39 protein-coding genes (2 of these 39 cut by a window edge) are annotated in these 57,671 nt (G+C 71.3%); 26 read left to right on the plus strand and 13 right to left on the minus strand.

Annotated features, from left to right (window positions below; translation table 11 throughout):
* Positions 1-508, plus strand: partial view of a universal stress protein gene (locus ACIA8X_RS25875; RefSeq protein WP_393443555.1) — the 3' portion only. Its footprint begins 374 nt before the window's first position; the window shows 508 of its 882 coding nt (coding positions 375-882); the start codon falls outside the window, past its left edge; its stop codon occupies positions 506-508.
* A gap of 27 nt (positions 509-535) precedes the next feature.
* On the opposite strand, the gene ppk2 is transcribed toward ACIA8X_RS25875, so the two are convergent.
* Entirely contained in the window at positions 536-1,339 is an 804-nt protein-coding gene (gene ppk2 / locus ACIA8X_RS25880) for a polyphosphate kinase 2 (protein WP_393443553.1), read from the minus strand.
* Between the two features lie 111 nt (positions 1,340-1,450).
* Here ppk2 and ACIA8X_RS25885 point away from each other — a divergent pair, with 111 nt between their 5' ends.
* Complete coding sequence (locus tag ACIA8X_RS25885) at positions 1,451-1,822, plus strand: hypothetical protein (protein WP_393443551.1); 372 nt, start codon at positions 1,451-1,453, stop codon at positions 1,820-1,822.
* A gap of 27 nt (positions 1,823-1,849) precedes the next feature.
* Here ACIA8X_RS25885 and ACIA8X_RS25890 read toward each other — a convergent pair whose 3' ends face one another.
* Positions 1,850-2,179: a DUF6479 family protein gene (locus tag ACIA8X_RS25890; RefSeq protein WP_393443549.1), complete on the minus strand. Its 330-nt coding sequence runs from the start codon at positions 2,177-2,179 to the stop codon at positions 1,850-1,852.
* Positions 2,180-2,288: 109 nt separating this feature from the next.
* Between ACIA8X_RS25890 and ACIA8X_RS25895 the strand changes: the two genes are divergently transcribed.
* The 10 genes from ACIA8X_RS25895 to ACIA8X_RS25940 all read left to right on the plus strand — a co-directional run bounded on the left by ACIA8X_RS25895 (position 2,289) and on the right by ACIA8X_RS25940 (position 22,306).
* Positions 2,289-2,663 carry a ferredoxin gene (locus ACIA8X_RS25895; RefSeq protein WP_393443547.1) on the plus strand — a complete coding sequence of 125 codons (375 nt, stop codon included), beginning with the start codon at positions 2,289-2,291 and terminating at the stop codon, positions 2,661-2,663.
* Between the two features lie 138 nt (positions 2,664-2,801).
* Positions 2,802-3,980 (plus strand): acyl-CoA dehydrogenase family protein, encoded by a 1,179-nt coding sequence (locus tag ACIA8X_RS25900; RefSeq protein WP_399459197.1) that lies wholly within the window; start codon positions 2,802-2,804, stop codon positions 3,978-3,980.
* A gap of 9 nt (positions 3,981-3,989) precedes the next feature.
* Positions 3,990-4,832, plus strand: coding sequence for an oxygenase MpaB family protein (locus tag ACIA8X_RS25905; RefSeq protein WP_393443543.1), 843 nt, complete (start codon positions 3,990-3,992; stop codon positions 4,830-4,832).
* Positions 4,833-4,893: 61 nt separating this feature from the next.
* Positions 4,894-7,158, plus strand: coding sequence for a tetratricopeptide repeat protein (locus ACIA8X_RS25910; protein WP_393443541.1), 2,265 nt, complete (start codon positions 4,894-4,896; stop codon positions 7,156-7,158).
* Between the two features lie 73 nt (positions 7,159-7,231).
* Positions 7,232-8,806: a phytoene desaturase family protein gene (locus ACIA8X_RS25915; protein ID WP_399459198.1), complete on the plus strand. Its 1,575-nt coding sequence runs from the start codon at positions 7,232-7,234 to the stop codon at positions 8,804-8,806.
* 123 nt (positions 8,807-8,929) lie between these two features.
* A complete protein-coding gene (locus ACIA8X_RS25920) occupies positions 8,930-9,820 on the plus strand; it encodes an alpha/beta fold hydrolase (protein ID WP_393443537.1) in 891 nt (296 codons plus the stop codon).
* A gap of 63 nt (positions 9,821-9,883) precedes the next feature.
* A complete protein-coding gene (locus ACIA8X_RS25925) occupies positions 9,884-17,359 on the plus strand; it encodes an SDR family NAD(P)-dependent oxidoreductase (protein ID WP_399459199.1) in 7,476 nt (2,491 codons plus the stop codon).
* Positions 17,360-17,373: 14 nt separating this feature from the next.
* Entirely contained in the window at positions 17,374-20,295 is a 2,922-nt protein-coding gene (locus ACIA8X_RS25930; protein ID WP_399459200.1) for an aldehyde dehydrogenase family protein, read from the plus strand.
* Positions 20,292-20,555, plus strand: coding sequence for an acyl carrier protein (locus ACIA8X_RS25935; RefSeq protein WP_393443532.1), 264 nt, complete (start codon positions 20,292-20,294; stop codon positions 20,553-20,555). The genes ACIA8X_RS25930 and ACIA8X_RS25935 overlap by 4 nt, the downstream gene beginning before the upstream one ends.
* Positions 20,552-22,306, plus strand: coding sequence for a fatty acyl-AMP ligase (locus ACIA8X_RS25940; RefSeq protein ID WP_399459201.1), 1,755 nt, complete (start codon positions 20,552-20,554; stop codon positions 22,304-22,306). The genes ACIA8X_RS25935 and ACIA8X_RS25940 overlap by 4 nt, the downstream gene beginning before the upstream one ends.
* 17 nt (positions 22,307-22,323) lie before the next feature.
* Here the strand turns inward: ACIA8X_RS25940 and ACIA8X_RS25945 are convergent, their stop codons facing one another.
* Complete coding sequence (locus tag ACIA8X_RS25945) at positions 22,324-24,090, minus strand: serine hydrolase (protein ID WP_399459202.1); 1,767 nt, start codon at positions 24,088-24,090, stop codon at positions 22,324-22,326.
* 170 nt (positions 24,091-24,260) lie between these two features.
* Between ACIA8X_RS25945 and ACIA8X_RS25950 the strand changes: the two genes are divergently transcribed.
* On the plus strand, positions 24,261-25,385 hold the full coding sequence (locus ACIA8X_RS25950) for a nitronate monooxygenase (protein WP_393443526.1): 1,125 nt from the start codon (positions 24,261-24,263) through the stop codon (positions 25,383-25,385).
* Complete coding sequence (locus ACIA8X_RS25955) at positions 25,382-26,941, plus strand: acyl-CoA synthetase (RefSeq protein WP_399459203.1); 1,560 nt, start codon at positions 25,382-25,384, stop codon at positions 26,939-26,941. The genes ACIA8X_RS25950 and ACIA8X_RS25955 overlap by 4 nt, the downstream gene beginning before the upstream one ends.
* Before the next feature lie 3 nt (positions 26,942-26,944).
* Here the strand turns inward: ACIA8X_RS25955 and ACIA8X_RS25960 are convergent, their stop codons facing one another.
* From ACIA8X_RS25960 to ACIA8X_RS25975, 4 genes are all read right to left on the minus strand, one after another.
* Positions 26,945-29,857 carry an AAA family ATPase gene (locus ACIA8X_RS25960; RefSeq protein WP_399459204.1) on the minus strand — a complete coding sequence of 971 codons (2,913 nt, stop codon included), beginning with the start codon at positions 29,855-29,857 and terminating at the stop codon, positions 26,945-26,947.
* A 218-nt stretch (positions 29,858-30,075) separates the two neighbouring features.
* Entirely contained in the window at positions 30,076-31,083 is a 1,008-nt protein-coding gene (locus ACIA8X_RS25965) for a (-)-alpha-amorphene synthase (protein WP_399459205.1), read from the minus strand.
* On the minus strand, positions 31,067-32,827 hold the full coding sequence (locus ACIA8X_RS25970) for a cytochrome P450 (RefSeq protein ID WP_399459206.1): 1,761 nt from the start codon (positions 32,825-32,827) through the stop codon (positions 31,067-31,069). The genes ACIA8X_RS25965 and ACIA8X_RS25970 overlap by 17 nt, the downstream gene beginning before the upstream one ends.
* Positions 32,802-35,228, minus strand: coding sequence for a penicillin acylase family protein (locus ACIA8X_RS25975; protein ID WP_399459207.1), 2,427 nt, complete (start codon positions 35,226-35,228; stop codon positions 32,802-32,804). The genes ACIA8X_RS25970 and ACIA8X_RS25975 overlap by 26 nt, the downstream gene beginning before the upstream one ends.
* 131 nt (positions 35,229-35,359) lie before the next feature.
* Between ACIA8X_RS25975 and ACIA8X_RS25980 the strand changes: the two genes are divergently transcribed.
* Positions 35,360-36,856 carry an acyl-CoA synthetase gene (locus tag ACIA8X_RS25980; protein ID WP_399459208.1) on the plus strand — a complete coding sequence of 499 codons (1,497 nt, stop codon included), beginning with the start codon at positions 35,360-35,362 and terminating at the stop codon, positions 36,854-36,856.
* On the opposite strand, the gene paaK is transcribed toward ACIA8X_RS25980, so the two are convergent.
* Positions 36,857-38,152 (minus strand): phenylacetate--CoA ligase PaaK, encoded by a 1,296-nt coding sequence (gene paaK, locus ACIA8X_RS25985; protein WP_393443514.1) that lies wholly within the window; start codon positions 38,150-38,152, stop codon positions 36,857-36,859. It abuts the gene before it with no gap.
* A gap of 202 nt (positions 38,153-38,354) precedes the next feature.
* Here paaK and ACIA8X_RS25990 point away from each other — a divergent pair, with 202 nt between their 5' ends.
* The 3 genes from ACIA8X_RS25990 (at position 38,355) to ACIA8X_RS26000 (ending at position 41,064) form a co-directional block, all read left to right on the plus strand.
* A complete protein-coding gene (locus tag ACIA8X_RS25990; RefSeq protein WP_399459209.1) occupies positions 38,355-39,209 on the plus strand; it encodes an alpha/beta fold hydrolase in 855 nt (284 codons plus the stop codon).
* Positions 39,210-39,288: 79 nt separating this feature from the next.
* The gene (locus ACIA8X_RS25995) at positions 39,289-39,774 is read left to right on the plus strand and encodes a cation:proton antiporter regulatory subunit (RefSeq protein ID WP_393443510.1); all 486 of its coding nucleotides are present in this window, start codon (positions 39,289-39,291) and stop codon (positions 39,772-39,774) included.
* A gap of 6 nt (positions 39,775-39,780) precedes the next feature.
* Positions 39,781-41,064 carry a cation:proton antiporter gene (locus ACIA8X_RS26000; protein ID WP_393443508.1) on the plus strand — a complete coding sequence of 428 codons (1,284 nt, stop codon included), beginning with the start codon at positions 39,781-39,783 and terminating at the stop codon, positions 41,062-41,064.
* 115 nt (positions 41,065-41,179) lie between these two features.
* Here the strand turns inward: ACIA8X_RS26000 and ACIA8X_RS26005 are convergent, their stop codons facing one another.
* The 3 genes from ACIA8X_RS26005 to ACIA8X_RS26015 all read right to left on the minus strand — a co-directional run bounded on the left by ACIA8X_RS26005 (position 41,180) and on the right by ACIA8X_RS26015 (position 45,428).
* Positions 41,180-41,605, minus strand: coding sequence for a hypothetical protein (locus ACIA8X_RS26005; RefSeq protein WP_393443506.1), 426 nt, complete (start codon positions 41,603-41,605; stop codon positions 41,180-41,182).
* A 149-nt stretch (positions 41,606-41,754) separates the two neighbouring features.
* Complete coding sequence (locus ACIA8X_RS26010) at positions 41,755-43,683, minus strand: sulfatase (protein ID WP_393443504.1); 1,929 nt, start codon at positions 43,681-43,683, stop codon at positions 41,755-41,757.
* 116 nt (positions 43,684-43,799) lie between these two features.
* Entirely contained in the window at positions 43,800-45,428 is a 1,629-nt protein-coding gene (locus tag ACIA8X_RS26015) for an acyl-CoA synthetase (protein WP_399459210.1), read from the minus strand.
* A 166-nt stretch (positions 45,429-45,594) separates the two neighbouring features.
* On the opposite strand from ACIA8X_RS26015, the gene ACIA8X_RS26020 reads away from it, so the two are divergent.
* The 7 genes from ACIA8X_RS26020 (at position 45,595) to ACIA8X_RS26050 (ending at position 53,168) form a co-directional block, all read left to right on the plus strand.
* Positions 45,595-46,395, plus strand: a complete 801-nt coding sequence (locus ACIA8X_RS26020; RefSeq protein ID WP_393443500.1) for a crotonase/enoyl-CoA hydratase family protein — start codon at positions 45,595-45,597, stop codon at positions 46,393-46,395.
* Between the two features lie 13 nt (positions 46,396-46,408).
* A complete protein-coding gene (locus ACIA8X_RS26025; protein WP_399459211.1) occupies positions 46,409-47,350 on the plus strand; it encodes a Zn-ribbon domain-containing OB-fold protein in 942 nt (313 codons plus the stop codon).
* Positions 47,347-48,396 (plus strand): thiolase domain-containing protein, encoded by a 1,050-nt coding sequence (locus tag ACIA8X_RS26030; protein ID WP_393443496.1) that lies wholly within the window; start codon positions 47,347-47,349, stop codon positions 48,394-48,396. Before ACIA8X_RS26025 ends, ACIA8X_RS26030 begins: the two co-directional genes overlap by 4 nt.
* Positions 48,393-49,559: a thiolase domain-containing protein gene (locus tag ACIA8X_RS26035; protein ID WP_393443494.1), complete on the plus strand. Its 1,167-nt coding sequence runs from the start codon at positions 48,393-48,395 to the stop codon at positions 49,557-49,559. Before ACIA8X_RS26030 ends, ACIA8X_RS26035 begins: the two co-directional genes overlap by 4 nt.
* A 118-nt stretch (positions 49,560-49,677) precedes the next feature.
* Complete coding sequence (locus ACIA8X_RS26040) at positions 49,678-49,920, plus strand: DUF397 domain-containing protein (RefSeq protein ID WP_393443492.1); 243 nt, start codon at positions 49,678-49,680, stop codon at positions 49,918-49,920.
* Between the two features lie 286 nt (positions 49,921-50,206).
* Complete coding sequence (locus ACIA8X_RS26045; RefSeq protein ID WP_393443490.1) at positions 50,207-50,704, plus strand: hypothetical protein; 498 nt, start codon at positions 50,207-50,209, stop codon at positions 50,702-50,704.
* Between the two features lie 229 nt (positions 50,705-50,933).
* Positions 50,934-53,168, plus strand: a complete 2,235-nt coding sequence (locus ACIA8X_RS26050; protein ID WP_399459212.1) for a glycosyl hydrolase family 95 catalytic domain-containing protein — start codon at positions 50,934-50,936, stop codon at positions 53,166-53,168.
* A gap of 27 nt (positions 53,169-53,195) precedes the next feature.
* On the opposite strand, the gene ACIA8X_RS26055 is transcribed toward ACIA8X_RS26050, so the two are convergent.
* A complete protein-coding gene (locus tag ACIA8X_RS26055) occupies positions 53,196-55,163 on the minus strand; it encodes an N-acetylmuramoyl-L-alanine amidase (RefSeq protein ID WP_399459213.1) in 1,968 nt (655 codons plus the stop codon).
* A gap of 285 nt (positions 55,164-55,448) precedes the next feature.
* Positions 55,449-56,591 (minus strand): aminoglycoside phosphotransferase family protein, encoded by a 1,143-nt coding sequence (locus ACIA8X_RS26060; RefSeq protein ID WP_399459214.1) that lies wholly within the window; start codon positions 56,589-56,591, stop codon positions 55,449-55,451.
* Positions 56,592-56,825: 234 nt separating this feature from the next.
* Between ACIA8X_RS26060 and ACIA8X_RS26065 the strand changes: the two genes are divergently transcribed.
* Positions 56,826-57,671, plus strand: the 5' portion of a protein-coding gene (locus ACIA8X_RS26065; RefSeq protein WP_393443482.1) for a hypothetical protein. The gene runs 651 nt beyond the window's last position; the window shows 846 of its 1,497 coding nt (coding positions 1-846); its start codon is at positions 56,826-56,828; its stop codon lies beyond the right edge, outside the window.

Raw genomic sequence — 57,671 nt, forward strand, 5'->3', positions numbered from 1 at the left:
CGCAGGTCATCTGGCCGCGCACGCCGCCTGCCCGGTGCTGGTGGTGCGCGGCAGGCCGGACCCGGCCGGGCCGGTGCTGCTCGCCGTCGACGGCTCGCCCGCGGCCCGGGGCGCCGTCGAATTCGCCTTCGCCCACGCGGCCGCGTACGGAACGGACCTGGTGGCGCTGCACGCCTGGAGTACCCGGACCGACCGCGCCTACGACCAGCCGTCCGACCCGCCCTTCGTGACGTACGACGAGGACCGGCTGCACGACGAGGAGGAACGGGTGCTGGCCGAGGCGCTGGGCGGGCTGCGGGAGCGCTACCCCGACGTCGCCGTGGACCGCAGGCTGGTGCGCGGCCGGATCCGCCACACCCTCATCGAGGCCAGCGCCGACGCCCGGCTCGTCGTGGCCGGGGCTCGTGGCCGGGGCGGGTTCGCCGGGCTGCTGCTGGGCTCGGTGAGCCAGGCCCTGCTGCACCACGCGCACTGCCCGGTCGCAGTCGTCCGGTCCGGGGAGGACTGAGGGCGACGAGCCGCCCGAGCGCCCGGTTCAGAGGGTCGCCGCATGGTCGGGGACGTAGTTCTGCAGATCGCGCGGCGGTCGCCGATAGCCGGTCGACTCCGGCCGCTCGGGCAGGTCCAGGACCGGTGGGGGCACGTCCTGGTACGGCACGGTGCTCAGCAGATGGGCGATCATGTTCAGCCGGGCCCGGCGTTTGTCGTCGCTCTCGACGACGTACCACGGCGCCTCGCTGATGTCGGTGTGCACCATCATCTCGTCCTTGGCCCGGGAGTACTCCTCCCAGCGGGAGATCGACTCCAGGTCCATCGGGGACAGCTTCCAGCGCCGCACCGGGTCCTCCAACCGGCGCCGGAAGCGTTCCTGCTGCTCCTCGTCGCTCACCGAGAACCAGTACTTGCGCAGCAGGATCCCGGCCTCCACCAGCATCCGCTCGAAGAGGGGGCACTGGCGCAGGAAGAGCTGGTACTCCTCCTTGGTGCAGAAGTCCATGACTCGCTCGACGCCGGCCCGGTTGTACCAGCTGCGGTCGAACAGCACGATCTCGCCGGCGGCCGGCAGATGATTGATGTACCGCTGGAAGTACCACTGGCCGCGCTCGCGCTCGGTCGGCTTGGGCAGGGCCGCGATCCGTGCCACCCGCGGGTTGAGATGTTCCGTGACCCGCTTGATGGTGCCGCCCTTGCCCGCCGCGTCCCGCCCCTCGAACACGATGACCAGGCGGGCGCCCTCCGCACGCACCCACTCCTGCAGTTTCACCAACTCCGTCTGCAGGCGCAGCAGTTCCTTCTCGTACGTCTTTCGCGGCAGCTTCTCCGCCTTGTCGCCGGCCATGCAAGCACCGTACTGACCGACGACGGGCCCCGCACTCCGGCCGCCGGCCCGCGCGAACGTACCCTGCGAGTGGACCGACCCGGACCCACCGAAGCTGTCAGGCAGGAACCGATGGACTCGCCCACAGGGCCGCAGGACGACGCCACCAGCCCGCACATCCACGTCGAGAAGAAGCTGCCCCGCTCCGACGCACGCGCGCGTGACCTCCTGGCCGCCACGTTCGGCCTGGTCGGAGACCTGCCGGAGACGGTCGCCACCGGCTGTGGGCTGCGGGTGCCGTACGCCATGACCTCACCGCGGCCCGAGAGCGTCACCTGCCTGGCCTGCCGTGAGCACGCCCATGCGCAGCACCTGCGCCTCGCCGAGGAGATCGAACGGCTGGGCGCCATGCCGGGCTCCGTCGTCACCGGTGCCCAGGCGGGCCGGGTGGCGGAGCACTACCGGGACCTCGCGCGGAGGTTCGCCGACGACGGCCGACGCTGACAGCTGGACGAACGACCCACTGCCGCCCTAGCCCCAGCGACGCCGTTCCCGCGACTGACTCGGACGAGTCGGGCTGTTGCCGTGGGCGGGCATCTCGTGCGGGGTCAGCCGATGGTCACTCTTGGGCACCTCGGAGGGCTCCCGGTGCTCCCGGACCTCGTGGACCGGGCCGTCCTCGGGCAGCCGGGGCTGCTCCTCGGGTCGGGGCGGAGGCGGTTCCCGGCGCCGGATCCGGGCGCCCAGCACGAAGGCGCCGATGAGGAGCGCGACGACGGCCAGACCGGCGACGAGCAGGCCGATGCCGAGCGCGCCTTTCGCGGCTATGTGCGCAGACGCGATGGATACGACGGGTGCCATTGACTCGACAGGAGTGATGGATGCGATGGTCATGGGCCGCGAGTACCCCTGGCCTCCGACGTGAACCCGCACCGGGTTTGGCGCGACCCGGACCGGCTACCCGACCTGCGTGACACAGACAACGTCCCAGCAGCAGCTCGTCCAGTTCCTGGAGGACCGTTTCGCGTGCGCGCAGGCCTGCACCGAGTGCGCCCGGGCCTGTGCCCTGCGCGCGAGCCTGGTGGATCCGGACGGGACCGAGGAACAGGAACTCCTGCGCCGCAAGGGCATCATGTGCGCCGAGGTGTGTGACGCGACCTGCCGGATGCTGGCCGAGCAGAACCAACTGGACGAGTCCGCCCTGCGCGCCCAGCTGGAGTGGACCCGGACGGTGAACCTGGAGTGCGCCCACGCCTTCGACCGGCACCCGGACGCGGAGGACGCCGCGCAGGCGTGCCGGGACTGCGCACGGGCCTGCACGGAGTTCATGGCCACGCTCGACTGAGTCCACTCGACTGAGTCCACTCGACTGAGCCCACTCGACCGAGTCCACCGGATCCCCCGGCTCCTCGCCATTCCCAATTTCTGAAACACGTTCTACGGTGTGCGCCGTCAGGACCGCTCCTGGGAGCCTGGAGGCGCCGTGCACCTCGAATACACGCCCGAGCAGCAGCGGCTGCGCAGCGAACTGCGTGACTACTTCGCCAAGTTGGCCCCGGACCTCGCGCACCCCCGCTTCACCGACCCGGCCGCCCAGAAGCGCCACTACCGCAAGACGATCCGTCGGCTCGGCGCGGACGGCTGGCTCGGCGTGGGCTGGCCCAAGGAGTACGGCGGACGCGGACTGACCACGATGGAACAGTTCATCTTCTTCGACGAGGCGGCCCAGGCGGGCGTACCGCTGCCCCTGATGGCGCTCAACACCGTCGGCCCGACGATCATGCAGTTCGGCACGGACGAGCAGAAGGCGTACTTCCTGCCGAAGATCCTCACCGGCGAGATCGACTTCGCGATCGGCTACAGCGAGCCCGACGCGGGCACGGACCTGGCCTCGCTGAAGACGCGGGCCGTGCGCGACGGCGACGAGTACGTCGTCAACGGCCAGAAGATCTGGACGACCAACGGCGACACGGCCGACTGGGTCTGGCTGGCCGTCCGCACCGACCCGGACGCCCCGCCGCACAAGGGCATCACGATGCTTCTCGTCCCGACCACCGACCCCGGCTACTCCTGCACCCTCATCAACACCCTCGCCTCCCACGACACCACGGCCAGCTACTACGAGAACGTCCGCGTCCCCGTCGCCCGCCGCGTCGGCGCCGAGAACCAGGGCTGGCGCCTGATCACCAACCAGCTCAACCACGAGCGCGTCACCCTCGCCGCCCACGGCACGATGGCGATCCGCGCCCTGCACGACGTCCAGCGCTGGGCCATGGAGACCAAGCTCGCCGACGGCCGCCGGGTGATCGACCTTCCCTGGGTGCGCCGCCGCCTGGCCCAGACCCACACCAAGCTCGACGCCCTCAAGCTCCTCAACTGGCAGATGGTCAGCGCCGTCCAGGAGGGCACGCTCACCCCGCAGGACGCCTCCGCCGTCAAGGTCTACGGCTCCGAGGCGCGCCGGGACGCGTACGCGTGGCTGATGGAGATCGTCGCCGCGCCGGGGGCGCTGAAGGAGGGCTCGGCGGGGGCGGTGCTGCAGGGGGAACTGGAGCGCGGCTACCGCTCGGCCGTGATCTTCACCTTCGGCGGCGGCAACAACGAGATCCAGCGCGAGATCATCTCGTGGATCGGGCTGGGGATGCCGAGGGTGCGGCGTTAGCCTGCGGGCATGGGAGATCCCGGGCTGTTCACCCCGAACTCGGTCACCTGGCAGATGCACGGCGACCCCATCATGTGGGTCGCCGGAGTCCGCGCGCTCTACCTCCAGGCCCTGCACCCCCGTGCGGTGCGCGGCGTCATGCAGAATTCCGACTTCCGAAAGGACGCCTGGGGCCGCCTGCTGCGCACCGCCGACTTCGTCGGGACGATCACGTACGGCACCACCGAGGCCGCCGAGAGGGCTGGTGCCCGGGTCCGGAAGATCCACAGCATGCTGGGCGCCACCGACCCGGACACGGGGGAGCTGTACGGCGTCGACGAACCCGAACTGCTGCTGTGGGTGCACTGCGCCGAGATCGACTCCTACCTGCAGGTCGCCCGCCGCTCCGGGTTCCGCCTCACCGACGCACAGGCCGACCGCTACATCGGCGAACACCGGGTCAGCGCCCGCCTGGTGGGCCTCGACCCCGACGTCGTACCGGTGAACCGGGAGGAGATGGCGGCGTACTTCGAGAAGGTGCGGCCCGAGCTGGTGTGCGGACCCGAGGCACGCGCGGTGGACGACTTCCTCCTCCGCCCGCCGACGCATCCCCTTCTGGTCCCGGCGCGCGAGGTGCTGTGGCGGCGCGTGGCGCACTTGGCGTATGCCGCTCTGCCGCCGTACGCCCATGAGCTGTACGGCAGACCGGCCCCTGAACCCGCCACCGTCACCCGCCAGTTGCGTGCCACGGGCACCCTGCTGCGCTGTGTTCCCGCACGTCTGCGCTGGCAACTCCCGCCCAAACACATCCTGCGTGCCATGGCCCGGCTCGGCCCGGGCTCGCGCCCGGCACCGTACAAACTCGGACGATAGCTCGCCATACTGGACGAGCCGGGGAGGCGGGGCGGACCGTGACGGGGGGCGATCGCGGGCGATGGGGGACAGCAGGCTGATCCAGGGCCGGTACCGGCTGCTCGATCTGATCGGGCGCGGCGGTATGGGCGAGGTGTGGCGTGCCCGCGACGAATCGCTGGGCCGGCACGTCGCCGTGAAGTGCCTCAAGCCGCTGGGGCCCCACCACGACCACTCCTTCACCCGCGTCCTGCGGGAACGGTTTCGCCGCGAGGCCCGGGTGGCCGCGGCCCTCCAGCACCGCGGGGTGACCGTCGTCCACGACTTCGGCGAGTCCGACGGCATCCTGTTCCTGGTCATGGAACTGCTCCAGGGCCGCAACCTCAGCCAGCTCCTGGAGGACAACAAGCAGCACCCGCTGCCCGTCCCGGACGTCGTCGAGATCGCCGATCAGGTCGCCGCCGCCCTCGCCTACACCCACCAGCAGGGCATCGTGCACCGCGACCTGAAGCCCGCGAACATCATGCGGCTCGCCGACGGCACGGTGAAGATCTGCGACTTCGGCATAGCGCGCCTCGGCCACGACATCGGCTTCACCTCCCGGCTGACCGGCACCGGCATCGCGATGGGCACCCCGCACTACATGTCGCCGGAGCAGATCGGCGGGGAGGAGGTGGACCAGCGCAGCGACCTGTACTCGCTGGGGTGCGTGCTGTACGAGATCACCACCGGGGTGCCGCCGTTCGACCTCGACGACCCCTGGGCCATCCTCGTCGGCCACCGTGACACCCCGCCCCGGCCGCCGCGCAGCCACCGCGCCGAGCTGCCCGAGTACTTCGAGCGGATCATCCTCGACCTGCTGGCCAAGCGCCCGGAGGAACGCCCGCACGACGGACGCGAGTTGGGCCGCCGCATCGGCCTTGGCCGTACGACACCGACGTATGTGCCGACGGTGGTGACCCCGCAGCCCGCCCTCCGGCCGCTCCCGGAACCCTCCGTCAGGCCCCCTGAAGCCGTGGCCCGCGAGCCCCGCCTGCCCTCCTGGACCCGAGGCATGACCACCGGCCACAAGGCCACCGGCGCCGGACTGCGCACCACGCCTCCCGACGCCGCGGCGGGGCTCACCGGCGAGTGGATCCCCCGTTCGGTCACCGGCCGTCCCGACGAGACCGCCGTACCCGAAGAACCGCCCGCCCCGTCCACGGCGACGCTCACCGCACTGGCCGGACGGCACAACGCCGGGCTCAGCCTCGGCCGGCTGGGCCGCTGGACCGAGGCGGGCGAGGTGCACCGGGCCGTCGCCGTCGAGCGCGAGCACCTGCTCGGCCCCGATCACCCCGACACCCTCGCCAGCCGCTACGAGGTCGCCTTCACCCTCAGCCGCACCGGCCGCGCCGCCGACGCGCTGCGCGAGTACAAGCACGTCGCCCGCGCCCGCAGCCTCGCCCTCGGCCCGGACCACCCCGAAACGCTGGCCGCCCGACAGGAAATGGCGTACGTGCTCGGCCAGTTGGGCCGTCACTTCGACGCACACCAGGTCTACACGTCCGTACTCGTCGCCCGTGAGCGCAGCATGGGAGCCGATCACCCCGACACCCTGCGCTGCCGCCACAACCTCGCCTTCAACCTCAGCAGGCTCGGCCGCCTGGAGGACTCCTACCGCATGGCCGACGAGGTCGCCGACGCCCGCGCCCGTGTGCTCGGCCCGCACCACCCGGACACCCTGGTCACCCGCTACGAAGTCGCCTACGCACTCGGCCAGTTGGGCCGCTGGGGCGAGGCCCTCCAGACCTACCGTGAGGTCGCCGACGCCCGCGCCCAGGCCCTGGGCCCCGACCACCCCGACACCCTCTCCGCCCGCTACGAGGTCGGCATCAGCCTCGGCCGGCTCGGCCGCAGCGCGGAGGCGCTCCAGCTCTACCGCGACCTCGTCGACGACCGCACCCGAGTCCACGGTCCCGCCCACCCCGAGACCCTCCGCGCCCGGCACGGACTCGGCGTCAATCTCGGCCGGCTCGGCCGCTGGGAGGAGGGCCTCGCGGAGTCCCGGGACGTGTGCGCGATCCGTGAGCGCGTGCTGGGCGCCGACCACCCCGACGCCCTGATCAGCCGGCGCGAGGTCGCCGTGAGCCTCGGCTGGCTGGGTCGCTGGCCTGACGCGCTCACCGAGTACCGCACAGTGGCCGCCGCCCGCGAACGCGTCCTCGGCGCCGACCACCCCGACACCCTCGCCAGCCGCAACGACGAGGCCCACTGCCTGCAACAGCTCGGGCGGGGCGCCGAGGCGGCCGAGCTGTACCGGAGGGTGGCGGCACTGCGGCAGCAGCGGATGTCCGGCGGCGCGTGAGCGGAGCGGCGTCCCGTGACTCCCGCGCGCCGCACCTATGGCCGACCTAGATCATCACGTGTTACGAAGAACCATGCCTGCACACGAGGGACACCCGGGACACCGTACGTACGACGCCGTCATCGTCGGCGGCGGCCACAACGGCCTGGTCGCCGCCGCCTACCTGGCCCGGGCCGGACGGTCCGTGCTGGTCCTGGAGCGGCTGGACCGCACCGGGGGCGCCGCCGTGTCCACGCGGCCGTTCCCCGGGCTCGACGCGCGGCTGTCACGCTACTCGTACCTGGTCAGCCTGCTGCCGAAGAAGATCGTGCGGGACCTCGGCCTCAACTTCCGGATCCGCACCCGCAACGTCTCCTCGTACACCCCCGTGGAGCGGGACGGACGGCCGACCGGTCTGCTGGTGGGCGGCGGCGAGCGCCGCACCCGGGAGGCGTTCGCCAGGCTGACCGGCGGGGAGCGCGAGTACCAGGCCTGGCAGCGCTTCTACGCGATGACCGGCGACGTCGCCAAGCGGGTGTTCCCGACGCTCACCGAACCCCTGCCGAGCCGCGAGGAGCTGCGCCGCCGGGTGGACGACGAGGAGGCCTGGCGGACCCTCTTCGAGGAGCCGATCGGTGTCGCGGTCGAGGACCGCTTCGCGGACGACCTGGTGCGGGGCGTGGTCCTCACGGACGCGCTCATCGGAACCTTCGCCGACGCCCACGACCCCTCGCTGAAGCAGAACCGCTGCTTCCTCTACCACGTGATCGGCGGCGGCACCGGCGACTGGGACGTCCCCGTCGGCGGCATGGGCGCGCTCACCGACGCCCTGGCCGCGGCGGCACGTGCGGCGGGCGCGGTCATCGCCACCGGGCACGAGGCGGAACGGATCGACACGGACGGCCGTACGGCGGAGATCACCTATCGCACGGCGGACGGCGAGGGCGTCGCCGTCGCCCGGCACGTCCTCGTCAACGCCTCCCCCCAGGCCCTGGCCGCCCTCACCGGCGACACGCCCCCGGAGCCCGCCGAGGGCGCCCAGCTCAAGGTGAACATGCTGCTCAAGCGCCTGCCTCGGCTGCGCGACACCTCCGTCGACCCGGGTGAGGCGTTCTCCGGCACCTTCCACATCGCCGAGGGCTACGACCAACTGGCCACCGCCCACGCCCAGGCGGCCGCCGGGGAGCTGCCCGCCGCGCCGCCGTCCGAGATCTACTGCCACTCGCTGACGGACCCGTCGATCCTCGGCCCCGCCCTCGTCGACCAGGGCTACCAGACCCTCACCCTGTTCGGCCTGCACACACCGGCCCGGCTCTTCGCGCGCGACAACGACGCCGTGCGCGAGGAACTGCTGAAGTCGACCCTCGCCCAACTCGACGCCCACCTCGCCGAGCCGATCGCGGGCTGTCTGGCGACCGACGCCGACGGACGTCCCTGCATCGAGGCGAAGACCCCACTGGACCTGGAACGCGACCTCCGCCTCCCCGGCGGCAACATCTTCCACCGCGAGCTCGCCTGGCCGTACGCCCAGGAGGACACGGGGCGTTGGGGCGTGGAGACACCGCACGCGAACGTGCTGCTGTGCGGGGCGGGCGCGGTGCGTGGGGGAGGGGTGAGCGGGGTGCCGGGGCACAACGCGGCGATGGCCGTCCTCCAGGAGGACATATAGTTCCCAAAACCTGCCCAACCATGCGGCAAGTTGTTTTCGCCTCTTTGATCACATCCTCCGCCCTTGAGGTGAAAAACCGGGCGATCGGGGCAAGTTGGGTCTTCCGGCCCTACCGTGATCAGAGTGCGAGCGCTTCCCGGCTACCCGGGCCCCCGTCACTGGCGGCAGGTTCCCGTCACGGACCAGCACTACGTCGACATCGGCACCGGCGATCCGGTGCTCTTCCTGCACGGCAACCCGTCCTGGAGCTACATCTGGCGGAGCCTGCTGGGCACTTTGTCGCCGGACTTCCGCTGCATCGCGCCCGACCTTGCCGGGCTCGGCCTGTCGCCGGGCGTTCCGGCTCCGCGGGGGTCCGTCGACGCCCTTGAGTGGCAGCTCTCGTACCTGGACCGTCTCTTCCGTCATCTCACCGCCGGTCAGGGGCTGCCAGACCGCCGTTGGACCCTGGTGATGCACGACTGGGGCGGGCCGATCGGCATCGCGTGGGCCCTGCGGAATCCGGGCGTGGTGGCACGGCTGGTCGTCCTCAACAGCGTGGCCTTCCCCTGGCCCGCCGGTCACCGGCTGCCGACGTACCTGCGGTGGATCGGCGGCAGCGGTCCCGTCGCCGCTCTCGCGCGGGTCACCAACGCCGTTCCGCGTGCCACCGTTCGGCTCGGAGTCGTCCAACGGCTCGGCGCGGCCGAGCGGATGGCGTACCTGCTGCCCTTCGCGGACCGACAACACCGCCGCACTGCCGTGGAGTTCGTCCGATGCATACCCCGGAGTGGCGACGACCCGGCGTGGCGGCTCCTCGAAGCGACCGACGCCGGCGGCGGCCTCGTCGGACTGCCGATGTTCATCGGGTGGGGGACGAGGGACCCCGTGTTCACGCCACCGGTGCTGGCCGAATGGACCCGCCGGTTTCCGCAAGCACGGGTGCGCCGCTACGACGGCGCCGGCCACTTCGTGATGGAGGACGCGGCCGGGGAACTCGACCGCCACGTCCGCGACTTCCTCCGTCCGTCGTGAGCGCGCAAGCGCGCAAGCACGCAATCCAGCAATTGCACAGAGCTTCAAGAGTGGGGTGTGTTCATGGCGGCGGACTCGTTCGCGATCGTCGGCCTGGGATGCCGGCTGCCCGGCGGGATCGTGGATCTGGCCGGGCTGTGGGAGGCGTTGGAGGCCGGGCGTGACCTGGTCGGCGAGGTGCCGCAGGACCGGTTCGAGGCCGGGCGGTTCGTCGACACCGCGATGGCCAGGAGAGGGAAGTCGTACACCGCACGAGGCGGGTTCCTGGCGGACATCGCGGGATTCGACGCGGAGTACTTCGGGATCTCGCCGCGAGAGGCGGCGCAGATGGACCCCCAGCACCGGCTGCTGCTGGAGACGGCCGTGGAGGCGCTGGACGACGCGGGCATCGACCCCGTGACGTTGGCGGGCTCGGACACCTGTGTGTTCGTCGGCATCTCCGACTTCTCCTACGGCGGGCTGCAGATGGTCAGGTCCCGGGGGATGAACGCCTACACCATGGCGGGAACCGCCCATTCGATCGCGGCGAACAGGCTGTCCCACTTCTTCGACCTGCGCGGACCGAGCATGGCCGTCGACACCGCCTGCTCGTCGTCGCTGCTGGCCGTGGAGCGCGCCTGCCGGGAGCTGGCGTCCGGCGGCAGCCGTGTGGCGCTGGCGGGCGGAGTCAACGTGCTGCTGAACCCGGCGGGTTACGTCGGGTTCAGCCAGGCGTCCATGCTGTCGAAGCGGGGCCGCTGCGCCGCGTTCTCGGCGGACGCGGACGGGTTCGTCAGGGCCGAGGGCGCGGGCGTGATCGTGCTGAAGCCGCTCGCCGACGCGCTGTCGGACGGGGACCGGATCCATGGGGTGATCGCCGGGTCCGGCAGCAACTGCGACGGACGCACCGTCGGACTGGCCCTGCCCAGCGCGCAGGCGCAGGAGGACCTGCTGCGGCGGGTGTACGAGCGTGCGGGGATCGCGCCCGACGAGGTGGTGTACGTGGAGGCGCACGGCACCGGCACGCAGGTCGGCGACCCGGCCGAGTGCACGGCGTTGGGCCGCGTGCTGGGCGCCGACCGGGAGGCGGGGCCGCTGCCCATCGGGTCGGTGAAGTCCAACGTGGGGCATCTGGAGCCGGCTTCGGGCATGGCGGGGCTGTTCAAGGCCCTCGCGGTGCTGCGCCACGGCACGATCCCCGCCTCGCTGCACCTGGAACCGCTCAACCCGGACATCGACTTCGCCGGGCTGGGGCTGGAGCCGGTCGGGCGGGCCCGTCCGGTGGCGTCGCGGGAAGGGCGGTGCTTCGTGGGCGTCAACTCCTTCGGGTTCGGTGGGGCCAACGCCCATGTGGTCGTCGGCCTGCCCCCTCTCGCCTCGAGAGGCGGCGCCGAGTTCACCGGCGCCCTGCCGGTGATCGCTTCGGGGCGCACCCCACAGGCGGCCGAGGAGGCGGCGCGGCGACTGGCCGCCCGGCTGTCGGATAGCGCGCCGGTCGAGTCGGCGGACTTCTATGACATCGCTGTCACCACCGGCGCCCGCCGGGCCCGGCACCGCTACCGCCGGGTGGCGCTGGCCTCGACAGCGCACGAGGCCGCGCGGATCCTATCCGGCGAGGGGGTGCCCGGTGAGGCGGTCGAGCATGGCCGGGTCGGGCTGGTCTTCGCGGGCAACGGCTCGCAGTGGGCGGGGATGGCCGCCGATGTCCTGGCCGACGATCCGGTGTTCCGGACCGAGGTGGAGGCGGTGGACGCCGTGCTGACGCCCCGGCTGGGCTGGTCGGTCGCCGGGCAGTTGTGTCGCCCCGCGGACGAGTGGGGACTGGAGGCCACTGAGGTGGCCCAGCCGCTGCTGTTCGCGGTGCAGGCCGGGGTCACGGCGGTCCTGCGGGAGCGGGGCGTGCGGTGGACGGTCGCGCTCGGGCACAGCGTCGGGGAGGTCGCCGCCGCGTACGCCGTCGGCGCGCTGACGCTGGAGGAGGCCGCGTGGGTGATCGCCGAGCGCAGCCGGGCCCAGGCGGCCACGGCCGGTCAGGGCCGGATGGCCGCGGTCGGGTTGCCGCCGGCCGAGGCGGAGCGGGTGCTCTCCGCCTACCCGGGCCTGGTTGTGGCCGCCGTGAACAGCGCCAGGGATGTGACGATCGCCGGGCCGGTGCATCAACTCAAGTCCATGGGCGAGGAGTTGGTGGACCGGGATGTGTTCTTCCGGCTCATGGACCTCGACTACGCCTTCCACAGCCCGGTCATGGAGCGGATCCGGGCCCGCCTTGCCGACGGGCTGGCCGGGCTGGCCCCGGGTGGCGGCAACGATGCGCTCATCTCCACGGTCACCGGCGGCCCGCTGCCCGCGAGCGGCCTGGACGCCGAATACTGGTGGCGCAACGTCCGCGAGCCGGTCAAGTTCGCCGCCGCCGTCGAACACGCCCTGGAAGCGGACGTCGACGTACTGCTGGAGGTCGGCCCGCATCCCGTTCTGCGGTCCTACCTGCGCCGCATCGCCGCCGGACGCGACCGGGTGGCCGTCCTCGCCACCCTGCGCCGCGACACCGCAGGGCCGACCGCGCTGCGCGAGTCGGTCGAGTCGCTGATCGCCGCAGGTGCGGAGCTGGACTGGGCACGCTGGTTCCCCCGCCCGGCGCGCGTGGCGGAGCTGCCCGCGTACCCGTGGCAGCGGGAACGCCACTGGAGCGGCACCCCGCAGCGGTGGATCGGCAACAGCGGATCGGGACGGCTGGACCACCCCCTGCTGGGCGAGCGGCTGCCGACGGCGGAACCCTCCTGGCAGGGGCCCGTCGAACCGGCCCTGGTGCCGTGGCTGGCCGACCACAAGGTGGCCGGGTCGGTGGTGTTCCCGGCGACCGGTTACGTCGAGATGGCCCTGGCGGCCGGCCGTCGAGTGCTGGACGGCCCGGTGGAACTGGCCTGGCTGGAGGTGAGCCGCCCGCTGGTCGTCCCGTGGGACCGGGCAGGCGACGTCCGTCTGCAGCTCGCGTACTCGCCCGACGACGGCATGGTGTCCCTCACCAGCACCGAGGCCGCCGACAGCGGCGAAGCCGACGGTACGCCGCCCCGCCCGCACGCCCGCTGCCGGGTCCGCGAGCTGATCGGCCGCCCGGCTGGACGGATCGACCCGGCCGAGGTGCGTGCCCGCTGCACCCGCCGCGGCGATGCCGACGCCCTGCTGTATCCCGAACTGGCCGCGAACGGGCTGGACTACGGGCCCGCGTTCCGACAACTGGTGCGGCTGCACATGGGGGAGGGAGAGGTGCTGGCCGCCTACCGGCACACCACGGACGCGGCCGACACGGCGCAGTACGTGGCCCATCCGGCACTGCTCGACGGCGCGCTCCAGGCGTGCGTACCGCTCGTGGTCGCCCGGGTAGGCGCAGGGCAGGCCTGGCTTCCGGCCGCGATCGGGGCCGTACGGGTGTGGCGGAGTCCGTCACCGACCGGGCTGGTGCACATCCGCGACCGCACACGCGGCACCACCGAACTCTGCTTCGACATCACCGTCACCGACCCTGACGGCAGCGTCACCGCCGAACTGGACGGCGTACGCCTGCGGCGCGTGCCCGGCCCGGGCGACCGCGCACCCCTGCGGTACGGGACCGTGCTGCGCGCCGCACCGCATCCCCATCTGCCGTCCGCGCTCTCGCCGTTGCCCGGCAACGCCGACCTGGCCGGGGCGGTCGCGGCGAGCGTCGACGCGCTGGAGGACGGCTGGCGCTCCACCCGCTTCGCGGACTTCGCCGTCCGGCTCAAGCGGGTGACCGCTCATGTCGCCGCCGCCGCGTTCGCGGACCTGCTGCCCGACGGCACGGCCGAGTTCACGCCCGCCGACCTGGTCCGGCAGGGAATGCTCCCCGCACACGACAAGCTGGCGCAGGCCATGCTCGGCCTGATGTCCGGCCATGGTCTGGCCACCGGTGGCGACGACGGACGATGGCGGCTGACCGGCACTGCGGAGCCGGGTCCCCTGCTGGCCCGGTTGCCGCTCGACTTCCCGGCCTGCAGCGCCGAAGCACAACTGGCGGTCTGTCAGCTGTCGTACCTGGCAGAGGTGTTGCGCGGCGAGCGCGACGCGCTGAACCTACTGACCGGCCAGGGCACCCGGGACGCCCTGGAGCAGTTCTACGACATGGCGCCGTCCTGCCGGTTCCACAACCGGCTCCTCGCCGCGTTGGCTGCGGAGATGGTCCGGGCCTGGCCCGGGGATCGGCCACTGCGGGTTCTGGAGATCGGCGCGGGCACGGGTGGTACCGCAGCGGCACTGCTGCCGGTGCTGCCACCCGAACGGTCCGTCTACCACTACACCGACGTGTCCGCGGCCTTCTTCACCCGTGCCCAACACCGTTTCGGTGCCCACCCCTTCGTCGACTACCGCCCGTTCGACCTGGACGCCGATCCCGCCGCGCAGGGCTTCACCGACGGCACGTACGACCTGATCGTGGCGGCCAACTCCCTGCACACCGCGAACGAGCTGCGATCGGCCCTGGGGCGGGTGCGCGGGCTGCTGGCCCCGGGTGGGCGACTGCTCGCCTTCGAGACGCATGACACGGACTATCTGATGCCGCTGTTCGGCGCACTCGACAGCTTCTGGAAACACGACGACCAACTGCCGCCGGATTCACCCCTGTTGAGCAGGGACCACTGGACCGAAGTGCTTGGTACCTGCGGTTTCACCGATGTGGTCTGCCTCGGTGGCACCATCGAGTCACCCGATCGGGACGCTGCCTCGGTGCTGTTGGCCTCGGCACCCGCGTACGAGACCGTCCAGCCCGCGCTGCCCCGGCCGGACGACGGCACCCGGTGGATCGTCGCCACGGAGAGCGAGCCGGAGACGCCGCTGGCCGAGCACCTCGCCGCACTCCTGACAGCCGGCACAACGCGGTCCGCCGCCGTGACGCCGGCCCCTGTCGACCCTGCGGCCTGGTCGGCGTCGCTCGGCGGTGACGGCGACCCCGCCGTCGTACTCCTGCTGGGTGAGGCCCTCACCGACCCGCAGGCGATGGTCGACCAGGCGGTGCGCCGCGCCGCCACGCTGCGCGACCTGGCCGCGGCCTGCCGGGCGCTCCCGGACGGTGTCCAGCCCTCCCTGTGGCTGGTGACCCGGCCCAGCGGCGCGCTGCCCACGCCCGAACGAGCCGTCCAACCGCAGGACGCCGTCGCCTGGGGAGTGGCCCGCACCCTCGCCAACGAACACCCCGGGCTTCGGGTGACCCGACTGTCCCTGGACCGCGCGGGCGACCCGGCCGCCGACGCGCACCGGCTGGCCCGCGAACTGCTGGCGACCCTCCCGTCGTCCGGCGATGGCGAAGACGCAGGTGCGGCGGTGCGCGAGGACGAGATCGTGCTCACGGCAGGCGGACGCTTCGTGCCCCGGGAACGCGAACTCCCCTCCGGTGAACACATCGAGCCCAGCGGCGACGCGCCCTTCGCCTTGGAGATCGGCGAACCCGGCCTGTCGTACGCGCCGGTCTGGACGCGGACCCGCCCCCTCGTACCAGGGGCCGGTGAGGTGGTGATCGCCGTGCGTGCGGCGGCGCTGAACTACCGCGACATCATGCTGGCGACAGGTCTGCTGCCCCCCGAGGCGACAGAGGCGACGTTCGTCGGGAAAGGCTCCGGTCTCGAATGCGCCGGGGTCGTCACGGCGGTGGGCGAGGGCGTGAGTGGCCTGGCCGCCGGAGACCGGGTGTGCGCGGTCGGTTCCGTGTGTCTGGCCTCGCAAACGGTGGTGCCCGCGGCGGCCGTGGTGAAGGTCCCCGACGCTCTCGGTTTCGCGGAGGCGGCGACCCTGCCCGTGGCCTTCCTGACGGTCCACTACGCGCTGCACGACCTCGCGCGACTGGCGCCGGGGGAAACGGTTCTCGTGCACGGCGCCGCCGGCGGGGTGGGACTGGCCGCCCTCCAGTACGCCCGCCTGGTGGGCGCCAAGGTGATCGCCACCGCGGGCAGCCCGGCCAAGCGCGACCTGCTGCGGGCGCTGGGCGTCGAGCACGTACTGGACTCCCGCACCCTGGACTTCGCCGACCAGGCCCTGCGGATCACCGGTGGGCGCGGGGTGGACGTGGTGGTCAACTCGCTGGCCGGGCAGGCCATCGACCGGGGCCTGGAGACGCTGCGGCCCGGTGGCCGGTTCGTCGAACTCGGCAAGCGCGACATCTATGCCAACAAGCCTTTGCTGATGCGGCCGTTCCGCCGCAACATCGCCTTCTTCGGTGTCGACGTCACCGCGCTGCTGTCCGACGAGGCCGGGCTCGTACACGGTCGGCGTCTGCTGGCCGAGGTCGCCGAGCGGGTGGCGGACGGCCGCTATCGGCCGCTACCGCACTCGGTGTACCCGGCCGCACGGGTCGCCGAGGCGTTCGCGCTGCTCCAGCACTCCCGGCACATCGGCAAGGTCGTCGTGAGCCTCGACCCGCAGGACGGACCGGTGCCCGTCCGGACCCGGCCCGAGCCGCCCCCGCTCGATCCCGACGGCAGTTACCTGGTCACCGGCGGGCTGAGCGGATTCGGCGCCGCCACCGCCCACCGGCTCGCCGACCGCGGTGCCCGCCACCTCGCGTTGCTCTCCCGGCGGGGCGCCGCCGGCCCCGAGGCCGCCGCCGTACTGGCCGACCTGGCCGCGCGGGGCGTGACCGCAACGCCGTACGCCGTCGATGTCACCGATGCCGCCGCCCTGGCCGAGACGATCGGACGCATCGACGCCACCGGGCACCCGCTCGTGGGCGTCGTCCACGCGGCCATGGTCCTCGACGACGCCCAGCTCACCGAACTGACCGACGAACGAATCCGCGCGGTCCTGGCACCCAAGATGGCCGGGGCGGCGGTCCTCGACGCCCTGACCCGCGAGCGCGACCTGAGCCTGTTCTGGCTGTACTCCTCCTTCACCGCTGCCGTCGGCAACGTCAAGCAGTCCGCCTACGTCGGCGGGAACCTCTTCATGGAGGCACTGGCCCGACGCCGACACGGCGGCCGACCAGCCCTCGCCGTGGCCTGGGGCGCGATCGGAGACTGCGGGCATGTCGCCCGCGAGGCCCTGGCACCGGCCCTGGAAGCGCTCGGCGCCGAACCGATCGGCTCCGGCGAGGCACTGGCCGCCCTGGACAACGTGGCGGTGTCGGGCACCGCCGTCGTGGGCATCGGCCGATACGACTGGAACCGGCTGCGCACCTTCCTGCCGTCCATGACGGCGCCGCGCATCGCCGCCCTGCTGCCCGCCGACGGCGACCTCGAAGGCCACACCCGCCAGGACCTCCTGGCAGCCCTCGCCGGGCTCCCCGCGGACGAGGCGCTGGAGACCGTCAACGCCGCACTCGCCGAGGTGATGGCCCGCATCCTGCAGACCGACGCCGCACGCCTCGACCCCAAACTGCCGCTCCAGGACTACGGAGTCGACTCCCTGATGGCCGCCGAACTGCTGACCACGCTGCGCCAACGCCTCGATGTCGAGATCCCGCCCATGGAACTCCTCCAGGGCGGCGTCACCCTCACCGACCTGTCCCGCCACGTGCTGCTGCGCCTCGGCGTCCGCGCCACCGACACCGCCAACGGCTGAAAGAGAGGCTCGCCATGGTGACCTGTCAGGAACCCAAGGGCCCGGCGACGGACTCCGCCGAAGGCCCTCTCACCTTCGGACCCCTCATCGCCGGCGTCACCGTCCCCGACCCGGCCGAGTGGGTGTACGTGCTCCGGGCGAGCGCGCTGATCGACGACCCCATCGGCGCCACCTGCTACCGCAATGCGCTGAACGCCGGGCACATGGGCCCCGACGCCCACCCCGAGACCATCCTGGGACGCTGCGCCCTCGCCGGACCCGAGCACATGGAAACCGCTCTGCACACGGCCAGGCTCGCGGCGGCCGAGTGGGGCGGCAGCCCGCCGGCCCGGCGCGCCGCCCTCGCCGAAGCGTTCCGGGCACGGCTGCGGGAACACGCCGACGCCGTCACCGGCCTCCTCGTGGAGGAGGGCCACCCCGTCCGGCTGGCCCGGATGGAGGTGGCCAACCTCCTCACCTTCTACGGCCCCGAGACCACCGACTGGTGTCTGCGGCACATGGAGTCGGAGCACACCGTCGACGGCCGGACGGTGGTGCTGCGCCGGGTGCCGGACGGTGTGGTGTGTGTGCAGCCACCACAGAACACCCCGGCGCTCAGTGTCGGGGCGGCCTTCCAGTCCGTACTGGCCGGCAACGCGCTCGTGGTCCGGCTCTCCCGGCACGCGCCGATCGCCGCCATGTACCTGGTGGAACAGATCGCCGTACCCGCGCTCGCCGAGGCAGGCGCCCCGCCCGGAGTCCTGTCGGCGCTGTGCACCGAACCCGCGCAGGCACTGGATGCCTGGCTGGAAAGCCCGCTGGTGGACGACGTGCTGTACTTCGGCGACTCGATCCGCGGCGAACAACTCGAGAAGGCGTGCCTCGCCGCGGGCAAGAAGCCGATCCTGGAGCTCGGCGGCAACGACATGGTCGTGGTGTGGCGGGACGCGCCCCTCGACCGGGCCGTGGATGCGCTGATGGAGTCGTACCACGGCAGCGGCCAGATCTGCTGCGCGCCCAACATCGCGCTCGTCCACCCGGACATCGCCGACCGGCTCACCGACCGGCTGACCGAGTGCGTCCGGGCCCTACGGCCCGGCTTCCCCGACGACCCCGAGGTGGTGCTGGCCGCATCGCCGAACACCGCCGGATACGACGCCACGCTCGCCGACGCCCGGCGGGCGGGCGCCCGGGTGCTGACCGGTGGACGCCACCTCGACGTGCACGGCCACGAGAGCGACGACGCCGTCTTCGCGGAGCCCGCGCTCATCCGGATCGACGGGCTCGCCCGCGCGCTGAAGCTGCGGTCGGTCCGCTACGAGACGTTCTTCCCGCTGCTGACCCTGGCCGTTCCCGTCCCCGCCGACGATGACCAACTCCTGTCCGAGATGGTGTCGTTCGTAGCCTCCGGCTCGTACGGCCTGCGCAACTCGCTGTGGACCCAGAGCCCCGACGTCATCGACCGGTTCCTCCGGGACGTCCGCTCGTGCGGCCAGCTCCGGGTGAACGACTCCCATCTCGCGGGCGTGCCGTATCTCGCCAACCACGGCGGCCCCGGGCTGAGCGGCGACCGCTTCGGCGAGCTCAACTACCCGATGCTGCGCACCAGCCGCCTCCAGGGCGTGTCCGTGGCCCAGGAGGGCCCTACGGCCGGCGGGGATGCCGGGCCGTACGTCTCGGCACGGCCCAGGCCCCGGGTCGAGGCGGTACGGGAGTACCCGCCGGGGTGGCCGCCCGAGGACCTGCCCGGCGGGCTGCCGGCGCCGTTCACCGAGGCCTTCCACCACGACCCCTACCCGACCCTGCACTGGCTGCGCGAACACCGGCCGGTGAGCCGGGTCATCAGCCCGGACGGCCCGGGCTGGCTGCTGACCCGCTACGACGACGTACGCGACGCCCATGTCGACCCGCGGGTCACCTGCGACAGCAAACGCATCTCCGCAGGCCACATGTGGATGCGGCACTGGCCGTCCGCACTGCGGGAGCGCCTTTTCACCCACCTGCTGGACAGCGACGATCCGCGCCACGCCGAACTGCGTGCGATCATGCGGCCGTTCTTCTCGCCCGCCCGGCAGGAGCAGTGGCGAACCCGGGTGCAGCGCCTCGTCGACAACCGGATCGACCAGATCGTCGAGCGCGGCAGCGGCGACCTCATGGCGGCCGTCGCCTACCCGCTCGGCGGCAACGTCCTGTTCGCCGTTCTCGGCGCGACCCCGCCCCGGATGAACCACCTGCGGGCGATGATCTGGCGCACCGCCGAGTGGAACAACGACGTCCCCTATGTGGCGGCCCTCGCCCACGAGGTCGACGCGTTCGTCCGCTCGGCAGTCGCCGAGAAGCGCCGCGCCCCCGGCGACGACCTCATCTCGCTGCTGGTCCGGGCCCGCGACCAGGACGGTCTGCTCAGCGAGGATGAACTGCACGGCCAGGTCATGATGATGCTCGTCGCGGGCCAGGACCCCAGCATCAACAGCGTCGGCAACAGCCTGCACGCCCTGCTCACCCACCCCGCCCAGCTCGCCGAACTCCGCGACGACCCGTCCCTGATGGCGACCGGACTCGGCGAACTGCTCCGCTACGAGAGCCCGTTGCCGTTCACCAGCTGGCGGGGCACCCTCGCACCCGTCGAGTTCGGCGACGTGACCGTCCCCGCCGACGAGTCCCTGTTCCTGTGCATCGGCGCCGCCAACCGGGACCCCGCACGCTTCCCCGACGCCGACCGCCTCGACCTGCACCGCCCCACCCCCGGCCATCTCGCCTTCGGCCACGGCGCCCACTACTGCCTGGGCGCCCACATCGGCCGTATGACCGCCGAGGCCGCCGTCAGCACCGTCCTGCGCCGACTGCCCGGCCTGCGACTGGACGGCACACCGGGCTGGCGGCCCAGCCAGTTCGAACGCGGACTCAGCGTGCTGCCCGTCGCCTGGGATGCGCCGAAGGACGGAGGAGCACGGTGAACCGGGCCGACATCCTGGCCGAACTGAAGGCGATGCTCGCCGAGTTCGGCGATGTCGATCCCGAACAGGTCGACGAACAGACCGCGTTCATCGCGGACCTCGGTCTTGACTCCCTGGTCCTGGTGCGGATGACCGTCGTCGCGGAGGAGCGGTTCGGGGTACGCATCCCCGACGAGGTCGCCTGGGAGCTGCACACGGTCGGTGCCGTGGTCAACTACGTCGAGGAGACCCTGTCCGGGCGGACGGGAGCCCAGAGTTGAGCGAACTCGTCCGGTTCCTGCGCGAGAAGGTCTGGCTCCTCGGTGACACCCGTTGGTACGCGCGCGTGGACAGCGTGCGGGGCGAGCTGGTCGAGGTGGAACGCCTCGGATACGCCCAACTCGACGCGCGCGCCCGCACGGTGGGGGCATGGCTGGCCGACCGGACGCCGCCCGGCGCCCGCGTCCTGCTGATGTTTCCGGCGGGCCTGGAGTTCTTCACCGTCTTCCTGGGCTGCCTGTACTCCGGGCGGGTCGCCATCCCCGCCCCGCTGCCGGACACCGACCGGCGGGCCCTGCAACGCGCCGAGGGGATCATCCGCGACGCGGGCGTCGGACTGGTCCTCACCGACGCGGCCCGTCGGCCCGCGCTCGGCTCCTGGCTCGACGGTCTGGACGTGGCGCCACTCGCCGAGTGCGTCGCGACCGACGGGACCGAACTGCCGGACGCGGGCTCCTGGTCCCCCGTCGCACAGGACCTCTCCGCGACCGCCTACGTCCAGTACACGTCCGGCTCGACCAGCGAACCGCGCGGTGTCGTCATCACCCACCGGAACCTGCTGCACAACCTGCTGGCGATCAGAGAAGTGATGGCCACTGAGGACATCAGGGACGAGTTGCGCCACGGACCCTCGCCCACCAGCGCCGGATGGCTCCCGCACTACCACGACATGGGCCTGGTCGGCATGCTGCTCACCCCACTCGCGAGCTACGCCAACCTCGTCTTCAGTGCGCCGGTGTCCTTCGTAGCCCATCCGAAGCTGTGGCTCCAGATGATCAGCCGGTACCGGGCCTGCTACACCTTCGCCCCGAATTTCGGCTACGACTGGCTGCTGAGAAGCCTCAAGGACGACCAACTCACGGATGCAGACGTGGACTTGGGCTGTCTGCGGTTCGCGCTCAGCGGCGCCGAACCCGTCCAGGCCGGCGTCCTGAACGCGGTCGCCCGCAGACTCGCCCCCCTCGGCTTCCGCCCGGACGTCTGGGCCCCCGGCTACGGCCTGGCCGAGGCAACCCTCATGGTCGCCGGCACGCCCTGCGGCAGCGGGCCGACCGTGGGACGCTTCGACCGCGGCACGCTGGAGGCCGGCCGCGCCGTACCCGCCCCGGACGGCGTCGACCTCGTCAGCTGCGGCCACCCCGCCGGCGTGGACGTCCACATCGTCGACCCCGCCACCGCACGCCCCCTGGAGGACGGGCAGATCGGCGAGATCTGGGTACGCGGCGACAGCGTCGCCGACGGCTACCTCGGTGACCCCCAAGCCACCGCCGAACACTTCGCCGCCACCACGGCCGACGGCGACGGCCCCTTCCTGCGCACCGGGGACCTGGGCTTCTTCCGGCACGGCGAGCTCTACGTCACCGGCCGCGCCAAGGACCTGATCATCGTCAACGGCCGCAACATCCATCCCCAGGACATCGAACGCGTCAGTGAATCCACCGACCCCGCCACCGGCCCCTGCGCCGCCTTCACCCTGCCCGACGCCGACGGCCACGAACACATCGTCCTGGTCCAGGAAATCCGCCCCCTCCACCTCAAGGGCCGCACTCCCGCAGCCCTCTCGGAGCTGATCAGAAAGCGCCTGGCCGAAGACCTACGACTCGCCGTCCAGGTGGTCGTCGTCGGGCCGATGAGCGTGCCCCGGACCACCAGCGGCAAGATCCAGCGCTCACGAACCCGGGACGAGCTGCGCGCGGCCCGACTCACCCCCCTCCACTCCGACCTCCTCACCCCGCCCTGCCCGGCGTCCTGACCGCCCAGGTCGGTTCGTCAGTTCGCGGAAGCCGTCCACCCGCTCGCCGTGATCCGCGCCCCGTCCGCCGGCCGGGCCTCGTCGAAGAGGACTCCGTCCGCCGCCTCGACGCGCAGGCCGTCGACGTACGCGCCCCGGCCCACGTACAGCCGGTCGGTCGCGTACCGCCAGCGGATCACCAGCTCCCGGTGCGCGGGGAGCCGAGCGGTGAGCCGGTGCCAGACCCGGCCCGACCAGCCCGTGACGGTGCCGTCCGGGTGGTCCTGCGGTTGCTCGCCGTGGCGGGCCGTCGTGAAGGGGAGCGGCCGCCAGGTGGCGCCCCCGTCGGTCGTGGCCTCCAGGGCGAGGGCGTCCGACCGGGGTTCGGTGTCCCACCACAGGGCGCAGCACAGCCGGACATCGCCGGGGGAGGTGTCGAGGGGAGGGAGCGCGAGGGTCGCGGTCGTGGCGGTCGCCATTCCGGAGAACCATGCGGTACGACCGTGCCGCGGGCGGACGGCCACAGCGCGGGCCATGTTGTTCGCGGCGGCGACCCGGGGCGCGGAACCGGAACGCCAACTGCGCACCGGATGAACGGAGTTGCCGAGCGCGACGAGGAAGGAGTCGGTCGACGGGTCGAGGACCAGCGAGGTGCCGGTGAAGCCGGTGTGCCCCGCCGTGTGCGGGGTGGCCATCGCGCCCATGTACCAGTGCTGGTATAGCTCGAAGCCGAGGCCGTGTTCGTCGCCCGGGAAGGCGGTGTTGAAGTCGGTGAACATCAGCTCCACCGACTCCGGCTCCAAGATGCGGGACCGGCCGTAGGTACCGCCGTTGAGCAGCGTCCGCCCGAGAACCGCGAGGTCCCACGCGTTGGAGAAAACACCCGCGTGGCCCGCGACCCCGCCGAGGCTGAAGGCGTTCTCGTCGTGCACCTCGCCCCACACGAGCCCCCGGTCCAGGCCGGACCAGGGCTTGCGGGCGTCCTCGGTGGCCGCGATCCTCGGCCTCCAGGCGGCGGGCGGGTTGAAGCGGGTGCGGCGCATGCCGAGCGGGCCGGTGATCTCGTCGCGCAGGAGGGTGTCGAGCGTACGGCCGGTGATCTTCTCCAGGACCAGTTGGAGGGAGATCAGGTTGAGGTCCGAGTAGAGGTGCGTCGTCCCCGGCGGGTTCAGCGGCGCCTCGTTCCAGATGAGCCGGAGCTTCTCCTCGTACGTCGGCGCGTTGTACAGGGGGATCCAGGCGCGGAATCCCGAGGTGTGGGTGAGGAGCTGACGGATCGTGATGTCCTGCTTGCCGGCCTGACCGAAGTCCGGGAGGTAGGAGGCGACGGTCGCTTCCAGTGCCAGCGCACCCCGCTCGATCTGCTGTACGGCGAGGATCGACGTGAACAGCTTGGACACCGAGGCCAGATCGAAGACGGTGTCCTCGGCCATCGGTATCTGCTGCCCGGCCGGCAACTCGACGCCGGTGTCGGTCTTCTCGTCGTACGACCGATAGCGCACCGCCTTGCCGATGGGCTCGTGCAGGGCCACCGTGCCGCCACGCCCGGCGAGCAGGATGGCGCCCGCGTACCAGGGGTACTTGGGGGAGGGGCCCAGGAACGCCTCGGCGTCGGTGACGAGCCGGCGGAGGTGGTCGGGGAGCAGGCCGGCCCGCTCGGGGGACCCGTGGCGCAGGGTGCTGCCGCGGCCGGAGGAGGCGGCGGCCGGTCCGGCGGGGAAGGGGGCGATGGCCAGCGCGCCGCCCAAGGCCAGGGCCCTTTTGCACAGTTGACGCCGGGTCAGTCCGTTTCTGCCGTCGGCCATCGAGGTTCCTCCCCGTCACTCCGGCTGAAAGTATCTTTCCGGGATCACCTTGCGTGATGAAGCTTTTGTGTCAGTCGTGCTCCGTGTCAACGGGGCGTTCGGCTCAATAGATCTGACGGTATATCAGAAAAGGCCTTCCGTCGTCCGGAGGACTGCGGCATCCTGCGCCCATGCAGACGGAGCTGAGCAAGAAACTGGGAGTCGAGCACGCCATCTTCGGCTTCACGCCGTTCCCCGCCGTCGCCGCGGCCATCAGCCGGGCCGGCGGCTTCGGAGTGCTCGGCGCGGTCCGCTACACGGCCCCCGACGATCTCAAGCGCGACCTCGACTGGATCGAGGCCCATGTCGACGGCAGGCCCTACGGGCTCGATGTGGTCATGCCCGCGAAGAAGGTCGAGGCCCCGAAAGATCAAACACTGACCGAGGCCGATGTCGAGGGGATGATCCCGCAGGGCCACCGGGAGTTCGTCAAGGACACCCTGGCCAAGTACGGCGTGCCCGAACTGGCCGAGGGGGAGGCCTCCGGCTGGCGTATCACCGGGTGGATGGAGCAGGTCGCCCGCACCCAGCTCGACGTCGCCTTCGACTACCCGATCAAGCTGCTCGCCAACGCCCTGGGCTCACCGCCCGCGGACGTGGTGGAGCGCGCCCATGAGCAGGATGTCCTGGTGGCAGCCCTCGCGGGCAGCGCCCGGCACGCCGTCAAGCACAAGGAGCGCGGCATCGACATCGTCGTCGCCCAGGGCTACGAGGCGGGCGGCCACACCGGTGACATCGCCTCCATGGTGCTGACGCCCGAGGTCGTGGAAGCCGTCGACCCACTGCCCGTACTGGCGGCCGGAGGCATCGGCAGCGGCCCACAGGTGGCGGCGGCACTCAGCCTCGGTGCCCAGGGTGTGTGGCTGGGCTCCATATGGCTGACCACCACAGAGGCCGATCTCCACTCAGCCGCTCTGACCCGCAAACTGCTCGCCGCCGGCTCGGGCGACACGGTGCGCTCCCGCGCCCTGACCGGAAAACCCGCACGCCAGCTGCGCACCGAGTGGACCGACGCCTGGGACGACACGAACGGCCCCGGCACCCTGCCCATGCCTCTCCAGGGCCTGCTGGTCGCCGAGGCGGTCTCACGCATCCAGAAGTACGAGGTCGAGCCGCTGCTCGGCACCCCGGTCGGCCAGATCGTCGGCCGGATGAACAGTGAACGCAGCGTCCAGGCCGTCTTCGACGACCTCACCCGCGGCTTCGAGCGAGCCGTCGATCGCATCAACCGCATAGCCGGAAGGAGCGGCGAGTGACGAGCACGAGCACACCCCCGGCAGGCTTCTGGGCCCAGGCCGCAGCGGACCCCCACCGTACGGTGCTGGTCGCCCCCGACGGCGAGGAGTGGACGGCAGGCCGTCTGCACGCCGACGTCAACCGCCTCGTCCACGGCCTGCGCGCGGCCGGCCTGGAGCGCGGCGACGCCTTCGCGGTCGTCCTGCCCAACAGCGCCGAGTTCTTCACCGCGTACCTGGCCGCCAGCCAGGCGGGCTTCTACCTGGTCCCCGTCAACCACCACTTCGTCGGACCGGAGATCGCCTGGATCGTCGCCGACTCCGGCGCCAAGGTCCTCCTCACCCACGAACGCTTCGCCGCCCCCGTACGCCAGGCCGCGGACGAGGCCGGCCTGCCCGTCACCCACCGGTACGCGATCGGCACGGTCGAGGGCTTCCGGCCGTACGCCGAACTCCTCGACGGGCAACCGGAGTCGCCGCCCGCGGACCGCACCCTCGGCTGGGTCATGAACTACACCTCGGGCACCACCGGCCGCCCCCGCGGCATCCGGCGCCCGCTGCCCGGCAAACTCCCCGAGGAGGCCTACCTGGGCGGCTTCCTCGGCATCTTCGGCATCCGCCCCTTCGACGACAACGTCCACCTCGTCTGCTCGCCGCTCTACCACACAGCCGTCCTCCAGTTCGCGGGCGCGTCGCTGCACATAGGCCACCGTCTGGTCCTGATGGACAAGTGGACGCCCGAGGAGATGCTCCGGCTGATCGACCGGGAGAAGTGCACCCACACCCACATGGTCCCGACCCAGTTCCACCGTCTGCTCGCCCTGCCCGAGGAGGTACGCGCCCGCTTCGACGTCTCCGCCATGCGGCACGCCATCCACGGCGCCGCCCCCTGCCCCGACCATGTGAAGCGGGCGATGCTCGACTGGTGGGGTCCGTGCGTGGAGGAGTACTACGCGGCCAGCGAGGGCGGCGGGGCCTTCGCCACCGCCGAGGACTGGCTGAAGAAACCCGGCACGGTCGGCAAGGCCTGGCCGATCAGCGAACTCGCGATCTTCGACGACGACGGCAACCGGCTCCCGCCCGGCGAACTCGGCACCGTCTACCTGAAGATGAACACCGGCGGCTTCGCCTACCACAAGGACGAGGCCAAGACGCGGAAGAACCGCATCGGTGACTTCTTCACCGTCGGTGACCTCGGCTGTCTCGACGAGGACGGCTACCTCTTCCTCCGCGACCGCAAGATCGACATGATCATCTCCGGCGGGGTCAACATCTACCCGGCCGAGATCGAGTCCGTACTCCTCGCCCACCCCGCCGTCGCCGACGCCGCCGCCTTCGGCATCCCGCACGACGACTGGGGCGAGGAGGTCAAGGCCGTGGTCGAACCGGCCCCCGGTCACGACCCGGGCCCCGCCCTGGCCGCCGCGATCCTCGACCACTGCGCCGACCGGCTCGCCGGCTACAAGCGGCCCAGGAGCGTCGACTTCATCACCGAGATGCCGCGCGATCCCAACGGCAAACTGTACAAGCGGCGTTTGCGGGACCCGTACTGGGAGGGCCGGACGCGACCCGTGTGAACTTCAGGCGCGAGGGCGGGGAAAGGTCTCCAAGGCCTTCGCGAGACCGGCGGCATCGGTGCCGACCTTGCGGTAGACACCGGACAGCAACTGCCGCACGCCCTGCTCGGTGAGGCGCAGTTCCTTGGCGATCACCGCCACCGGCTTTCCTTGGACGGCCAGTTCGGCGGTGCGGCGTTCCTGAGCGGTCAGCGTGTCCGCCTGCGCGTAGCGCAACGGCAGCGGCCGCAGCCCCGCCGCCGAGAGCTCCTCCCTGGCCCGGGCGGTGAGCGCCTCGGCCCCGCAGTGGACGGCGCCCTCCAGGCCTTGGTAGAGCCGACCGGCGGCCTCCTGGAGGCGCCCGTTGCGAGAAAGGGCGGCGCCGTGCCCGATCAGGGCCCGGGCGAGTTCGTAGGCGGCGGGGGACTGCTCCAGGTGCTCCACGGCCTCCGCGTGCAGCTTGAGCGCCGACGGGCCGCCGGTCACCTCGGCCTCGATGTGCAGCGCCTGGCCGATGGTGGAGGAGGCACCGAACTCCCGGGCGCGCTTGACGGCGTCACGGGCGAGGGACAGCGCCCGGCCGGGGGCGGTGGGGGCGAGGGCGGACGCCAGGTGCAGCTGCCAGGGACACCAGGAGGGGTTGCGCCAGCCCCGTGCGTCCAGCCACTCCCCGACGGCGGCCAACAGGTCCGCGGCCTCGGAGTGCCGCCCCTCGGCCAGGAGCAGTTCGGCGTACACCGTGCGAGGGTCGGGATAGATGACGGCGTTCGGGACGATCTCGCCGTAGCGGTAGGCGTTCGCGAGGCGACGCGCCTCGGCGGTGCGGCCGCGGGCGAGCAGGGTCTGGATGAGGATGCCGATGGCGAACCACTGGGCGGGGACCGCGCCTTCGACCCGGTCGGCGATGCGCAGGCCCTCGCGCACCAGCTCCTCCGCGTCTGCCAGGCAGCCGCGGCGGTAGCGGATGTAGCCGTACAGGGTCTGTCCCAGCGCAAGATGGGAGCCGCGCCAGCCTTTGTCCTCGCACTCGGCGATGCCCCTGGTGAACAGTTCCTCGGCCCGTCGAGGCTGGTCGCTGTACATGAACACCAGGGCGACCGAAACGGGTACCTCGAAACCATGGTTCTCGTCGGTCCAGCTCAGTCCGCCGAGCAGCGCCTCCTCCGCACAGCCGAGGGCGGTCTGCCGAGGCTCGCCGCGCACCGTGGCATCCCACGCGCGGGAGCCGAGGATGTACCGCTCCTCCAGGCCGCCGCGGCCGGTCAGGCGCTCGGCCAGCCGCATCAGCCTGCGTGTGCGGGCGTACGAGTCGGGCTCATCGGCGCGGAAGGCACTCCAGACGAAGTGATCGGCCTGCATGCGCAGTCGGATGCGCGGATGGGTGGCGAGCCGCGCCTCGTCGAAGGACACGGTCGCCGCCTCGGCCAACCGGTCGGTGTGGGCCAGCGCCTGGGTGAGCCGGTAGACGATGGAGGCCCGCAGTTCGGGATCCACCTCGGGCTCCGCCAGCGCCTCCTGGAGATGGGTGACGGTGGCCGTGGGCTCGATCAGAAAGGTCGCGCCGGCCAGCTCGTGCAGGAGTCGGGCCCGGTCCTCCGGGAGTGGCGGCTCCTGCAGCGCTCGGGCCAGGACGCGCCGGGCGGCCTCCGGAGCCCCCGCACGAAGGTACTCACGGGCGGCCTCGCGGAGGCATTCGACCACCTCGGGCCTGCCCTCGCACGGAACCTCCAGCAGATGCCGGGCGGCCGCGGTCGGCCCCAGCCCTGCCGCGCGGACGGCCTCCGCGGCCCTGTCGTGCAGACCGACCCGCAGCCCTGAGGGGATGGACCGGTAGATCGTCGTGGCGATCAGCGGGTGGACGAACTCAAGGCCGCCCCCGGGCCCCTGGGCCTCCGCCAGGATCCGGGCGGTGCGCAACCGCTCAGTCGCCTCGACGGCGTCCTCGCTGCCGATCACCGCGAGGGTGGCGGCGAGCTCCGGTGACACCGGCGGACCGAGTACGGCCGCGGCATGGGCGAAACGAACGGTGCTCGTGCCGAGACCGTGAAGGGTCTCGATCAGTCCAGGGCCCTTGACCGCCGCGGCCAGGTCCCGCATCGCGTCCAACTCGTCCTGCGCGCCCTTCAGGTTCTGTTCCCCCAGCCTGATGGCGAGTTCGACGGCCTCGAACGGGCTCCCTCCGGTGACCGACCAGCATTCGTCGCAGAACTCGTCCTCGGCTCCGTCTCCCAGCTCGTCCCTGATGATCTGGGCCACGCCGGCGGTGCTCAGCCGCGCGAGCGGGTAGGGGCGGTTCCCATGACGTTCGACGACCGTGCGGAACGCGGCCGCGTCGGAAGGCAGTTCGTCGGGCCGGTAGGCGACGAGGATCAGAAGCGCGAGATCGGTCGCCCGAGGGGCGAAGGAGGCGAGCCAGCCGAGTGACTCGGGATCGGCCCAGTGCAGGTCGTCCAGGAGCAGGACGAGCGGCGCCCGCATCGCCGCGATGCGCGTCATGACCCAGTCGAGGCCGTCGCGCACCCCGGTCGGATCCGGTGCATGGGTGGTGCCCGTCGCCTCCAGGCCGAGGGCGACGGCGACGATGTCGTACCAACTGCCCAGGAAGGCACGGCGTTCCGGCTCGTCCATCGCGGCCAGGACGGGCTGGACCAGCTGACGCACGAGGCGGAACGCCAGGTCCTGCTCGTTCTGCCCGGCGCAGGCCGAGAGCACCGTGAATCCGTCTCCTGCGGCGCGAGCGCGTGCCTTCGTGAGGAGCGCTGTCTTGCCCAGCCCGCCCGGACCTGTGAAGGCGAGCATTCCGCTGGGCCGCGCCCGCTGAACGCCATTGGCGGCGTCACGCAGGTCTGACAACGCTGATTCGAGCGCATCCAGTTCCCGTTGGCGCTCGAGCAACGGGCGGGGATCGGTGTGCGGTTGCCACGCCCCATGCGCCATATGCCCTACCGCTTCCTGTCGTTGATCGTCGGAAGACAGCGCAGAGCGTACGCCCCAGGTGAGGGGGCGGTGGCGGTGTGGCGCACGAGGATGACAGGGAAGGATGAATCCCGTGCCGAAGTGGTTCGATTGTCCGCCTATCGGGTAAGGGAACTTGAATAGTCGGCGTCCCCGGGAGGCGTGCGCCCGCCGCACGGCAGAGACGGGCGCACGGTGCTCTACGCGAGGGCGGGGGTCAGTGCCGCGTCCACATAGCGCGGCACGGTGCGGGACCAGTAGTAGCACCCGCGGATCCAGCCGATCATGCCTTCCACGTAGCCGACCCCGGCAGGGCTCAACTCCGGTTTGATCTCGTGGTAGAGCTGCTCGACCTCCCTGATCGTGCTGTTGATCTGCCGGATGGCCAGCATGACGGCCATCGGAAGGGAGCACCGCAGCGCCCGCTGGTGGGCGAGGGCCAGATTGATCATTCCGCCCGTCCGCTGCTCCTTCACCGCGGAGAAGAGGTCGGGTATCCACACCGCCGCATCGGCCGACAGCCGGCTCAGGCGTTGCACGTGGGGGTGATGCAGCTCCTCGGGGGCCAGTTCGCACGGTTGCGCCGCTTCGGCCAACGGGTAGAAGGGCTCGACGCCCGCGGTGAGCGAACGTATCGAGGTGCTCAGTCCCATGCCCGGGGGGAGGGGGCCGGCCTGCGCCACCGCCTCGTACAGCAGTCCGTGCACGTACTCGCGGCTCTTGCCTGCCCATCGCGCGGCCTGTGCGGGGGTGCATCGCTCCCGGACCTGCCGGTGGAGATCGGCCAGCGCCGCTCCCAGGGGAGTGCGGGGCGGAGCGCCGTCGCGCAGAATGGCGATGCTCTCGCTCAGCATGGGCAGCAGTCGGTCCGGCGACTGTCGACCGATCTCTTCCGCCCGGTCGTCGAAGACGAATTGATAGGCGATCTGGTTGGACACGATCTGCAGGACGTCCAACTCCACCGCGGGGCTGTTGTACGACGCGAGCTCGGCCGGCCGCGTGAAGGCGATCATGGCCGCCACTCCCACTTCGTCGGTCAGCCCGCACGAGCGTAACCATGCGTCGACGCCTGCCGTGGCTTCGGAGGCGTGGCGATTGCTCAGGAACGGGAACGGCATGTAGAGGTGGGCGTCGATCAATTCCTTGAGGCTGGACGCCGGAATTCCGTACTGCGCGGCGAGCGCGGCTTCCTCATGCGTGGTCGACACCGTTGCCACCTGCCCTTCGGGATTCGTCGGTGCGGGGCGCGGCAGTCGCTCGAGGTGCGGGCGAACCGGCGTGTGCCGAAGTGTCGACGGGCACGCGCGTGCGTGGTTCGCAGATCATCACCAGCGACCTTGGCCCCAGCGTCGCACCGGGGCGTGGTCGTGCGACGGGGCCGGGCAGGTGGCGCAGACGCCAGCGGCCTGCGACCGTCGCGAGGGCCATGGTCATCTCCGCCATGGAGAGCAGGTCGCCGATGCATTTGCGGCTGCCCGCGGCGAACGGGACCATCGCCCCGTGCCGCTCGTCGGCTGCCTGGCCCGGAAGCCAGCGATCCGGCAGGAATCGTTCGGGGTCGGCGAATGATGTGGGATCGCGATGCAGCAGGTAGGGGCTGTAGAGAATCGTGGCTCCCCGAGGGAGACGGCACCCGGCGAAACTCGTTTCCCTGGTGGTCATGCGGGTGAAGAGCCAGCCGGGTGGTGAGTGGCGCAGCGTCTCCGTGACGACACACCGGGTGTAGACCAGGCGCGCCAGGTCGTCGGGACCGGGTCGCTGCCGTCCGGCGAGTACGGCGTCGACCTCGGCGTGCAGACGGCGCTCCACCTCCGGATGTTCCGCCAGGAGACTGAACGCGGACGCCAGGCACATGGAAGGGCTCTCGGATCCGGTGAGCAGGAGCGATACGAGATGGTCGTGGAGTTCCTGTTCGGAGATGGCCCCTTCGGGGCCGTTGCCCTGCGCCGCCGTCAGAAGGGTGCCCAGCAGGTCGTCGCGGGGAGCGCCCCGGCGGCGCGCGGCAATGACGTCGTCGATGATCGCGTGCACCCGGTCGACCGCACGCCGGTAGCGGCGGTTCGCAGGTGTGGGCACCCGGAAGAGGGCGTCGACCGGCACGACGGTGCGGGCGAACAGGCCACGGACGATGGCCGCGAGACTGTGCCGCACCTCCGCTGCCGTCGCTGCGTCCAGCGAGTCGGAGAAGAGCACACGGCTGATGACCCCCGTCGTGAAGGCCATCGTGGCCCCGCTGACGTCGACCTTCTGCCCGGGCTGCCACGCGCGGCACACCGACTCGGCTTCCTCACCCATCTGTTCCGTGTGATCGGCCACGCGGGAAAGGCGGAAGTCCGGTTGCAGCAGCCTGCGCTGGCGCCGATGCTCATCGTGCCGGCACGTGACCACGCCGTCGCCCATCAGAATCCGGAGCCTGTCGTACTGCGGACCTCCCTTGTCGAAGGTGCGCGTGTCCCTGAGCATCTGGTGAACCAACTCTGGGTGACACACCATCCAGGCGCGCTGCGGGCCCAGCCGTATCTCGACGACGTCCCCGTATGTGGGCAAAGAATTCAGAAACCCCAGCGGCTGACGGAACAACGCGATACCGTGACCGAAGAGTGGGAATATGCCTGGAGCAGTACCAATCCTCCACGCTCGCTCTTGTTCAGGCACAGCACTACTCATGAAAACCTCCTGCCCGACGCGGCACGCGAAAAATCGGTGAACGTGCCACGGACTTGACACTTGAGACAAGTCCTGCCCAGTTCGCGCGGCTCTCGGTTTCCCGAAACCTTTCTCCAAAGGGGCGCATAGGAGCACGGAGAAGCAAAAAGAGGCAAAAAGGAGCATCCGGCGAACGGTCGTTGATGCATCGCCCATCAGCGGCGATTCCATCCGCCCCTCAAGTGTGGTCCCGCCCCATGGAGAACGGGACCACACCTGCTCAGCGTTCGCGCACGTGCACCACATTCAATGAGGGCGAAGCCAGGATGTCCTTCTCGCAGAATCGCGAGGTCACCCACTTCTCACCGGAGAACACCCGGGTCTGGTCGCTGAAGTGGGGCGAGTTCGGATTCGACGACTGCGAGTACGTCAGCAGCGTACGAGCCACCGGACAACGGCTGCCGTCCCAGCCCACCGCCTGGATGTGGCTGGAGCCGGTCGACACCTCCGAGTAGCCGCCGCCCGCCGGATTCCACACCGGCTCGACCTTGTTCCACACACCCAGCGACTCGGTGCCGCCCGGAATGGGGATGCGCTGCCCGTTCCGTACGACGAACTGGTGCTCGCCGAGGCGGGAGCCGAGCGTGATACCCGCGGCCCGAAGCTCGGTCACCGCGTCCGCGAGGGCCGTGGCGAAGCCCGGGGCGTCGGTGTTGAGGGTGTGCGGAGTGCGCACCGGGTCCGCCGCCGAGAAGGGCACCTTCCACCGCTGGGCGGCCGGCACCTTCGCGGCCAGCTTGCGCCAGAACCGGTCGAAGAGCAGGGCGCCCCGGCTGCCGGTGTCCGTCGTACGGTCCCAGGCCGCGAGCACCGCACAGGCCTCGCGGACGTCAACCGCCTTGCCGTCACTGCCTGTTGCCGTACCGCCCGGCAGTGTGGCACACGCCTTCGCCACGTCGGCCGCGGCCAGGTCACCCGCGGGCACCCGGTTCGCGAACTGCTGCCGCTCCAGGTCCCGGACGGTCAGACCGCCCCGCTCCGCCATCGCCGCCACGTCCTCGATCGCGCCACGGGTGCGCATCGAGCGCTGCGTGTCGATGGTGCCGAAGACCCGCTCGTAGCCGGTGAGCGGCCGGTCGGCGTTGGCCAGCCACGCGCTGTCGTTGGAGTTCTCCGCGTACGGCGCGTCCTTCAGCGTCGGCATGTGCGCGGGCCCGAAGATCCCGGACTGCACGGCGTCGGCGTCGCGGCCGAGCGTGCAGTCGCCACGGGAGCCGTCGAGGACCGCCAGACCCGCGGCCGGATAGGTGGTCCTGCCCAGGTCCGTCGAACACCGGGCCGCGACGTCATCGGTGATCCGCGGCAGCACCTGCGACTGGGTGTAGAGGGAGTGCCCCGAGGAGTCAGCGGCGATCGTGTTCACCCACGGGAGCCCCTGATGCCGGGCCAGGGACGCGAGGACGTCCGCCGTGCCGCGCGCCTTGCTGAAGCCGAGCGAGGTGTCGGCGAACCGCATGTTGGCGGAATTGGGGTCGCCCAGCGCGTACGCCGTCGTCGTGGTCCAGGGCAGCGGGAGCTCGCCGTCGGTCGAGGCGACGACCGGGCCGTACCGCGTCCACCACTGGGCGCGGGTCACGGGTGCGCCGTCCTTGACCGCGACGGTCACGGTCCGCTTCGTCATCCGGTGTCGCTTGCCGTCCACCACATACACGGTCGGATCGGCGGGATCCAGCGTCAGGCGGTGCAGGTTGAACGGGACGCCGCTCGACACTGTGTGGCTCCACGCCACATGGGAGTTGTAACCGATGGAGATCGTCGGCGACCCGAGCAGCGCCCCGCCGGCGACGTTCAACTCGCCGGGAATCGTCTGCTGCGCCTGCCAGAAGCGGCGCCCGCCGTGCCACGGGTAGTGCGGGTTGCCCAGCAGCAGACCGCGGCCGTTCGCCGTGGTGTCACCGCGGAAGGCGACCGCGTTCGACCCCATGCCAGCGTCGGCGGTCCGCTCCCGCACGGCCCGGATCAGGGCCTCGGCGTCCGGGCCGGCCGCGACGCCCTTGGCGTGGGCGGCGGATCCGGTGGGTGGCTGGGCGGAGGTGATGTCGTCCACGGCGCCGCCCTGGCCGCCGAGCACGGCGATGGCGTAGAAGCGGGCGGCCACGTCGAGTGCGGTGACCGGCCGCACCCAGGCGGCCGCCTTGCACGTGGGGTCGGTGATCCGGTTCTGCTTCAGCCAGGTGTTGTACCCGGCCGCGAAGCCCCGCATGAGGTCCTTGACCTGACGGCTCGGGCCGCGCGGTGCCGGCTGCGCGAGGAGCGCCTCCACGGTGCCTGTCTGACGTACGCCGCGGAAGTACAGGTCGCTGGAGAGGTTGTTGGTGGCCGAGGAGAGCGAGAAGTCGGTCGCCGCGTCGGGGCCGAAGAAGCGTGAACGCTCGCCGCGTACGGTCACGAAACCGTCGGCGAGCGTGCACACCTGGTCGGCGGCCTGCGCCCAACCGGTGCCGAAGCCAAGAGACGTGTAGTCCTTGGCGGTGATGTGCGGAATGCCGTACTCGGTGTAGCGGACGACGGCGGACAGACCGCCGTGCGAGAGCTGTTCGTGCCGGTCCTGGCGGTCCTGTCGCTCGGCCGCGGCGGCCGGCAGCCCGGCCGTGGCGGTGAGCATGGCGACGGCCGTGACGACGAGCCGTCTGAAGCGGGTGCGCATCGTGCCTCCCAACGTCTTTGAGGGAAGGAGCCGTTGAGCGTACCAACGGGTATGTGTCCCCGGCACGGTGTTCTGTTCCCGCTCGACGTCTTGCTTGACCTGTCCGTGCGGCGCACCGAGGATCATGTGTCATGACGCCTGGACACGGCAGCACGGTTGACGGGGTGCTGCGACGCAGCGCCCGGCGCACCCCGGCGCGCGTCGCGGTCGACTACCGCGACCGCTCCTGGACGTACGAGGAACTCGACGAGGCCGTGTCGCGCGCGGCGAGCGTCCTGCTCGACGAGGGCCTCACTCCCGGCGACCGGGTCGGCGCCTACGGGCACAACTCGGACGCCTACCTGATCGCCTTCCTCGCCTGCGCCCGGGCCGGCCTCGTGCACGTCCCGGTGAACCAGAACCTCACCGGCGACGACCTCGCCTACATCGTCGGCCAGTCCGGCAGTTCCCTTGTCCTCGCCGATCCGGACCTGGCGGACCGTCTCCCGGACGGCGTCCGTACGGTGCCCCTGCGCGATGCCGACGACTCGCTGCTGGCCCGGCAGGCGACGGCGCCCGCCCACGACGGCCCGGAGCCGCGCAGCGAGGACCTGGTTCAACTGCTCTACACCTCGGGCACGACGGCCCTGCCCAAGGGCGCGATGATGACCCACCGCGCCCTGGTGCACGAGTACCTGAGCGCGATCACCGCCCTGGACCTGAGCGCCGGCGACCGGCCCGCCCACTCACTGCCGCTGTACCACTCCGCGCAGATGCATGTGTTCCTCCTGCCGTACCTCGCCGTCGGCGCCACGAACACGATCCTCGACGCGCCCGACGGCGACCGGCTCTTCGACCTGATCGAAACGGGCGGCGTGGACAGCCTGTTCGCCCCGCCCACGGTGTGGATCGGCCTCGCGGGCCGCCCCGACTTCGCGACCCGTGACCTCGACGGACTGCGCAAGGCCTACTACGGCGCCTCGATCATGCCGGTGCCGGTACTGGAACGGCTGCGGGAGCGATGGCCGAAGCTGGCCTTCTACAACTGCTTCGGCCAGAGCGAGATCGGCCCGCTGGCCACGGTGCTGGCCCCGGACGAGCACAAGGGCAGGCTGGACTCGTGCGGCCGCACGGTGCTCTTCGTCGACGCCCGAGTGGTCGACGAGGACGGCGAGGACGTACCCGACGGCACCCCCGGTGAGATCGTCTACCGCTCCCCGCAGTTGTGCGAGGGCTACTGGGACAAGCCCGAGGAGACCGCCGAGGCTTTCCGGGACGGCTGGTTCCGCTCCGGTGACCTCGCGGTGCGGGACGCGCACGGCTACTTCACCATCGTCGACCGGGTGAAGGACGTCATCAACTCCGGTGGCGTTCTGATCGCTTCACGGGAGGTCGAGGACGCCCTGTACACGCACGACGGCGTCGCCGAGGCCGCCGTGATCGGGCTGTCCGACGAGCGGTGGATCGAGGCCGTCACGGCGGTCGTCGTCCCGCGCGGTGAGGTGACCGAGGAGGAGCTCATCGACCACGCGCGCGAGAAGCTCACCCACTTCAAGGCGCCGAAGCGGGTGGTGTTCGTCGACGAGCTGCCGCGCAACGCCAGCGGCAAGATCCTCAAACGGGAGCTGCGCGACCGTCTGGCCGGGTGACTAGCGGGGACGCAGGTCCTCGATCCGGCGGATCTTGCCCACCGACCGCTCCAGCGACTCCGGTTCGACGATCTCCACGGCGACCGACACGCCGATGCCGTCCTTCACGGCCGCCGTGATGGACCGCGCCGCGGCGTCCCGGGTCTCGGGCGAGGCGCCGGGGCGCGCCTCCGCCCGTACGGTGAGGGTGTCGAGCCGGCCCTCCCGGGCGAGACGCAGCTGGAAGTGCGGCGCCACGCCCGGCGTGCGCAGCACGATCTCCTCGATCTGGGTGGGGAAGAGGTTCACCCCGCGCAGGATCACCATGTCGTCACTGCGGCCGGTCACCTTCTCCATCCGGCGGAACACCCGCGACGTGCCCGGCAGCAGCCGCGTCAGGTCCCGTGTCCGGTACCGAACGACCGGCATCGCCTCCTTGGTGAGCGAGGTGAAGACCAACTCGCCCTCCGCACCGTCCGGCAGCACCTCACCGCTGATCGGGTCCACGATCTCGGGGAAGAAGTGGTCCTCCCACACATGGAGCCCGTCCTTGGTCTCCACACACTCCTGCGCGACACCCGGCCCGATCACCTCGGACAGCCCGTATATGTCGACGGCGTCGATCGCGAACCGCTCCTCGATCTCCCGACGCATCTGCTCGGTCCAGGGCTCGGCACCGAAGATGCCGACACGCAGGGAGGTGGCGCGCGGATCGACGCCCTGCCGCTCGAACTCGTCGAGGATGGTGAGCATGTACGACGGCGTCACCATGATGATCTCGGGCTTGAGGTCCTGGATCAGCTGGACCTGGCGGGCCGTCATCCCGCCGGACGCGGGGATGACCGTACAGCCCAGTCGCTCGGCCCCATAGTGTGCGCCGAGCCCACCGGTGAACAGCCCATAGCCGTACGCCACATGGACCTTGTCCCCGGGCCGGCCGCCCGCCGCCCGGATCGACCGGGCCACCATGTCGGACCACAGGGAGAGGTCGGCGTCGGTGTAGCCGACGACCGTGGGGCGTCCGGTGGTGCCGCTGGAGGCATGGATACGGCGGATACGGTCCTGGGGGACGGCGAACATCCCGTACGGGTAGTTCTCGCGCAGGTCGGCCTTGGTGGTGAACGGGAAACGGGCCAGATCGGCGAGTGAACGGCAGTCCTCGGGCCGTACGCCGGCCTTGTCGAAGGACTCCCGGTAGAACGGCACGTTGTCGTACGCGTGCCGCAGCGACTTTTGCAGCCTCTCCAACTGCACCGCCCGCAGCGCCTCCGGGTCGAGCCGTTCCCCCGAGTCCAGCAGCTCCGTCGCGTCCGCCATGCGGAGTTCTCCCTCGCCGACCATGTCAATTCGGGCGACCGATCATTCGGTCCGGGTGTTCGGGATCAGTAATTCAGGCGGTGGTTGATCAGGCAAGGGGGCGGGGCGCACTTTCTGCGGGTGAGACCGCGGGCAAGTCGCCCCGCGGGCCTGTGAGCTGCTCCGTTGCGGGGCAGGGGCCCCTGCTACCAAGATCGACGCCATGCCGACCTTCCATGCCTCCGACGGGACCGAGATCGCCTACCACCTGCGGGGTGAGGGCGAACCGCTGGTCGTCCTGCCGGGAGGCCCGATGCGGGCCTCCGCCTACCTGGGCGACCTGGGGGGACTGACAGCGCACCGGCAGCTGGTGCTGCTCGACCTGCGGGGCACCGGGGACTCGGCCATGCCGGCGGACCCGGCGACGTACCGCTGCGACCACCTGGTGGACGACGTGGAGTTGTTGCGGGCCCACATGGGGCTGGCCCACATGGATGTGCTCGCCCACTCGGCGGGCGGGAGCCTCGCCATGCTCTACGCCGCCCGGTATCCGCAGCGGGTGTCGCGGCTGGCCCTGGTGACCGCGACGCCTTGGGCGCTCGGGATGCCTGCCACGGCCGGGGACCGGCTGGCCGCGGCCCGGTCGCGGGAGGGCGAGCCGTGGTTCGAGGAGGCGTTCCCGGCCTTCGAGGCATGGCTGGCCGGGTCGGGGGACTTCGACCCCGTGTTCGCGCCCTTCTTCTACGGGCGTTGGGACGACGCGGCGAAGGAGCACGACGCGCGCGCCGACGACGAGTCCAACGACGAGGCCGGCGACATCTACGGCTCCGACGGCGCCTACGACCCGCCCACGACGCGCACCGAGCTCTCCAGCCTCACCGCCCCGGTGCTCGTCCTGGCGGGCGAACTCGACGGTGGCCCCATCCCCGAGCTCGCCCGCCGCACCGCCGATGTGTTCCCGAACGGCGAGGTCGCCGTGCAGCCCGGTGCCGGGCACTATCCGTGGCTCGACGACCCGGAATGGTTCGTACGGCGTGTAGTTGCCTTCCTGGACGGGAGTGGCCCTAGAGGGGACTGAGTTCGGCCCGCAAGGTCTGGGGTCATTAAAGTTTCGTCAAAGAGTGCTGGAAGAGACACCTGAACGAGGGGGGACAGCCATGGGCGCTCCACGCCTGAGCAGTACGCCATTGCCCGGCATCGGAGTCCGCTACGACCTCATCACACGCGAACAGCGCCGTCTGTCGGTGGTCGCACACCGGGACGGCTCCCGAACCCTGAGCGCGTACCGCAAGGACGATCCGGACGCGTGCGCGCTGTCGGTCCGTCTCACCTCGGGCGAGTCGGACACGCTGATCGACGCACTGATGCCGGCGCACCACAGCCCCAACCTGCTGTCCACCACCGAACTGGGCCTCGTCGCCGAGCGGATCGAGTTGTCCGCCACGTCGCACTGGAACGGACGGCTGCTGGGCGAGACCCGGATGCGTACCGAGACCGGCGTGTCCATCGTGGCCGTGCTGCGGCGCGCCGAGGCGATCCCCTCTCCGGCGCCCGACTTCCGGCTGGCCGGCGGCGACACCCTGATCGTGATCGGCACCCGCGAAGGCGTGGAGACGGCCGCCGCGATACTCGGACGGGAGTGAGCCGCGATGCACTCCTCCGCGGTCTTCCTCATCGAGTTCGGCGCGATCATCCTCGGCCTCGGCCTGCTGGGCCGGTTCGCCGCCCGCTTCCAGTTCTCGCCGATACCGCTGTACCTGCTGGCCGGGCTCGCCTTCGGTGAGGGCGGGCTCCTTCCGCTGGGCACCAGCGAGGACTTCGTCGCCATCGGCGCCGAGATCGGCGTGATCCTGCTGTTGTTGATGCTCGGCCTCGAATACACGGCCAGCGACCTCGTCTCCAACCTCAAGACCCAGTACCCGGCCGGGCTCGTCGACGCCGCGCTCAACGCCCTGCCCGGTGCGGCGATGGCCCTGCTGCTCGGCTGGGGCCCGGTCGCCGCCGTCGTCCTGGCCGGCGTCACCTGGATCTCGTCCTCCGGCGTCATCGCGAAGGTCCTCGGCGACCTCGGGCGGCTCGGCAACCGCGAGACACCGGTCGTGCTCAGCATCCTGGTCCTCGAAGACCTCTCCATGGCCGTCTACCTGCCGATCGTCACCGCGCTGCTCGCCGGTGCCGGTCTCGCGGCGGGGAGCGTCACCCTCGCCATCGCGCTGGGCGTCGCCGGACTCGTGCTCCTGCTCGCGGTCCGCTACGGCCGCCACATCTCGCGCTTCGTGTCCAGCGACGACCCCGAGAAGCTGCTCCTGGTCGTGCTGGGCCTCACCCTGGTCGTGGCCGGGCTCGCCCAGCAGCTCCAGGTCTCCGCCGCCGTCGGCGCGTTCCTGGTCGGCATCGCGCTGTCCGGCGAGGTGGCCGAAGGCGCGCACAACCTGCTGGCGCCGTTGCGGGATCTGTTCGCCGCGGTGTTCTTCGTCTTCTTCGGCCTGCACACCGATCCCGCCAGCATCCCGCCCGTGCTCCTGCCGGCGCTGGCCCTGGCGGTCGTCACCGCGCTGACGAAGATCGCCACCGGCTACTGGGCCGCCAAGCGCGCCGGGATCTCCGCCAAGGGCCGCTGGCGCGCGGGCGGAACGCTGGTCGCCCGCGGTGAGTTCTCCATCGTCATCGCCGGGCTCGCCGTCACCGCCGGCATCGAGCCGTCGCTGGGTCCGCTGGCCACCGCGTACGTGCTGATCCTGGTGATCCTGGGCCCGCTCACGGCCCGCTACACGGAGCCCGTGGCGACGAGGCTGACGGAGCGGCTGGGCAGGCGCGCATCGAGCCGTCCGGCGGACACCGGGGGCAGGGTCACGGGCGATGCAGAGGCCGAGTCGTCGGTGGACGCGCCGCACGACGCGGTGGAGGGCCAGGACGTGGTGGGCCGACCCTGAGCGAGTGCCCCTGGTACGGCCGGGGAGTTGCCGCTCTCCGGCCGTACCCTGCCGCCTCGGAACGGGGCCGGAGGCAACGGCGCCGAACGGGAGGCGACCGGTGCGAGGCGATGAGCTAGCTCCGCACTCGCCGGCGCCGGTGTACGACGTACCCGGCGGTCAGCCCCAGCGCACCGACGGCCATGCCGGCTCCCAGCGCCACCTCGAAGCCCGCCGGCCCCGTGCTGCCGCCCAGGCCGCCTCTGACTCCCAGTGTGGGGAGCGGCGTGACCGTGGGGAGTACCGCCACCGGGGGGACGACCGCTACGGCCGTGCCGCGGCGGGGCAGGAACTCGCAGACGATGTTGTCGTCCCGGCCCCGGTCCTCGTCCAAGCGGTGGGGGTCGCGGAGATTGCGGTTGAACTCCGCCTCGGCGTCCTCCCGGAAGCGGAAGTCGCTGCAGTTGAGGTCGCCGTTCGCGTGGGCGATCTGGACCGCCGGTCCGGCGGTGACGACAACGGTGAGAGCGGCCGCGCACAGTGCGCGTATGGGTATGTTCACGGGGTTCCCCTTCGGTCCTGAGGCCTCTACGACCGTCATTGCGACCGTAGGGACGCCACCCGTGCGCCGTCGCGTCCAGCTACGCCATACGGTGCTTCCGCACCCCGGCTGGGCCCGCCCTCGACTGTCGGCCCCCGACTGTCTGCCGCTCAGCCCGTCCGGGCCCCGTACGCCGTCATGAACCGGTCCCGGAAGCGGTCCATGCCCCAGGTCGGGGCGTTCTCGGCGGGCTTGAGGCCGTCCGTCCAGTTCCAGTCGGCGATGCGGTCCAGGACCTTCTGGTCGCGGGCGACGATCGTGACGGGGACGTCCTTGCTCGTGCTGCCCGCGGTGACCGTCGGGACGGGCTGGTGGTCGCCGAGGAAGACGAGGACCGTGTCGTCGGTGCCGTAGCGCTCCACCCACTCGGTGAGGCTGCGGATCGAGTACTCGATGGCGCGGCGGTACTCGGTGCGGACGCGCTCGGGGTCCTTCCAGACCTCCTTGGGATCGGTGCCCTCCTTCTTGATCTGGTGGAAGACCGAGCCGTCACCGAGGTCGTCCCAGTCGATCATGCGGGCGATGGGGGACCAGGGGTTGTGGCTGGAGGCCAGGATGATCTCCGCCATGATCGGCTCGCGGTTCTTCTTGCCGTGCTCCAGACGCTGGAAGGCCTCCAGGCTGAACTGGTCGGGTACGGGCGTCCAGCTGAAGTACGGGCCGTGGTAGCCCAGGTGCTGGGAGTCGTAGATGTGGTCGAGGGCGAAGTACTTGCCCTCCGGCCAGGCTCGCCGCACCCCGGGCACCACGCCGACCGTGCGCCAGGCACCCGTCTTGCGGAAGTAGCTGTTCAGCGTCGCGCGGTCGCTGGTCGTCAGACTCCGGTACCGCTGCTGGTTCTTGATCCAGAGGCCGGAGAGGAACGTGGAGTGCGCCAGCCAGCTCCCCGCCCCCGTCACCGGCGACTTCAGCCACGCGCTGCGCGACTGGAACCCGGCCGCCTTGAGCGAGTTCGTCCCCTCCTTGAGCACCGCGTCGATCTGCGGCGCCATCGCCGGGTCGTCGATCGCGACACGGCCGTAGCTCTCGATGAACGTGAACAGCACGTCCTTGCCGCGCAGCCCCGTCAGCAACTGGTCCGGCGGTGTCTTCGCGAAGGCGTCCACCGCCGCCTGCTTCTGGAAGACCTGCCCGTCCTTCAGGCCCGCGCGCACCTGCTCGACACGGTTGTTGACGAACTCCGCGTTGCCCTTGGTGGCAAGCGGGACGCCGGCGACCTGGACGCCCAGCGTCATGCAGGTCATCCAAGCGGTCCCCAGGATCAGCGTCGTGCGGGCGGCGGTGTGCCGGTGACGGACCATGAGGTTTGTCACCCGCACCATCGCCAGCGTCATGAGGACGAGCACGGCGAGGATCAGGACGATCACGCCGACCACCGCGAGCACCTGACCGGTCCGCCCGAACGTCTCCCGGACGAACTCCGCCGCGTCGTCGAGCAGTATCCAGTCCAGGACGAGGTCGAAGGGGCGTGCCAGCACCTGGTAGAAGCCCATGTCGACGAACTTCAGGACGGTGAGCAGCCCGAGGAGCGCACCCGCCGCCATCGCCATCAGCCTTCGTGACCTGGGCGGCAGCGCCAGCAGCAGGCCCGCGAGCAGGATCCCCTCGGCCGGGAGCCGGAAGAACGCCTCGGGGCCGAGCCGTTCGAGGCGGTTCGGCACGAGGAGCGCGAAGAGCAGGAGCGCACCGGCCAGCACCGTCGTCCCCACGGTGACGCCGCGTGCCGTACGGGGGTAGCGGCGGCGCCAGCCGAACCAGCCGGGGGAGGGAGAAGGGGAGACGGGCGGTTCCGTGGGGCCGGTCTCCTCGGCGCCGTCGGCCTCCGTGGCCGCCGCGGTGGCTTGGGCGGCTTTCGCTGCTCCAGTCGCGTCCGCCTCTCCAGTTACGTCCGCGCGTTCGGTCGCGTCCGCCGCTTCGGCTACGTCAGCCGCCGCGTCCGCCCCTTCCGAGGCTTCCTCCGTCGCGGCGGTGCCCTCGTCCCCGTTCGCCCCGCCCTCAGCGGTGTTCGTTGGCTGACGAGAGCGAGTGAAGAGCGACACCCGGTGGTCCTTCCGTGCGGTCTTGCGATGGCATGGCAGACAGCGCCCGATGGGCGAGCCTGCCACCACGAGTACGTCCGCACGTCACCTTAGGTTCAATCCGAGCTGCCCGGAATTCACCCGTCCGCGGCCGCCGCCACCTCCCGCGCCCACCGGTAGTCCGCCTTCCCGCTCGGCGAGCGCCGGATCGAGTCCGTGACCACCAGCTGGCGGGGGATCTTGTACCCGGCGAGGTGGGAGCGGCAGTGCGTCTGGATGTCCGACAATGACGGCTGGACAGCCCCCGCGCGCAACTGCACCACAGCCGCCACATGGTGTCCCCACTTGGCGTCCGGTACCCCGGCCACCAACGCGTCGTACACGTCGGGATGGGACTTGAGCGCCTGCTCGACCTCCTCCGGGTACACCTTCTCGCCCCCGGTGTTGATGCACTGCGAGCCTCGGCCCAGCACGGTCACGACGCCCTCCGCGTCGACCGTGGCCATGTCGCCGAGCAGCACCCAGCGCGCGCCGTCCTTCTCGAAGAAGGTCTCGGCCGTCTTCCCCGGGTCGTTGTAGTAGCCGAGCGGCACATGACCGCACTGCGCGATCCTGCCCACCTCACCCGCCGCGACCGGCTCGTGCGTGGCCGGATCGACCACCTGTGTACGGGAGTTGACCCGGACACGGAAGCCACGCTCGGGGCCGGAGTCCTCGGTCGCCGTACCGTTGAAGCCGGACTCCGAGGAGCCGAAGTTGTTCAGCAGCATCACGTTCGGGACGAGTGCCTGGAACTGCCGGCGCACCGTGTCGGACATGATCGCCCCGGACGACGACACGCTGAACATCGACGAGCAGTCCGTGCCCTTCATGGGCCCGCTGAGCGCGTCGACCAGGGGCCGCAGCATCGCGTCCCCGACGAGCGACATGCTGGTGACCTTCTCCTTCTCGATCGTCCGCAGCACGTCCTCGGGCGCGAACTTACGGTGGATCACGACGCGTTGGCCGAAGTTGAAGCCGATGAAGGCGGTCAGCGTGGATGTCCCGTGCATCAGCGGAGCGGTGGGGAAGAAGGTGATCCCCTCGCCGCCCGCCGCCACGCGCTCGGCGAGTTCCTCCGGCTTCTGCACCGGCTCGCCGGTCGGCGCACCGCCGCCCAGCCCCGAGAAGAACAGGTCCTCCTGGCGCCACATCACACCCTTGGGCATGCCGGTGGTGCCGCCCGTGTAGATGATGAACTGGTCGTCGCCGGACCGGGCCGGGAACCCGCGCGCGGGCGATCCGCCGCCCTCGGCGTCCTCGAAGGCCACGGCAGGCACGACCGGCGCCCCCGCCGAACCCGGAGCCACACCGCCCACCCGCACCAGATGTCGCAGCCCGTCCACCTGCGGCAGCGCCGCCGCCACCCGCTCCGTGAACTCGGCGTCGAAGACCAGGGCCACCAGATCGGCGTCCCGGTAGAGGTACACCAACTCCTCTTCCACATACCGGTAGTTCACATTGACGGGAACGACCCGCGCCTTGAGGCAGCCCAGCACCGTCTGCAGGTACTCGACCCCGTTGTAGAGGTGGAGCCCGAGGTGCTCGCCGGGGCGTATCCCGCTGTCGATCAGATGGTGGGCGATCCTGTTGGCGGCCGTGTCCAGCTCCGCGTACGTCAGACGGCGCTCCGCGCCCGTGCCCGGGTGGTCGATGTACACAAGCGCCTCGCGGTCGGGAACCGCGTCGACGACCGACTCGAACAGGTCGGCAAGGTTGTACTCCACCGCTCCTCCTGACCTCGCTCACCACCGGCTGCCGGTCATCAGAGCAAAGGGCGGCACAAGTGTGAAGGGTCCGCGCACAAGAAATCTGACTGTCTGTCAGAAAACCCTTGAAGTGCCTCCCCGCCTACTGCAACCTGTTCTCGTTCTTTCAGAGGGGAGATGGGCGATGGGTGGGACGGAACACCTCACCGTGCGGCGCGAAGGCGCCACACTGGTGCTCACGCTCAACAGGCCGGAGGCCAGGAACGCGCTCTCGCTGTCCATGCTCGTCGGTCTGTACGACGGCTGGATCGAGGCCGACGAGGACGACACGGTCCGCTCGGTCGTGCTCACCGGGGCGGGCGGCGCGTTCTGCGCGGGGATGGACCTCAAGGCGCTGGCCGGGCAGGGCATGGAGGGCGAGCACCACAGGGACCGGCTGAAGGCCGACCCGGACCTGCACTGGAAGGCGATGCTGCGCCACCATCGCCCCCGCAAGCCGGTGATCGCCGCCGTCGAGGGGTACTGCGTGGCCGGCGGCACCGAGATACTCCAGGGCACCGACATCCGGGTCGCGGGCGAGTCGGCCACCTTCGGGCTCTTCGAGGTGAAACGAGGGCTGTTCCCGATCGGTGGCTCCACGGTCCGCCTGCAACGCCAGATCCCGCGCACCCACGCCCTGGAGATGCTGCTCACCGGACGCCCGTACGACGCTCGGGAGGCCGCCGACATCGGCCTGGTCGGGCATGTGGTCCCCGACGGCACGGCCCTGACCAAGGCCCTGGAGATCGCCGAGCAGATCAACGCCTGCGGGCCGCTGGCCGTCGAGGCCGTCAAGGCGTCGGTCTACGAGACCGCCGAGATGACCGAGACCGACGGCCTCGCCGCCGAACTGGGGCGCGGCTGGCCGATCTTCGACACCGCAGACGCCAAGGAGGGCGCCCGCGCCTTCGCGGAGAAGCGACCGCCCGTCTACAAGCGAGCCTAGAGAGGGAGCCACCGTGCCCGAAGTCCTCAAAGCGCCCCTCGTCGTCGAGTTCCCCTTCACCCGCTCCCTCGGCCCCGTCCAGAGCGCCTTCCTCACCGGCCTGCGCGAACGCGTCGTCCTCGGGGTGCGGACCGGCGACGGCCGCACGCTCGTCCCGCCCGTCGAGTACGACCCCGTCACCGCCGAGGAGCTACGCGACCTGGTCGAGGTCGCCCCGACGGGCACGGTCACCACCTGGGCCTGGAACCACGCCCCCCGCCGCGACCAGCCTCTCGACACCCCCTTCGCCTGGGCCCTGGTCCGCCTCGACGGCGCCGACACCGCCCTCCTGCACGCCCTGGACGCGCCCGGCCCCGCCGCCGTGCACACCGGCATGCGCGTCCGCGTCCGCTGGGCCGAGGAACGCACCGGCGCCATCACCGACATCGCCTGCTTCGAGCCGTACGACGGCGACCCTGCCGAACCCAAGGGCCACAGCGGCGAGTTCGAGGACCCGATCACCGGCATCGTCGCCGCCGCCCGCCTCGACTACACCTACTCACCCGGCCGCGCCCAGACCGCCTACATCAACGCCTTGGCCGAGAACCGCAACGTCGGCGAGCGCTGCCCGTCCTGCCGCAAGGTGTACGTCCCGCCGAGGGGTGCGTGCCCCACATGTGGCCTCGCCACATCGGAACAGGTCAAGGTAGGTCCCGGCGGCACAGTCACCACCTTCTGCATCGTCAACATCAAGGCGAAGAACCTCGACATCGAAGTGCCGTACGTCTACGCCCACATCGCCCTCGACGGTGCCGACCTCGCCCTGCACGGTCGTATCGGCGGCATCCCGTACGACCAGGTGCGCATGGGCCTGCGCGTCGAACCGGTGTGGACCGAAGGCGCCCGCTACCCCGACCACTACCGGCCCACGGGCGAACCCGACGCGGACTACGACACCTACCGGGAGCTGCTGTGAACCGTGAGATCGCCGTCGTGGCCTTCGCGCAGACCGACCACCGGCGCACCAGCGAGGAGCTCTCCGAGGTGGAGATGCTCATGCCCGTCCTGCACGCGGTGCTCGCGCAGACCGGCCTGAAGACCGCCGACATCGGCTTCACCTGCTCCGGCTCCAGCGACTACCTCGCCGGCCGCGCCTTCTCCTTCACCCTCGCCCTCGACGGCGTCGGCGCCTGGCCGCCGATCTCCGAGTCGCACGTCGAGATGGACGGAGCGTGGGCGCTGTACGAGGCCTGGACCAAGCTGCTCACGGGGGACGCCGACACCGCGCTCGTCTACTCCTACGGCAAGTCCTCACCCGGCCCCCTGCGCGACGTCCTGACCCGCCAGCTCGACCCCTACTACGTCGCCCCCCTGTGGCCCGACTCCGTAGCCCTGGCCGCCCTCCAGGCCCAGGCCCTCATCGACGCCGGCGCCACGGACGAACCCGCGCTCGCCACCGTCGCCGCCCGCAGCCGCGCGGACGCCACCGCCAACTCCCATGCGCAGCTGCGAGGTTCGGTGCCGCACGGGGAGTACGTCGTACGACCGCTGCGTACCGGCGACTGCCCGCCCATCGGCGACGGGGCCGCCGCCGTGGTCCTCGCGGCAGGGGAGCGGGCGCGGGAACTGTGCGCCCGGCCCGCCTGGATCCGCGGCATCGACCACCGCATCGAAGCGCACAGTCTCGGAGTGCGTGACCTGACCGACTCGCCCTCCGCGCGGCTGGCCGCCGAAAGGGCGGGTGCGTTCGAACGGCCCGTCGACACCGCCGAGTTGCACGCGCCTTTCACCTCGCAGGAGGTCGTGCTGCGCAAGGCGCTGAGGCTCGACGACAGCGTGCGCGTCAACCCCTCGGGCGGGGCCCTCGCCGCCAACCCCGTCATGGCCGCCGGGCTCATCCGCATCGGCGAGGCCGCCGCCCGGATCCACCGGGGCGAGTCCGACCGGGCGCTCGGGCACGCCACGTCCGGCCCCTGTCTGCAACAGAACCTGGTCGCCGTACTCGAAGGGGATCCGCGATGAGCAAGGAGCCCGTGGCCGTCGTAGGGATCGGCCAGACCAAGCATGTGGCGGCGCGCCGGGACGTGTCGATCGCCGGGCTCGTCCGGGAGGCCGCGCAACGGGCCCTCGACGACGCCGAGTTGAGCTGGTCGGACATCGACGCCGTCGTCATCGGCAAGGCGCCCGACTTCTTCGAGGGCGTCATGATGCCGGAGCTGTATCTCGCCGACGCGCTCGGCGCGGTGGGCAAGCCCATGCTCCGGGTGCACACGGCCGGCTCGGTCGGCGGATCCACCGCCCTCGTCGCCGCCAACCTGGTCGCGGCCCGGGTGCACGGCACCGTGCTGACGCTGGCCTTCGAGAAGCAGTCCGAGTCGAACGCCATGTGGGGACTGTCCCTGCCGATCCCCTTCCAGCAACCCCTGCTGGCCGGGGCGGGCGGCTTCTTCGCACCGCACGTGCGCGCGTACATGCGGCGCAGCGGCGCGCCCGACACGGTCGGCTCACTGGTGGCGTACAAGGACCGGCGCAACGCGCTGAAGAACCCCTACGCCCACCTCCACGAGCACGACATCACCCTGGAGAAGGTCCAGGCCTCGCCCATGCTGTGGGACCCGATCCGCTACTCGGAGACCTGCCCCTCCTCCGACGGGGCCTGCGCGATGATCCTCACCGACCGAGCCGGTGCCGCCCGCGCGCCACGCCCGCCGGCCTGGATGCTCGGCGGCGCGATGCGCAGCGAGCCCACCCTGTTCGCGGGCAAGGACTTCGTCTCGCCGCAGGCCGGCAAGGACTGCGCGGCCGACGTGTACCGGCAGGCGGGGATCGCCGATCCGCGCCGGGACATCGACGCCGTCGAGATGTATGTGCCGTTCTCCTGGTACGAGCCCATGTGGCTGGAGAACCTGGGTTTCGCCGCCGAGGGCGAGGGCTGGAAGCTCACCGAGGCCGGGGTGACCGAGCTGGACGGCGATCTGCCCGTCAACATGTCGGGCGGCGTCCTGTCCACCAACCCCATCGGGGCCTCCGGCATGATCCGCTTCGCCGAAGCCGCCCTCCAAGCGCGCGGACAGGCCGGGGACCACCAGGTGGAGCGGGCCAGGAAGGTGCTCGGGCACGCCTATGGCGGGGGGTCCCAGTTCTTCTCGATGTGGCTCGTGGGCTCCGCGCCCCCCGATGCCTGAGAGGGCTCCCCGGACGCCGGTGGAGTGGTCTCCGCAAAGGTCCCCCTCACGTGGCCTGTTGACACTCGGAACCGATCGCTAGGCTGGCCGCGGACGACGAATCGGGAGGAGCACGGACGTGGCCGAGAGCACCATCCAGCAGCACCCGCTCGCGGGCTGGGACAAGCCGGAGCTGGACCTCAGCAACGCCGATTGGCACTCGAGCAGCCGTGGCCTGGGGGATGTCCAGATCGCCTTTGTCGAGGGGTTCATCGCGATGCGCAACAGCGGCAGCCCCCAGAGCCCGTCCCTGATCTTCACCCCCGCCGAGTGGGGTGCCTTCGTGTCGGGTGCGAGGGAGGGTGAGTTCGACCTGACATGACGCGTGCGCGCAGGTGAGCCGACGGGCGGCCGTTCCTCGCGGCGTCCGTCCGCGCGCCGGTCCGGGTGTGTTCCGCCCGTTTTTCCGGACACGCGAACCTGAGACCCCCTGGGGCCGACGCCCGAGCGAGGCCGGCTCCGGGGAGGGGGCAGGTCGTCTTCCGGCGGTGAGGGACTCCATGAGCACGCTGCCGGTCCGCGCACGAGCCCGAGCTCATGCGCGAGGAGCAGGGCTCGAACCCCTGCCCGCACGTCACGGAGCAGGTCCGGCCACGTACCATGGCGACATGTCGTTCCTCCGCCGCCGCAGCGCCACGCCCGCCGGGCCCGACTTCGACGTACTGGCCATGGACCCGGGCGACTGGCCCGGCAATCTGGGCGCCGGGCTGCTGCCCGCCCCCGATGGCAGCTGCCAGGGCGTCTTCCTGCGTTACGACCTCTTCGGCGGCCGCGGCCCCGCGATGATCATCGGCAACCTCCCGGAGGGCTCGCCGGCCCGCGAGGTCATCGAGGGCGAGATCCCGTTCGAGGTCGCGCAGCTGCTGCTGGCCCTGGAGAACGACGAGGAGGTCACCGTCGTCGGCAGCGAGGACGTGCCGGTGATGCAGGGCGACAACCTCCTGATCGTGCGGCGACTGAAGCTCTCCGAGAGCCGGATCTCCTGCGTGCAGTTCGACCGCAGCGACAGCGTCCTGGTCACCATCGCCGCCTGGGACCGCCCGATCACGGACGATCTGTACGCCCTCCTGAAGCCGCTGCCCGCGGAGCTTTTCCAGCAGGGCTGAAGCGTCGCGCTCAAGGCCCCGTTGTTCGAGGTTCCGCACGTGTTGTCATGACCCTTGCCGCAGAGTCATCGGATCTCTAGCGTCAGGGGTCATGTCGTATGAGTCGCAGGGGATTACCCGAAGAACCACCTTGAAAGCAGCGGCCGGAGGTGCCGGAGGCCTGGCGCTTGGCGCCGGAGTTGTGGAGTCGGCGGCTGCTGATTCCTCCGATGTATTGGGGGGGCCGTCCGTGCTCTGGTACGCCTCCCCGGCCGCCGACTGGGAGCGCGAGGCCCTGCCCATCGGCAGTGGCGCGCTCGGCGCCATGGTCTTCGGCACCCTCGCCTCCGAACGGCTTCAGTTCAACGAGAAGACCCTCTGGACCGGCGGCCCCGGCTCCGTCCAGGGCTACGACCACGGCAACTGGCGCACCCCCCGCCCCAGCGCGATCTCCGCCGTACAGGACGACCTCGACACACGAGCCACCCTCGATCCCGAGTCCGTCGCCGACCGGCTCGGCCAGCCGCGGATCGGCTACGGCGCCCATCAGACCTTCGGCGACCTCCACCTCGACCTGCCCGACGCGCCGACGACGACCCCGGCGGACTACCGCCGCGAACTCGACCTCGACACCGCCGTCGCCTCGGTCACCTACACCCACCAAGGCGTCCGCCACCAACGGGACTTCTTCGCGTCCCACCCCGACGGCGTGATCGTGGGCCGGCTCGGCGCCGACCGCCCCGGCAGCGTCACCTTCACTCTGCGCCACACCTCGCCCCGCGCCGACTTCACGGCCACCGCGGCCGACGGAACTCTGACCGTGCGGGGCGCACTCGCCGACAACGGACTGCGCTTCGAGGCGCAGGTCCGGGTGCACAGCCAGGGCGGCACCGTCACGTCAACCGCCGACGGAACCATCACCGTCACCGGGGCCGACAGCGCCTGGTTCGTCCTGGCCGCGGGCACCGACTACGCCGACACCTACCCCGACTACCGAGGTCCGGACCCGCACCCCGCCGTCACCCGTGCAGTGCGGCAGACCGGCGACCGCTACGAGGTCCTGCTCGCCCGGCACATCCGCGACCACCGAGCCCTGTTCGGCCGCGTCGCCCTCGACATCGGCCAGTCACTCCCCGCGGACCTCCCCACCGACCGACTGCTGTCGGCGTACACCGGCGGGACTAGCCCGGCGGACCGCGCCCTCGAAGCTCTCTACTTCCAGTACGGCCGCTACCTCCTCATCGCCTCCTCGCGCCCCGGCTCCCTGCCCGCCAACCTCCAGGGCGTCTGGAACAACAGCACCTCGCCCCCCTGGTCGGCGGACTACCACACCAACATCAACATCCAGATGAACTACTGGCCCGCCGAGGCCGCGAACCTCGCCGAGACGACGCAGCCGTACGACCGCTTCGTCGAGGCCCTGCGCGCCCCCGGACGCCGTACGGCACAGGAGATGTTCGGCTCGCGCGGCTGGGTCGTGCACAACGAGACCAACCCGTACGGCTTCACCGGTGTGCACGACTGGGCGACCGCGTTCTGGTTCCCCGAGGCGGCGGCCTGGCTCACCCAACAGATGTACGAGCACTACCGATTCGGCGGCTCCACCGACTACCTGCGCACCACCGCCTACCCGGTGATGAAGGAGGCCGCCGAGTTCTGGCTCGACAACCTGCGCACCGACCCGCGCGACGGCACCCTCGTCGTCACCCCCAGCTACTCGCCCGAGCACGGCGACTTCACAGCCGGCGCGGCCATGTCGCAGCAGATCGTGCACGACCTGTTCACCAGCACCCTCGAAGCGGCCCGGATCCTGGGCGACGCGCCCGACTTCCGCCGCCGCGTCGAGGAGGCGCTGAACCGGCTCGACCCCGGCCTGCGGATCGGCTCCTGGGGCCAACTCCAGGAGTGGAAGGAGGACTTGGACGACGCCGGCGACGACCACCGGCACGTCTCGCACCTGTTCGCCCTCCATCCGGGACGGCAGATCGAGCCCGGCAGTGAGTGGGCCCGGGCCGCCAAGGTCTCCCTCACTGCACGAGGAGACGGCGGCACCGGCTGGTCCAAGGCCTGGAAGATCAACTTCTGGGCGCGGTTGCGCGACGGCGACCACGCCCACAAGATGCTCGGCGAACAGCTCAAGTCCTCCACGCTGCCCAACCTCTGGGACACCCACCCGCCGTTCCAGATCGACGGCAACTTCGGCGCCACCTCCGGGATCGTCGAGATGCTCCTGCAGAGCCAGTACGACGTCATCGAGGTGCTGCCCGCCCTCCCCGCAACCTGGCCGACCGGCTCGGTACGCGGCCTGCGCGCCCGCGGCGGCGCCACCCTGGACATCGAGTGGACGGACGGCCGCGCGACCCGTATCGCCCTGAAGGCTTCCCGGACCCGTCAACTCACCGTACGCAGTGACCTGTTCAAGGACGGGGACCTGACCTTCAGGGCGGTCGCCGGGCGGCGGTACACCTGGGAGAGGGAGGACTGACGCCCGAGGGGACCGGCGGTGGTGCCGTCAGCCGGCCGACGGCACCACCCGCACATCCGCCGCCCGCACGAACGCGACCCGGTGTCCGTACTGGATCTCGTAGTACAGGTCCTTGCCGACGACGACCCGGTGCGAGGCCGAGTCGAAGGTCACGGCGTAGTAGTACTCGCCCGGCACCTTGTCACCCACCACGTACCGCTGGCCCGCCGGCAGGGTGTATGACAGCGGCGACACGGCCTGGGAGGGGACGCCCGACGGATAGGCGGAGGCCTCGGGGTAGGCACGCCCGTACACCGGGATGCTCTTGGCGCCGGCCTTGGGCGTCACCACGAGGCCGGTCGAGTTCACCGCGGTCGGGCCCTTCGCGGGGTTCTTGAACCACGCCTTCTGGCCGAGGTACCAGATCGCCGTCCAGTCGCCGCTCCGGCCGGCCACCGCGTACTGCTGGCCGGTCGAGACCCGCGAGGACAGGTCGTTCACCCCGGTGGTCGGGGTCGAGCCCAGACCGATGTCCTTGATCAGGGGATACGACGTGCCGGGCCCGGAGTACAGCCGCACCGCACTCGAACCGTGGGCCGCGCAGGTCCGGCCGGCGGCAGCACAGCCCGTGAACTCGGGCCGGTTGGTGGCGTAGTCGGGGCGGATCGTCACCATGCCGCCGTTCGCGCCCGCGGTGGGTACGAAGGGACGGCCGAGCAGCTCGAAGTAGTGCCGCCAGTCCCAGTACGGGCCGGGGTCGGTGTGCATGCCGCCGACCGTCGACGTGGTCGGCCCCGGCACGTTGTCATGGCCGAGGATGTGCTGCCGGTCCAGCGGGATGCCGTACTTGTGGGCGAGATACGTCACCAGGCGGGCCGAGGACCGGTACATCGCCTCCGTGTACCAGGAGTCCGGCTGCGCCAGGAAGCCCTCGTGCTCCAGGCCGATCGACTTGGCGTTGACGTACCAGTTGCCCGCGTGCCAGGCCACGTCCTTCGCCTTCACATGCTGGGCGATGTGGCCGTCGGTGGAGCGCAGGGAGTATTGCCACGACACATAGGTCGGGTCCTGGACCATCTGCAGGACGCCCTCCCAGGCGCCCTCCGTGTCGTGGATGATGATGTAGTCGATGCCCTGGGAAGTGGGACGGTTGCCGAGGTCGTGGTTGCCGTAGTCGCCCTCACCGAACTCCTCGTACGGCGCCGGGATCCACTCGCAGGACACCGTCGCCGGGCACTCCGTCCCGGCCGCGTTCGTCGTGCGCAACCCCGCCCGCTTCAGCTGCGCGGTGTCGGGGGAGAGGTCCGGCAGGGCGGCGAGGGCGACCCGTTGGCCCGCGTCCGTGCGGCGCTGCCGGCCGGTGCGCAGGACGTCGAACACGTCGTTCGCGTACGCCGTGGCCGTCGCCCTGTCATCGGCGCCGGAGAAACGGGCCACCGCGCCGTACCAGTCCGTCGGATCGGAGCTGAGCGGCTCGCCCAGCTCCTTCTGCGCGGCGGCGAGCAGGGCGGCCCCGCCCGCCACATTGGCCGCCGCGTCCGTACGCAGCGCCCGCGCACTCAGCCCGGTCAGCTCGGCCGCCCTCGGCAACGTCCTGAGGCGGGCCGGGATCTCCGAGGTGCTCGGCAGCTTCGCGTCGGGGAGCAGGGGCGGGCGGGCGCTGTCGCCGCGCGCGTCCTCGGAGCCCTCGCTGTGGTGCGGCGTGGCCTCGGCGAGCGCGGTGCGCGCGTCGGTGAGGTGCATCGGGCCGTAGCCGCCGCTCACGCTGGGCGCCCCGGAGTGCGCGTCCCAGCGGGACTGCAGATAGGAGACGCCGAGCAGGACGCTCTGCGGCACGTGGTACTCGGCGGCCGCGGAGGCGAAGGCCGACTGCAGGCGGTCCGCCGAGTCCGGGGCATCCGGCGGGGCCGCGCCCAGCAGCGGGAACAACAGCGCCGCCGCGGCCGATGCGACGGCGGCGGCACGGGTACGTCTGTGCCCGGCTGCTCGGTGGGGGGCGGTGACGGATCCGCGCATTGCAGCCTCCTGGGACGGTCGGGCGCGATGAGCCGTGCGGGGCCGGGCGTGCGTCTGTGGTACCGGCTGTCCGACGATCCGTCAATCATGCCGCCACGCAGGCTGAATCCCCTGGAGATCGGAGGTCCCGGGAGTTTCGTGGCGGCGGCCTCCAGGCCTGCGGGGCGTCAGTGGCGTACACCACTGGGCCGTAGAAGAGGTGTATCCAAGAGGCCGTGGGCGAGCTGACACACGAAAGCCCGCGGTGCGCCGTTGTCCTTCGCGCACCGCGGACCACCGTCCCCGTCAGCGAGTGCCGACCGCCGCACGTACGGCCCGTCGGGCCAACTGGCAGTCGTCGTGCAGCCGCCTCAGCAGCAGCCGCTGTTCCTCGCCGGACGGCGCAGCACCCGGGTGGGCAACTCCCGGTGCCGCCGGGGTCGTGTCGTGCATCGAACGCTGCACGGCCGTCTCGTACGTACGGATCTCCCGGGTCAGCACCAGCATCAGGTTCACCAGGAACGCGTCCCGTGAAGCCGGGCCCGTCGACTGGGCGATCTGACTGATCTGCCGCCGGGCCACCGGTGCGTCCCCGAGCACCGACCACAGCGTCGCCAGGTCGTAGCCCGGCAGGTACCAGCCCGCGTGCTCCCAGTCCACCAGCACTGGACCGGCCGGTGAGAGCAGGATGTTCGAGAGCAGTGCGTCGCCGTGACAGAACTGGCCCATGCCCTGCCGGCCCGCGGTCGCCGCGATGCCGTGCAGCAGCTTCTGCAGATCGCCCATGTCCCGGTCGGTGAGCAGGCCCAGCTCGTGGTACCGGGAGATCCGCGTCGCGTAGTCCAGGGGCGCGTCGAACGTGCCCGCCGGTGGGCGCCACGCGTTGAGCCGGCAGATCGCTCCGAGCGCCGCCCTGATGTCCGCACGCGGCGGCACCTCCAACGGGTGCCGCTGCAGTGCCGCCACCCGGCCCGGCATGCGCTCGATGACGAGTGTGCAGTTGTCCGGATCCGCTGCGATCAGCCTCGGCACGCGCACGGGGGGGCGGTGCCGGACGAACGAGCGGTATGCCGCTATCTCGTGCCGGATCCGCTCGGCCCACGCTGGGGAGTGGTCGAGTAAACACTTGGCGACGGCCGTGCTGCGCCCGGTCGTGCCGACCAGGAGCACGGCCCGCCCGCTGCGGCGCAGTACCTGGACCGGAGCGAACTCCGGGCAGATCCGGTGCACCGACGCGATCGCCGTACGCAACTGGGTGCCCTGAGGGCCGGACAAGTCGAGTCTCCCGCTGAGCGGTTGGGTGCCGAGCCCCGCGGCGCGCCGCGGCCGGCCCGTGCCGAGCACGGGGGCCGCCGTCGACCGCGCGGGGTCGAGGTAGGGGCCGCTGCCCGCCGGGCGGGCACGCAGCGACCGGGGCGGGGCGGACACGGAGGATGATGCTGTGTACATGGGAGAGACAGATCCCTTCGTGTGCCTGCGACGACAAAGCGCTGCCCGATCCGGTCGCCCGGGTGCACCCTGGGGAATGTCCCTCGGCGAACCGGGTCGGGGTGGCGCGTTCCTACCTGACACCCGATGCCCAGTGGCACACCATGTGGCGCACCCTGGCGAACCCTGGCGAATAGTCCCGAGGCAACTTGCACCGGGCTACTGTCAACTCAGCCGAGAACCTGGGGGCTTGACGTGAGCGGAGAACCCAACACCCGCCTGGCGGACCTGTTCGGCCTGGCCGGCTGGTCCAAGGGCGAGCTCGCGAGGCTGGTCAACCGGCAGGCGGCGGCCATGGGCCACCCCCAGCTGGCGACCGACACCTCGCGGGTGCGGCGATGGATCGACATGGGAGAGATCCCGCGCGATCCGGTGCCGCGGGTGCTGGCAGCCCTGTTCACCGAGCGTCTCGGCCGTGTCGTGACCATCGAGGACCTCGGTCTGGTCCGGCACGGGCGTGCGGGGAAACGGCAGGACGGCGGGAGTGTGGAGCATCCCGACGGTGTGCCGTGGGCGCCCGAACGGACTGCTGCGGTCCTCACCGAATTCACGGGAATGGACCTCATGCTCAACCGACGCGGCTTGGTGGGCGCGGGTGCCGCGCTCGCCGCGGGATCCGCACTCAGCAGCGCCATGTACGACTGGCTGCACACCGACCCGGCCCTCAGGGCCGACGCCCCCCAGTTCGACGACCCCCTGCAAGCCGATCCCGCCGGGTTCGACCGCTACGAGGCCGCCCCCATCGGATCGCAGGAGATCGAGGAGCTGGAGCGCTCGGTCGAGGTGTTCCGGGCCTGGGACGCGGCTCGCGGCGGCGGGCTCCAGCGCAAGGCAGTCGTAGGCCAACTCAACGAGGTGGGCGGCATGCTCGCCTACCGCCACCCCGAACATCTGCAGCGGCGCCTGTGGGGCGTCGCCGCCAACCTCGCCGTCCTCGCGGGCTGGATGTCGCACGACGTCGGCCTGGAGCCCACGGCACAGAAGTACTTCGTCATCGCCGCCCATGCGGCCCGAGAGGGCGGCGACCGGCCCCGCGCCGGG

Source organism: Streptomyces sp. NPDC051738 (assembly GCF_044453205.1).
Taxonomy (GTDB): domain Bacteria; phylum Actinomycetota; class Actinomycetes; order Streptomycetales; family Streptomycetaceae; genus Streptomyces.

Excerpts from the sequence above, each read along its gene's own strand:
- ACIA8X_RS25890 (WP_393443549.1), bottom strand. The coding sequence starts at position 2,179 with ATGGCACCCGTCGTATCCATCGCGTCTGCGCACATAGCCGCGAAAGGC.
- paaK (WP_393443514.1), bottom strand. The coding sequence starts at position 38,152 with ATGGCGGACGCGACGGAGCTGCTGGACTCGGGGGAACGGCTCGACCCG.
- ACIA8X_RS25905 (WP_393443543.1), top strand. The coding sequence starts at position 3,990 with ATGGGAGATCCCGGGCTGTTCACCCCGAACTCGGTCACCTGGCAGATG.
- ACIA8X_RS25960 (WP_399459204.1), bottom strand. The coding sequence starts at position 29,857 with ATGGCGCATGGGGCGTGGCAACCGCACACCGATCCCCGCCCGTTGCTC.
- ACIA8X_RS26045 (WP_393443490.1), top strand. The coding sequence starts at position 50,207 with ATGTCGTTCCTCCGCCGCCGCAGCGCCACGCCCGCCGGGCCCGACTTC.
- ACIA8X_RS25885 (WP_393443551.1), top strand. The coding sequence starts at position 1,451 with ATGGACTCGCCCACAGGGCCGCAGGACGACGCCACCAGCCCGCACATC.
- ACIA8X_RS25925 (WP_399459199.1), top strand. The coding sequence starts at position 9,884 with ATGGCGGCGGACTCGTTCGCGATCGTCGGCCTGGGATGCCGGCTGCCC.
- ACIA8X_RS25995 (WP_393443510.1), top strand. The coding sequence starts at position 39,289 with ATGGGCGCTCCACGCCTGAGCAGTACGCCATTGCCCGGCATCGGAGTC.
- ACIA8X_RS25945 (WP_399459202.1), bottom strand. The coding sequence starts at position 24,090 with ATGGCCGACGGCAGAAACGGACTGACCCGGCGTCAACTGTGCAAAAGG.
- ppk2 (WP_393443553.1), bottom strand. The coding sequence starts at position 1,339 with ATGGCCGGCGACAAGGCGGAGAAGCTGCCGCGAAAGACGTACGAGAAG.
- ACIA8X_RS25980 (WP_399459208.1), top strand. The coding sequence starts at position 35,360 with ATGACGCCTGGACACGGCAGCACGGTTGACGGGGTGCTGCGACGCAGC.
- ACIA8X_RS26035 (WP_393443494.1), top strand. The coding sequence starts at position 48,393 with ATGAGCAAGGAGCCCGTGGCCGTCGTAGGGATCGGCCAGACCAAGCAT.
- ACIA8X_RS25930 (WP_399459200.1), top strand. The coding sequence starts at position 17,374 with ATGGTGACCTGTCAGGAACCCAAGGGCCCGGCGACGGACTCCGCCGAA.
- ACIA8X_RS25975 (WP_399459207.1), bottom strand. The coding sequence starts at position 35,228 with ATGCGCACCCGCTTCAGACGGCTCGTCGTCACGGCCGTCGCCATGCTC.
- ACIA8X_RS26055 (WP_399459213.1), bottom strand. The coding sequence starts at position 55,163 with ATGCGCGGATCCGTCACCGCCCCCCACCGAGCAGCCGGGCACAGACGT.
- ACIA8X_RS25915 (WP_399459198.1), top strand. The coding sequence starts at position 7,232 with ATGCCTGCACACGAGGGACACCCGGGACACCGTACGTACGACGCCGTC.
- ACIA8X_RS25950 (WP_393443526.1), top strand. The coding sequence starts at position 24,261 with ATGCAGACGGAGCTGAGCAAGAAACTGGGAGTCGAGCACGCCATCTTC.
- ACIA8X_RS26020 (WP_393443500.1), top strand. The coding sequence starts at position 45,595 with ATGGGTGGGACGGAACACCTCACCGTGCGGCGCGAAGGCGCCACACTG.
- ACIA8X_RS25910 (WP_393443541.1), top strand. The coding sequence starts at position 4,894 with ATGGGGGACAGCAGGCTGATCCAGGGCCGGTACCGGCTGCTCGATCTG.
- ACIA8X_RS26000 (WP_393443508.1), top strand. The coding sequence starts at position 39,781 with ATGCACTCCTCCGCGGTCTTCCTCATCGAGTTCGGCGCGATCATCCTC.
- ACIA8X_RS26060 (WP_399459214.1), bottom strand. The coding sequence starts at position 56,591 with ATGTACACAGCATCATCCTCCGTGTCCGCCCCGCCCCGGTCGCTGCGT.
- ACIA8X_RS25990 (WP_399459209.1), top strand. The coding sequence starts at position 38,355 with ATGCCGACCTTCCATGCCTCCGACGGGACCGAGATCGCCTACCACCTG.
- ACIA8X_RS25970 (WP_399459206.1), bottom strand. The coding sequence starts at position 32,827 with ATGTGGTGCACGTGCGCGAACGCTGAGCAGGTGTGGTCCCGTTCTCCA.